At 56.1% G+C, this 57,671-nt stretch carries 49 protein-coding genes (1 of these 49 running past the window's edge); 19 read left to right on the forward strand and 30 right to left on the reverse strand.

Annotated elements, in window-relative coordinates; all coding sequences use genetic code 11:
• Positions 1 to 131 precede the first annotated feature (131 nt).
• The 3 genes from KQX66_RS08840 to KQX66_RS08850 all read left to right on the forward strand — a co-directional run bounded on the left by KQX66_RS08840 (position 132) and on the right by KQX66_RS08850 (position 3,057).
• The gene (locus KQX66_RS08840; RefSeq protein WP_216792094.1) at positions 132 to 701 is read left to right on the forward strand and encodes an RNA polymerase sigma factor; all 570 of its coding nucleotides are present in this window, start codon (positions 132 to 134) and stop codon (positions 699 to 701) included.
• A complete protein-coding gene (locus KQX66_RS08845) occupies positions 682 to 2,415 on the forward strand; it encodes a DUF4179 domain-containing protein (protein ID WP_216792095.1) in 1,734 nt (577 codons plus the stop codon). The genes KQX66_RS08840 and KQX66_RS08845 overlap by 20 nt, the downstream gene beginning before the upstream one ends.
• A 180-nt stretch (positions 2,416 to 2,595) precedes the next feature.
• Positions 2,596 to 3,057, forward strand: coding sequence for a hypothetical protein (locus tag KQX66_RS08850; RefSeq protein WP_216792096.1), 462 nt, complete (start codon positions 2,596 to 2,598; stop codon positions 3,055 to 3,057).
• Between the two features lie 273 nt (positions 3,058 to 3,330).
• Here the strand turns inward: KQX66_RS08850 and KQX66_RS08855 are convergent, their stop codons facing one another.
• A complete protein-coding gene (locus KQX66_RS08855) occupies positions 3,331 to 4,116 on the reverse strand; it encodes a DUF4367 domain-containing protein (protein WP_216792097.1) in 786 nt (261 codons plus the stop codon).
• Positions 4,103 to 4,681 carry an RNA polymerase sigma factor gene (locus KQX66_RS08860; protein ID WP_216792098.1) on the reverse strand — a complete coding sequence of 193 codons (579 nt, stop codon included), beginning with the start codon at positions 4,679 to 4,681 and terminating at the stop codon, positions 4,103 to 4,105. The genes KQX66_RS08855 and KQX66_RS08860 overlap by 14 nt, the downstream gene beginning before the upstream one ends.
• Positions 4,682 to 4,862: 181 nt before the next feature.
• On the opposite strand from KQX66_RS08860, the gene KQX66_RS08865 reads away from it, so the two are divergent.
• Positions 4,863 to 5,273, forward strand: a complete 411-nt coding sequence (locus KQX66_RS08865; protein ID WP_216792099.1) for an AbrB/MazE/SpoVT family DNA-binding domain-containing protein — start codon at positions 4,863 to 4,865, stop codon at positions 5,271 to 5,273.
• A gap of 39 nt (positions 5,274 to 5,312) precedes the next feature.
• Here KQX66_RS08865 and KQX66_RS08870 read toward each other — a convergent pair whose 3' ends face one another.
• The 9 genes from KQX66_RS08870 to KQX66_RS08910 form a co-directional block, all read right to left on the reverse strand.
• Complete coding sequence (locus KQX66_RS08870) at positions 5,313 to 7,160, reverse strand: sensor histidine kinase (protein WP_216792100.1); 1,848 nt, start codon at positions 7,158 to 7,160, stop codon at positions 5,313 to 5,315.
• A complete protein-coding gene (locus KQX66_RS08875; protein ID WP_216792101.1) occupies positions 7,150 to 7,944 on the reverse strand; it encodes a response regulator transcription factor in 795 nt (264 codons plus the stop codon). The genes KQX66_RS08870 and KQX66_RS08875 overlap by 11 nt, the downstream gene beginning before the upstream one ends.
• 82 nt (positions 7,945 to 8,026) lie before the next feature.
• Positions 8,027 to 9,694, reverse strand: a complete 1,668-nt coding sequence (locus tag KQX66_RS08880) for an extracellular solute-binding protein (protein ID WP_216792102.1) — start codon at positions 9,692 to 9,694, stop codon at positions 8,027 to 8,029.
• 68 nt (positions 9,695 to 9,762) lie between these two features.
• Positions 9,763 to 10,650, reverse strand: coding sequence for a carbohydrate ABC transporter permease (locus KQX66_RS08885; RefSeq protein ID WP_373953055.1), 888 nt, complete (start codon positions 10,648 to 10,650; stop codon positions 9,763 to 9,765).
• Positions 10,651 to 10,663: 13 nt separating this feature from the next.
• A complete protein-coding gene (locus KQX66_RS08890) occupies positions 10,664 to 11,527 on the reverse strand; it encodes an ABC transporter permease (RefSeq protein WP_253957039.1) in 864 nt (287 codons plus the stop codon).
• A gap of 339 nt (positions 11,528 to 11,866) precedes the next feature.
• Positions 11,867 to 12,697, reverse strand: coding sequence for a carbohydrate ABC transporter permease (locus KQX66_RS08895; RefSeq protein WP_216792105.1), 831 nt, complete (start codon positions 12,695 to 12,697; stop codon positions 11,867 to 11,869).
• Between the two features lie 13 nt (positions 12,698 to 12,710).
• On the reverse strand, positions 12,711 to 13,610 hold the full coding sequence (locus KQX66_RS08900; protein ID WP_216792106.1) for a carbohydrate ABC transporter permease: 900 nt from the start codon (positions 13,608 to 13,610) through the stop codon (positions 12,711 to 12,713).
• A gap of 115 nt (positions 13,611 to 13,725) precedes the next feature.
• A complete protein-coding gene (locus tag KQX66_RS08905; protein WP_216792107.1) occupies positions 13,726 to 15,009 on the reverse strand; it encodes an ABC transporter substrate-binding protein in 1,284 nt (427 codons plus the stop codon).
• Positions 15,006 to 17,135: an amylo-alpha-1,6-glucosidase gene (locus tag KQX66_RS08910; RefSeq protein ID WP_216792108.1), complete on the reverse strand. Its 2,130-nt coding sequence runs from the start codon at positions 17,133 to 17,135 to the stop codon at positions 15,006 to 15,008. Before KQX66_RS08910 ends, KQX66_RS08905 begins: the two co-directional genes overlap by 4 nt.
• Before the next feature lie 231 nt (positions 17,136 to 17,366).
• On the opposite strand from KQX66_RS08910, the gene KQX66_RS08915 reads away from it, so the two are divergent.
• On the forward strand, positions 17,367 to 18,377 hold the full coding sequence (locus KQX66_RS08915; protein WP_216792109.1) for a LacI family DNA-binding transcriptional regulator: 1,011 nt from the start codon (positions 17,367 to 17,369) through the stop codon (positions 18,375 to 18,377).
• Between the two features lie 555 nt (positions 18,378 to 18,932).
• Here KQX66_RS08915 and KQX66_RS08920 read toward each other — a convergent pair.
• Both KQX66_RS08920 and KQX66_RS08925 read right to left on the reverse strand, forming a co-directional pair.
• The gene (locus tag KQX66_RS08920; RefSeq protein WP_216792110.1) at positions 18,933 to 20,588 is read right to left on the reverse strand and encodes a hypothetical protein; all 1,656 of its coding nucleotides are present in this window, start codon (positions 20,586 to 20,588) and stop codon (positions 18,933 to 18,935) included.
• 3 nt (positions 20,589 to 20,591) lie between these two features.
• Entirely contained in the window at positions 20,592 to 21,380 is a 789-nt protein-coding gene (locus KQX66_RS08925; protein WP_063177542.1) for an ABC transporter ATP-binding protein, read from the reverse strand.
• A 248-nt stretch (positions 21,381 to 21,628) separates the two neighbouring features.
• Between KQX66_RS08925 and KQX66_RS08930 the strand changes: the two genes are divergently transcribed.
• Positions 21,629 to 22,309, forward strand: coding sequence for a class I SAM-dependent methyltransferase (locus KQX66_RS08930; RefSeq protein ID WP_216792111.1), 681 nt, complete (start codon positions 21,629 to 21,631; stop codon positions 22,307 to 22,309).
• A 45-nt stretch (positions 22,310 to 22,354) separates the two neighbouring features.
• A complete protein-coding gene (locus KQX66_RS08935; RefSeq protein WP_216792112.1) occupies positions 22,355 to 23,449 on the forward strand; it encodes a glycosyltransferase family 61 protein in 1,095 nt (364 codons plus the stop codon).
• 11 nt (positions 23,450 to 23,460) lie between these two features.
• Here the strand turns inward: KQX66_RS08935 and KQX66_RS08940 are convergent, their stop codons facing one another.
• Entirely contained in the window at positions 23,461 to 24,039 is a 579-nt protein-coding gene (locus KQX66_RS08940; RefSeq protein WP_216792113.1) for a CatB-related O-acetyltransferase, read from the reverse strand.
• A gap of 76 nt (positions 24,040 to 24,115) precedes the next feature.
• A complete protein-coding gene (locus KQX66_RS08945; protein WP_216792114.1) occupies positions 24,116 to 24,595 on the reverse strand; it encodes a hypothetical protein in 480 nt (159 codons plus the stop codon).
• A 177-nt stretch (positions 24,596 to 24,772) separates the two neighbouring features.
• On the opposite strand from KQX66_RS08945, the gene KQX66_RS08950 reads away from it, so the two are divergent.
• Together KQX66_RS08950 and KQX66_RS08955 are read left to right on the forward strand one after the other, a co-directional pair.
• Entirely contained in the window at positions 24,773 to 27,211 is a 2,439-nt protein-coding gene (locus KQX66_RS08950; protein WP_216792115.1) for an O-antigen ligase family protein, read from the forward strand.
• Positions 27,212 to 27,564: 353 nt separating this feature from the next.
• Complete coding sequence (locus KQX66_RS08955) at positions 27,565 to 28,803, forward strand: aminopeptidase (protein ID WP_216792116.1); 1,239 nt, start codon at positions 27,565 to 27,567, stop codon at positions 28,801 to 28,803.
• A gap of 52 nt (positions 28,804 to 28,855) precedes the next feature.
• Here KQX66_RS08955 and KQX66_RS08960 read toward each other — a convergent pair whose 3' ends face one another.
• The gene (locus KQX66_RS08960; RefSeq protein ID WP_216792117.1) at positions 28,856 to 29,437 is read right to left on the reverse strand and encodes a thymidine kinase; all 582 of its coding nucleotides are present in this window, start codon (positions 29,435 to 29,437) and stop codon (positions 28,856 to 28,858) included.
• Positions 29,438 to 29,570: 133 nt separating this feature from the next.
• On the opposite strand from KQX66_RS08960, the gene KQX66_RS08965 reads away from it, so the two are divergent.
• Together KQX66_RS08965 and KQX66_RS08970 are read left to right on the forward strand one after the other, a co-directional pair.
• A complete protein-coding gene (locus tag KQX66_RS08965) occupies positions 29,571 to 31,343 on the forward strand; it encodes a hypothetical protein (protein ID WP_216792118.1) in 1,773 nt (590 codons plus the stop codon).
• A 129-nt stretch (positions 31,344 to 31,472) separates the two neighbouring features.
• Positions 31,473 to 31,931 carry a GNAT family N-acetyltransferase gene (locus KQX66_RS08970; protein WP_253957021.1) on the forward strand — a complete coding sequence of 153 codons (459 nt, stop codon included), beginning with the start codon at positions 31,473 to 31,475 and terminating at the stop codon, positions 31,929 to 31,931.
• Positions 31,932 to 32,017: 86 nt separating this feature from the next.
• Here the strand turns inward: KQX66_RS08970 and KQX66_RS08975 are convergent, their stop codons facing one another.
• Entirely contained in the window at positions 32,018 to 33,850 is a 1,833-nt protein-coding gene (locus KQX66_RS08975) for a PAS domain-containing sensor histidine kinase (protein ID WP_216792119.1), read from the reverse strand.
• 506 nt (positions 33,851 to 34,356) lie between these two features.
• Here KQX66_RS08975 and KQX66_RS08980 point away from each other — a divergent pair.
• On the forward strand, positions 34,357 to 34,749 hold the full coding sequence (locus KQX66_RS08980; RefSeq protein ID WP_216792120.1) for a hypothetical protein: 393 nt from the start codon (positions 34,357 to 34,359) through the stop codon (positions 34,747 to 34,749).
• 54 nt (positions 34,750 to 34,803) lie between these two features.
• On the opposite strand, the gene KQX66_RS08985 is transcribed toward KQX66_RS08980, so the two are convergent.
• From KQX66_RS08985 to KQX66_RS08995, 3 genes are all read right to left on the reverse strand, one after another.
• On the reverse strand, positions 34,804 to 35,544 hold the full coding sequence (locus KQX66_RS08985; protein WP_216792121.1) for a hypothetical protein: 741 nt from the start codon (positions 35,542 to 35,544) through the stop codon (positions 34,804 to 34,806).
• A gap of 183 nt (positions 35,545 to 35,727) precedes the next feature.
• On the reverse strand, positions 35,728 to 36,276 hold the full coding sequence (locus KQX66_RS08990; protein WP_216792122.1) for a hypothetical protein: 549 nt from the start codon (positions 36,274 to 36,276) through the stop codon (positions 35,728 to 35,730).
• A gap of 104 nt (positions 36,277 to 36,380) precedes the next feature.
• Entirely contained in the window at positions 36,381 to 38,177 is a 1,797-nt protein-coding gene (locus KQX66_RS08995) for an ABC transporter substrate-binding protein (protein WP_216792123.1), read from the reverse strand.
• 154 nt (positions 38,178 to 38,331) lie between these two features.
• Here KQX66_RS08995 and KQX66_RS09000 point away from each other — a divergent pair, with 154 nt between their 5' ends.
• The 5 genes from KQX66_RS09000 (at position 38,332) to KQX66_RS09020 (ending at position 45,418) form a co-directional block, all read left to right on the forward strand.
• On the forward strand, positions 38,332 to 38,685 hold the full coding sequence (locus KQX66_RS09000; RefSeq protein WP_216792124.1) for a hypothetical protein: 354 nt from the start codon (positions 38,332 to 38,334) through the stop codon (positions 38,683 to 38,685).
• Positions 38,686 to 38,709: 24 nt separating this feature from the next.
• Positions 38,710 to 40,257 (forward strand): DUF4153 domain-containing protein, encoded by a 1,548-nt coding sequence (locus KQX66_RS09005; RefSeq protein WP_216792125.1) that lies wholly within the window; start codon positions 38,710 to 38,712, stop codon positions 40,255 to 40,257.
• Between the two features lie 78 nt (positions 40,258 to 40,335).
• A complete protein-coding gene (locus tag KQX66_RS09010) occupies positions 40,336 to 43,437 on the forward strand; it encodes an ATP-binding protein (RefSeq protein WP_216792126.1) in 3,102 nt (1,033 codons plus the stop codon).
• Positions 43,438 to 43,562: 125 nt separating this feature from the next.
• The gene (locus KQX66_RS09015; protein WP_308647201.1) at positions 43,563 to 44,060 is read left to right on the forward strand and encodes a stalk domain-containing protein; all 498 of its coding nucleotides are present in this window, start codon (positions 43,563 to 43,565) and stop codon (positions 44,058 to 44,060) included.
• Positions 44,061 to 44,218: 158 nt separating this feature from the next.
• Positions 44,219 to 45,418 carry a DUF418 domain-containing protein gene (locus KQX66_RS09020; protein ID WP_216792127.1) on the forward strand — a complete coding sequence of 400 codons (1,200 nt, stop codon included), beginning with the start codon at positions 44,219 to 44,221 and terminating at the stop codon, positions 45,416 to 45,418.
• 18 nt (positions 45,419 to 45,436) lie between these two features.
• Here KQX66_RS09020 and KQX66_RS09025 read toward each other — a convergent pair whose 3' ends face one another.
• The 6 genes from KQX66_RS09025 to KQX66_RS09050 form a co-directional block, all read right to left on the reverse strand.
• Positions 45,437 to 46,879 (reverse strand): sensor histidine kinase, encoded by a 1,443-nt coding sequence (locus KQX66_RS09025; protein ID WP_216792128.1) that lies wholly within the window; start codon positions 46,877 to 46,879, stop codon positions 45,437 to 45,439.
• Positions 46,876 to 47,565, reverse strand: a complete 690-nt coding sequence (locus tag KQX66_RS09030) for a response regulator transcription factor (protein ID WP_216792129.1) — start codon at positions 47,563 to 47,565, stop codon at positions 46,876 to 46,878. The genes KQX66_RS09025 and KQX66_RS09030 overlap by 4 nt, the downstream gene beginning before the upstream one ends.
• 34 nt (positions 47,566 to 47,599) lie before the next feature.
• Positions 47,600 to 49,510 carry a squalene--hopene cyclase gene (gene shc, locus KQX66_RS09035; protein ID WP_216792163.1) on the reverse strand — a complete coding sequence of 637 codons (1,911 nt, stop codon included), beginning with the start codon at positions 49,508 to 49,510 and terminating at the stop codon, positions 47,600 to 47,602.
• 107 nt (positions 49,511 to 49,617) lie between these two features.
• Complete coding sequence (locus KQX66_RS09040; RefSeq protein WP_216792130.1) at positions 49,618 to 50,376, reverse strand: HAD family hydrolase; 759 nt, start codon at positions 50,374 to 50,376, stop codon at positions 49,618 to 49,620.
• Positions 50,377 to 50,619: 243 nt separating this feature from the next.
• The gene (locus KQX66_RS09045) at positions 50,620 to 51,021 is read right to left on the reverse strand and encodes a bactofilin family protein (protein ID WP_216792164.1); all 402 of its coding nucleotides are present in this window, start codon (positions 51,019 to 51,021) and stop codon (positions 50,620 to 50,622) included.
• Entirely contained in the window at positions 51,021 to 52,031 is a 1,011-nt protein-coding gene (locus KQX66_RS09050) for a M23 family metallopeptidase (protein ID WP_216792131.1), read from the reverse strand. Before KQX66_RS09050 ends, KQX66_RS09045 begins: the two co-directional genes overlap by 1 nt.
• A gap of 126 nt (positions 52,032 to 52,157) precedes the next feature.
• Here KQX66_RS09050 and KQX66_RS09055 point away from each other — a divergent pair, with 126 nt between their 5' ends.
• Positions 52,158 to 52,541: a hypothetical protein gene (locus KQX66_RS09055; protein ID WP_216792132.1), complete on the forward strand. Its 384-nt coding sequence runs from the start codon at positions 52,158 to 52,160 to the stop codon at positions 52,539 to 52,541.
• Here the strand turns inward: KQX66_RS09055 and KQX66_RS09060 are convergent.
• From KQX66_RS09060 to KQX66_RS09075, 4 genes are read right to left on the reverse strand one after another with little or no spacing between them, the layout of a single operon-like run.
• The gene (locus KQX66_RS09060; protein WP_216792133.1) at positions 52,536 to 53,966 is read right to left on the reverse strand and encodes a GerAB/ArcD/ProY family transporter; all 1,431 of its coding nucleotides are present in this window, start codon (positions 53,964 to 53,966) and stop codon (positions 52,536 to 52,538) included. The two genes, KQX66_RS09055 and KQX66_RS09060, sit on opposite strands and share 6 nt — an antisense overlap.
• A gap of 30 nt (positions 53,967 to 53,996) precedes the next feature.
• Entirely contained in the window at positions 53,997 to 54,230 is a 234-nt protein-coding gene (locus tag KQX66_RS09065; RefSeq protein WP_036693716.1) for a hypothetical protein, read from the reverse strand.
• A complete protein-coding gene (locus KQX66_RS09070; RefSeq protein WP_216792134.1) occupies positions 54,227 to 55,408 on the reverse strand; it encodes a Ger(x)C family spore germination protein in 1,182 nt (393 codons plus the stop codon). Before KQX66_RS09070 ends, KQX66_RS09065 begins: the two co-directional genes overlap by 4 nt.
• The gene (locus KQX66_RS09075; protein ID WP_216792135.1) at positions 55,405 to 57,033 is read right to left on the reverse strand and encodes a spore germination protein; all 1,629 of its coding nucleotides are present in this window, start codon (positions 57,031 to 57,033) and stop codon (positions 55,405 to 55,407) included. Before KQX66_RS09075 ends, KQX66_RS09070 begins: the two co-directional genes overlap by 4 nt.
• 192 nt (positions 57,034 to 57,225) lie before the next feature.
• Here KQX66_RS09075 and cls point away from each other — a divergent pair, with 192 nt between their 5' ends.
• Positions 57,226 to 57,671, forward strand: the start of a protein-coding gene (cls, locus tag KQX66_RS09080; RefSeq protein ID WP_216792136.1) for a cardiolipin synthase. It continues 985 nt past the right edge of the window; 446 of the gene's 1,431 nt are visible here — the first part of the coding sequence; the start codon lies at positions 57,226 to 57,228; its stop codon lies off the right edge, out of view.

Genomic DNA, 57,671 nt, shown 5'->3' on the forward strand with positions numbered 1-57,671 from the left:
AACCGGATGCCGGCGAAAAAATTATTTTTCCAGTTAGAGAAAGATTTCCAATTCCGCGGCGTCATACATAGTGTAACTGCCGCAAAAGGCAGATGCTGCGCAGCGAACCTTTTGGGACAGGGAGGGCCAGGATGGACAATGACATCGAAATCGTTGAGCGGATTCTGAATGGAGACAAACAGGCGTTCGCTCAAATTATCGATAAATACAAGGGAAGGGTATTTGCCCTGCTCCGGCGCATGCTGGGTCATTCGCCGGATACGCAGGACATTGCCCAAGAGGTGTTCATTAAGGCGTATAATCATTTGAACGAGTATACGCCGGGGCACAGTTTTTCCGCGTGGCTGTACCGGATCGCAGCCAACCGCTGTATTGACGAGCTCCGCAAGCGCAAGCGCAGACCCGACATCACCGGCTTCGACGCCGAGTTCATGCAGGGAGAAACTCCGGAAACCGCCTATCTGGAAAAGGAACGGAGACAGGCGTTGGAGCAGCGGATTATGGAGCTCGATCAGAGCCAGCGCACGGTGTTTGTGATGAGATATATGCAACATTTAAGCTATCAGGAAATCGCGGAACGGCTTTCGGTTCCCATAAGCACGGTGCAGATGCGTCTGTACCGCGTCAGGCAGAAGCTGCGGGAGAGCATGTCCAATTCCGGAGTAGAGGGGGAGTTCATCTATGAAGTGCGTCAGAGCTAATCGGCTGGCCGCGGAACTGAACCAAGACCTTTCTCCGTTTGAAGCCAGGCAGTGGGAACGTCATTTGGAGAGCTGCGCCGATTGCCGGAACGAAATGGAACGGCTGCTGGTTTCGCTGGACGACTTTGATCCGGCGCTCGAAGAAGTGCAGCCTGACGATGGATTTACCCAGGCCATATTGGACCGCTTGGACCCTTACGTGCCGGGCGAGTTGCCGCAAGCGGCCGAAGCGCCGGACTCCGCACCCAAACGTATTGATTGGAAAAAGAGGAGTGTGGACATTTTGAAAAAAGTAACCATTGTTGTGGCCGGATTGGCCGTAGCCATATCGCTAGGCACCTTCGTATCGCCGACGTTCGCGGATTATGTGAAAAGCATTTTCAGCAGCAGCAAAGACGTGGATCAAGGGATCAAGGAGGCTGTCAAGCAAGGCTTCGCAAAGCAATTGGATCTCAACGTCACGGATCAGGGCGTCACGCTTAGGATCAAAGAGGTATTGGCAGATACGCTGCGTATTGCGGTCATGTGCGAAGCGATAGACCAGAACGGCAACAAAATTGATTTCGATTTGTTAAAGCCGGGAGAACGGAAAAACAGATTGCAAGAATTCGTCCTTAAGGACAAGAATGGAAAGCCTCTCTTCAAGCCCGAGGAAGGGGGATGGACGATGCGGAAAGAAGGCGAGTATATCATGATTCGCCAGGAATTGACCGAGCTGACCGCCACCGGAAGAGAGCTGCCCGACGAACTGACCGCCGAGGTGCATTGGGCGAAGCTCGACGGCAAAGAAGGAAGCTGGAAGCTGACGGTTCCGATCGATATGGCCGAAGCGAAGCGGGCGACGAAATCGGTAGCGGTCAACCAGCAGTATACGTCGCCGCAAGGGCTGAAGATCGACTTCAAGAAGGTCGATTTCGCGCCTAGCGCCACGCTGCTGTCGCTGGAGACCCAGCTCACTCCCGAGGTACGCGAGCGGCAGAAGCAGATCATGAAGCAGAACGGTCTGTCAGAAGAGATGATCCCGGGCCCAGAAGGGTTCCAGGCTTTCCAGCTCGGCCGTGCCACTCAGGAATACAAAGTGGCTTACGAGCTTGTCGACGAACAAGGGAAGGTCGTAGCGGCGCAAGACGACGGCTTGATGCTTGATAAAGACTTGAGCATCGAGAAAAACACGATTGTGAACGGGGTTTCAGGCATGGGAAAGGACGGGGTCATGCAATTGTGGCATACGTTTGTGCCGATGAGTAGTGACCGGAAGCTCACGTTCAGGCTGCACTCCATTTACACCAATGAGCTGTCCGATTTCAGTGCGAAGCTAACGCCCGCCCAGTTAAGGCAAAAGCCGATTAAGGCAGAGGACCAAGGAAACCGGCTCACCTTCAGCAACTTTGTCATGAAGACGGACCCTGCGGAAGCAAAAGTCGGGAATCAGAACGTTAGCGGTACAGGGGGCATAATCGAGGTTCAAGCGGAGCTGGCCAAGGACGTCGTCGGGCTGAGTCTATGGCAGGTGAAGGACGAGACCGGCAAGGAGTACGAGGCACGGCTGGAAAGAACGTCAACCCGCAACGCAGACGGCACGGTCAGCCAGCAGGGCGTGCTGGTGATCCCGCAGTTGGAGAAGGAGCCGAAGGAGTTGACGGTCACGTATAAGGCCGTGCAAAAGCAGCACCGCGATGTGAAGTGGGAAGCGCCGATCGTCGCAAAACCTTAACTTGGTAAATTGCCAAGACAAAGCTATACACAAGCTCGCCCCCGGTTCGGCCGGGAGCGGGCTTTTTGACGTTTGTCATGCGTTCGGGCTGCTTGGGAGGGGGCGATGAAAATAAAACGTTAGATTTTTAACAGATAAGGCGTTAAGGATAATGAGTCGAATATGAAGGGGGAATCCGTGTTGAGACGATTCGCTGCAAAAACTGTAATCATGGCCGTGCTTGCGATTGCTCTGGCAATTCCTGGACAAGCTATGGCAGCTCGAACGCCGCCACCGCCGGAAGTTGTCACTTCATTTACCCCGTTTGATCCCAATTATAATTACCTCGAAAACGGTTCTGCCTACATAAGTTACAACGGGAATGGGAAGGCAAGTCTATGGGGGGAAAGCATTGCCACCCGTAGAGTGGATACGGTGGGGATCCAGTTGGTTTTACAGCGTTGGACGGGAAGTGAATGGATTGACGTATACACAGGGGAGAGAGCGGAGATGGGCAAGGCATCGCGCATGAATACCACCATCGACAATTTGTCCGTTTCGAGCGGCTATTACTATCGGGCGAAATCGTTCCATTGGATTACTTACGGTAGTACGAAGGAAGATGGTATTCGTTATTCCTCAACCCTGCTCATTCCGGAGTAAAAAACAAGCGAACAGGGGGAAGCTCCCACTTCAGCGTGTTGAGAAAGAGGTTTTTGATTGAAATAGAGAATACATACGGAGGTGGGGAATCTACTGTAGGAGCGATAGCGTTCGCCTTTGTCTGCGGGAAATATCCGCTGCTAAGCGGCTTCAATTAAAATTTCCTGCGGACAAGAGCGACCGGAAGTAGATACCCCACCCCCTCGTACACCTCTATTACCTTCATTCACCACTTTCAGAACAAGCTCACGGGATGCTCCCCTTGTTTGCTACTCACTGTAATGATGCTCCAACCTTCAAAATGTCCTCTTTGGCGATCGGTCCGGAAATATAGATTTTCATGCGGTCTTTCGTCAGCCATTCCAAGCTCGTTATGCTGCCATTACGATCCACGAATAAGACCGCCGGATGCTCACCCACAAAAACGTCGATAAATTCGCCTGAATCGCTATGAATATCGGTTTTGATTGCCCCCGTTTTTCCTTCGATTTTTCGTTGGCTAATCTTTAACAGCTCTCCATGTTCATCGAGGTATTCCAAGTAGGCATCATGGTACGTTCCGTCCGATTCCTTTGTTACGAATACGGCATCTAACCTGAATTGTTCAGGTACATAGGATGGAGTCAACAGAGGGAAGGCCAATTTACTTTTCGCTTCTTCCAAACTCGTTTTCTCGGGAGCGAAGCTGCTGCCAGGGCGATTCGAAGCGGGCAGCTTTTCTTCCGGAGGCGCAGTGGTTTTGGCGTGTGTAGATTCCCGAGCCGGCGGCGCCTCATAAAAAATCTCAATGATATTGCCCTGAACCTTTTTAAGCAGCGAGGCAATATTCGCGTAGGATGTAGGAAAATTGTCATTCATCAAAAAGTTGACGACCAGGGAGCAGGCCATAATCGCAGCCGTTAGCTTGATGCGTCGGACGAATAAATTACGGCGACCGATCTTTTTAAGCCTGTGCTGTACTTGCTGCCAGGAAGCCGCACCATTGGGGATTTCGATACGGGCATGGTGACGTTTCAACAATTCCTTCAGCTCGTGATCATCATGGTCAAAATGATTCATCTTGATCAACCCATTTTCTTGAGAAATAATAAAACAATTTCTTGCGCGCCCTTGTCAGGATTTGAGCGAGAGCTTGTTCCGATATCTGTAATTCTTGGGCGATCTCACGGTATGATTTCTCTTCGATATAGAACAAAAGCAGCACATGCCTGTATTTGAAATTCAATTGATTAAGGGCTTCGTGAAGCATTTCGTCACGGATTTTTTCTTCCACCTGAGCAGCCACTGTGCGTACTTCGGTTGGAGAAAAGTATTCACTGTCTTTAACGAGCTGCAGGTCGGATACATGCCGATATTTTTTATTTTTTTTAAAACAATCGTACGCGGTATTCCGGGCCACTTTTTTGAGCCAGGCCTTCATGTTTACCGTGTTTTCCAGCTTTGGCGCTTTTTCTATCACTTTTAAGAATGATTCTTGTACAACATCTTCGGCTAAGGCATGATCCCTGAACAAAAAGTATATGTCGTGATAGATCAGTTCCCGAAAAGAATGATAGATCAATTCTTGAGATGAGTTGTCCAGGTGATGGAAATGATTACGTAAGAAGGTGAGCCATTGCTCCATGTATATTCCTCCAACACCATTCTCTTGTATACACTTGTTTGAACGAGTATTTTATGTAATAAGTTTCTTGTTTTTGCAATTTTTTTCGTCAAATTTGTCCGGGATAGATCGTTATATGTAATGGAAAGCATGCGAGGATTCGCACGACGAACCTTATTCTAGGTTACGGGAGTTCGGGAAAATGAAAAAAACAGGCATTGTCCGACATTTGGATCATCTGGGACGCATTAATCTGCCGATTGAACTGCAACGAACGTTGAATATAGAATTTGGTGATGCCATTGAATTTTTTATTGACGACGAAAAAAATCAGGTGCTGATCCGGAAATACCGCACGGAGGAATGTGTCTTTTGTTCCTCCACCGAACAGCCTGTCTTTTTTCGCGGGCGTTTTATCTGTAGCGCCTGTTTAGAGGAGCTGGACGGGGAGAACGAATCGGTAACCGGAGCGAAACGAAAACGGAATAAGGATACGATGCTCCGCCTGGCCGAAGTAAAGGAACAGTACCCATCTGCTTCGCAAACGGAATGGGGGAACCTGATTGGCATATCGCAGGGCAGGGTCAGCCAGTTGCTCAAGCAATTGAAATAAGCTTCCCCATACGGGAAGCTCGTTTCAACACCCTTACGCCTACTCCGAACGTCGTCCGGCATCCAGCTCCGCCCGGCTGGATACGTAGGGCGCCGTCCGCGGCACGCACGGCAGCCGGATCGTCACCGACGTCCCCATGCCCAGCTTGCTGTAGATGCTTACGCCATATGGCTTGCCGTAATGCAGCTCGATCCGTTGGTGAACGTTGCGGATGCCGTACCCGGCTTCCTCGCCGTCGTCGAACTGCGAGATGCGCCGCAACGTGTCCGGCGTCATCCCGACACCGTCATCGATGATCCGGAACTCGATATCGTCGCCGATCCGGCGGCCGGCAACCCGGATATGCACCCGGTCGCCCGTCCAGGCATGCTTCAGCACATTTTCCAGAAACGGCTGCAGCACCAGCTTGACCATCTCGTAGCGCAGCAGCTCCGGATCGATCTCGAACAGAACGTCCAGACGGTCGGTATACTTCACCTTTTGAATATCGAGATACGCTTTGGCTTGCTCCAGCTCGTTCGCCACCGGAATAATGGTGCGCCCTTCGTTCAATGAAAGCCGGTAAAACAGCGCCAGATTGCTGACCATCCGGTGCAGCTGCTCCACTTGCCCGAACTTGGCCAGCAAGCTGATCGAGGACAGCGTATTGTATAGAAAATGAGGATTGATCTGGGCTTGCAGCGATTCCAGCTCGGCTTCTTTCTTCTTGATGCCGGCAACGTACACCTGTTGAATCAGCCCGTCGATATGCTCCGCCATCGCGTTGATGGATTGCGAGATCGTCGAGAACTCGTCTTTTCCCTTAAAGCGTATCCGCTTATGAAAGCTGCCGTGACGGAACGAATCAAGCACCCTCACAATGCGCGACACGCGCTTGGAGAAGTAGCGGGACAGGAAGCCGCCTACACCGAGAAAGAGCAGGAAGCTGGCCGAGCCGATGACGGCGGTCAGCACCTTCACTTTCTTCGCATCCTTCTCGACCCATTCCTTCGGGATGCTGGCTACCAACTTCCAGTCCAAGTCCTGGAACGGCTCGGTAATCGTCAAGTAATTGCTTTCCCCGACCTGGGCGATCCGGCCGGTCGTCCAGGCGCCCCGCTCGAATAAAATCTGTCCTTTCCCATCCTCGATCCGAACCGACGTGCCTTCCCCGAAGTCCGGAGAGACGGTCTCGAACATCTCCGTAAGCTTGACGGTTAGCCGCATGAAGCCGAAATCCAACTGGCGGCCGAAAGAAGCCGTATCCACAAGCCGCCGCAGGAGCGAAATATTGCCGAACTCGGCGTCCCGGTCGATCTGCTGCCACTGCATAGTCACTCCGTAACGCTCGGGAGGAAAATCCTTATACCACGAATTGTCGGCGATCCGCTTCAGGTACAGCAAGTTGTAGCTTTTGCCGGCATAGGTCAGCGGGTCCGAGTCGTTATAAAACGAGTAGATTTCAGGCAGCGTTTCGTTGCGCAAATAAACGACGAGCCAGATGCGGTGGTTCGTCGCCTTGATGACGCTATCGAACTTGGGCTCCAAATATTGCGTGACCGATTCGTAGCCGTAGTAGCCTTCATTCAATCTTCTCAGTCGGGAAGCGACCGTCTCGTCGTAGTAGATCATATCCGACAGGCGAACCGTATCCTTCATCCGGTATTCGATATTGTCCTTCATTTGGCGCAGCGCCGCCTGAACGTTCTCGCTCGTCTGCTTGCGGACCGAATCCACGAAGATCCAATTGGCCAAATAACCGAACAAGATCACGTGAACCAAGGTAAGCAGCATATAGGACAGCATCAGCTTGTACCCGAAGGGCATATACCGCGGTTCCGCTTCGGAAGCGGCTGCGTTGTTTCGCCGCGATTGGCGGAGGGTCGAGCGGATTCGACTATTGGCCATTGCGGAATTCCAGCGGAGTCATCCGGTACGTTTCTTTGAATTGCTTGCTGAAATAAGGCATATAGCGGTAGCCGACCCGATAAGCCACCTCGTAAATGCGCAGCTTCGGATCGCGCAGCAGCTCCCCGGCTTTTTCCATGCGCAGCGCGACCAGGTATTCGTGGAACGTCTGGCCCGTCGCTTCCTTGAACATTTGCCCGAGATAATTCGGCGAAAACGAGAATTGATCGGCCACTTCCTTCAGCGTAAGCGGCCGATCCAGTCCGCTGCGCATCATGCCGATAATTTCTTGAATCAGCTTCCCGTTCTTGCCCATCCCGTCCGCGGCCATAGCCGGGGATGGGGCGGGCTTGGCGCCGCCCGAAAGCATCTGCCGGACCTCATGCTCCGCTTCTTCGCGCTTGCGGGCGTCGTCCAGATCGCGCCGAATGCGCTCAAGCGATTGAATGAGCTCGTCCTCGTTCATCGGCTTCAGCACGTAGCTGTAAGCTTGCAAGGTCAGGGCTTCCTTCACATATTGAAAATCTCTGTAACCGCTGACAAAAACGATCCGCACGTCGTGGCATCGTTCCTTCACGCGTTTCGCCAGCTCAAGTCCGGACATGTTGGGCATATTGACGTCGGTGACCAGCACATCGATCTTCTGGGTCTCGATCAGCTCGCAAGCGGAGAACCCGTTCGTTACGGCACCCACAATCTCCATCCCGAGCGATTCCCAGGGAATAAACGTCTTCATTCCTTCCAGATCCAGCGTCTCATCGTCTGCGATCAGCACTTTGTACATGTCGGTCCTCCTCTGCCTCGGATCTTCGAACGAAATGGAAAAGCAGGTGCGCCGATAGCGCACCCTGCCTTGTCCGCATGAACTATTTCTTCTTCATTTTCTCTTCGTTTTCCTTCCAGCGTTTTGTCAAATAGTCGTTAAGCTTCTCGATGCCGAGCGTTTGCGCGTCTTTCTCGCCCTTGTCGATAATCTCGATCACTTCTTGCTCGCTTTTGGCGAGAATCGCTTGGGCGCGGACTTTCTTGTACAGTTCGATCCAGCGCTCACGAATGATCCCTTCCGGGCTATCCTGCGGCGGCTCGATCCCGCGCATCGCCGTCAAGTCCATATGCGTTTTCCAGGTAATGGCGTCCTGGTATTTCGTTTCCCAGGAACGCTTCTCTTCCGGCAAGGAGAGCTCGGCCTTCACTTTGATTTTGTCGTTGTACGTCGAGTTGCCGACGAATTGCAGGTCGTTCGTCGCGTTCATGTTCTTCGTGCGCTCTGCAGGCTCGCTGAAAAATTTGTCCGTCAAGTTCGGCAAGCCTTCGCTGTCCAGACCTTTCCAATACATGCCTTCCGGACCCCATACGATTTGACGCATGCCGTCCGGGCTGGTCATCCAGTCCAGCACCGCAAAAATTTTCTCGGGGTCCTTGGCCGTCGCCGTGATCGCGGCGGCGTTCCAGCCCAAGCGGTCGTAGTGGGCCACCATGATTTTGTTTTTGTCCAGCCCCGGCTTGTGGATCGGCCAGATCATGAAGTAGCCGGCATTCGGATCGGACTTGGAAAGCTCGGCGTCCGCTTTGGAAGCATAGTCGGTAGCGGTAATATCCGCGTACACGGCGACTCGGCCGGTGTTGAGCTTTTCGCGCACCTGATCGACCGTTTGCGTCAGCGCGTCCTGCGTCATCAGCTTCTCGCGGTGCAGCTTGTTGACGAAGACCATCGCTTCCTTGTACACCGGATCGGCGAAGAGCGACGTGAACTTGCCGTCCTTCGGCACGGCGCGCAGCGTTCCCGCGTAGCTCGCCGGATTGTTCTCGGCGAAGGCGGAGAACAGCAGGTCGACGCCCTTGCCTTCTTTGGCCTGGCCCGGCTCGAACGGGATAATGTTCGGATACTTCTCTTTGACGAGCTTCAGATAGTTGTACAGGTCGTCGGTCGTTTCCAGCTTCGGTTTGCCGAGCTCTTCGTAAATTTTCTTGTTTACAACGTAGCCGGCATTGCCTGTCGGCTTGTTCGTGTACCAGTTCGGGAACATGTACAGCTTGCCGTCTTTGGAGCGCAGCATGTTCAGGATTTCGTCGCCCGCCCATTTTTTCAGGTTCGGGTATTTGTCCAGATACGGGTCAAGCGGCACGAGGACGCCGTTCTCGCGCAGCCGCTCGAACTTGTCGCGGTCGCCCCAGATGACGTCGGGCAAGTCCTTGCTCACGATCATCGTGCTAAGCTTGGCTTCCGCGTTGCCGCCGGCGTTAATGGCGGTAATGTTGATTTTGTACTGCTCTTGTACGTGCTTGGAGAAGACGTCTTTGCCCCAAGGAGGCATCGTGTACCAGCCGTAGTTGCCGAAGAGCGTGAAGCTGACCGGCTCGCTGCCGATTTTCCACGGTTCCGATGACGAGGCGGCCGGCGTCTGTGTCCCGTTTGGCGCCGCCGCTTTGTTGTCGGCGGGAGCGCTGCCTCCGCCGGAGCATCCGGAGATCATCGTCCCCAGCGCCATGACGGCTGCCAGCGGACCCATTCCTTTTTTGACCCAATTGTTCATTGTCTGTATAGCCCCTTTCCCATTGTCATTTCAAGCTATGCTTAAAGCGGTGCGCTTTGAAGCCCGGACTATTCTTTCAGGGAACCGACCAGCACGCCCTTGACGAAATAGCGCTGCAAGAACGGATAGACGAGAATGATCGGAACCGTCGTGACCATCATGGTCGCCATCGTCAGCGACTTGGTCGTGTAGGATTGCCGCTTGGCGAGGAAGCTTTGGGCCGCCGAGTCCTGGGTCAGCTCGGAAGCGATATTGGAATCGAGCGTCTGCTTTAGCAGCGCCTGTACCGGCAGTAAGTCCTGATTGTTGATATAGATGGAAGCGACGAACCAGTCGTTCCAGTGGGCGATGGCCGTGAACAGCGAGAGCGTGGCGACGACCGGGCCGGACAACGGCAGCACGACGCGCAGGAACGTGCCCCAGTAGCCGCAGCCGTCAATCCGCGCCGCATCTTCGAGGCCGGCCGGAATTTGGCGGAAAAACGTCCGGAAGATGATCATGCTCCAGACGCTGATGATCGACGGAATGACGAATACCCAGAACGAATCGAACAGCCCGAGACCGCGAATCAGCAGGTAGGTCGGGATCAAACCGCCGCCGAAATAAAGCGTGATAATGCAGAAGGTCATGTAATAGCCCCGGCCGATCAGCTCCTTGCGGGACATGCCGTACGCAAAGATGGACGTCGCCGCGATCGTCAGAAAGGTACCGACGAGCGTACGGGCGATGGAAACGCCGAAGCCTTTCAATATTTTAACGTCCTTTAGCACAACTTGGTAATTTTCCAGCGTGAAAACTCTGGGCCAGAACGTGATGCCGCCGAGACTGGTATCCGAACCGAGGTTGAACGAGATGACCGCGGAGTTCCAGAACGGATAAAACGTTACGAAGGCCAGAAAGAGCAGCGCAATATGAATAACGATGCTAAAGACGCGGTCTTCCAATGCCAGCTTCATCAATACATCCTCCTTACCACAAGCTGTTGCCGGTTCGTCTCGCGAGATAGTTCGCAAGAGTCAGCAGGCCGACGCTGACGATGGCCTTAAACAAGCCGACGGCCGTCGCGAACGAATAGCGGTTTAACGTAATCCCCATCCGGTACACGTACGTGTCCAGAACCTCCGATACGTCGCGCAGCGCCGGGTTGACGCCCAGCAGCAGCAAGTCCTCGAAGCCCGCGTTCAGCAAGTTGCCGATAGCCAGAATGGAGAAGATCATCACGACCGGCAAAATGCATGGAAACGTTATCAAATAAGTCATGCGAAAACGGCTCGCCCCGTCGATGGCGGCGGATTCGTACAGATGAGGGTCGATGGAAGCGATTGCAGCCAAGTATACGATGGAGGCAAAGCCAATCTCTTTCCATACGTTCGTCGTGACGAGAATGGTCCAGAAATATTCCGTAACCGACAAGTAAGGAATCGGTTCGTCGATGACCCCGATTTTTTGGAGAAAAATGTTTACGCTTCCATTATCGGTCGAAAGCAGAGAGATCACAAAGTTAGCGACGATGACCCAAGACAGGAAATACGGCAAGTAGCTGACCGTTTGCACGACGCGCTTGAAGAACATATTTTTCACTTCGTTCAGCAGAATCGCGAGAATGATCGGTGCCGGAAAGCCGATGGCCAGCTTCAGGAAGCTGATGACGATGGTGTTTCGCATCACGACCCCAAGCTCGGGCGCTTGGAAGAAATCGACGAAATGCTTGAAGCCTGCCCACGGGCTGGCTGCGAATCCTTTAAACACCGAGTAATCCTGAAATGCGATGATCACGCCGTACATCGGGAAATAGCTGAAAATCAAAATCAAGACGAGCGCGGGCAGCACCATAAGCTGCAAATCCCATTGCTTGAGCCAGGCCGCGACCTTCGTCTTCCCCGGCTTTGCCGCCGGACGATCCTCAGGGACCGCTGCCGCGGTTTGTTTCAAAAGGACCACCCTTTCCTGTGTATTGTCGATCTGTCTTTATCTTAAAAGGGATACGATGCGCGCGGCTACTTGCCTAATCAATGAAATGTTATATAAATCAATGATCAGGAAGTATTTTCTTCCGTTATGAGAAGATTGGAGGGAATAGGTTAGCGGGAACAAAAAAACAGCGCTCTCCCCGGGAAAATGAATCGTCCCGCTGGAGAGCGCTCAATTGTCGGCTTATGTTTTTGTGCGATCTTACTTGCCGCCCGTAAACGTAATGCCTTTGATGAAGAAACGGTTGAAAAAGGCGTAGATGAGCAGCGCCGGCAGCGTGAACACCATCGACGCGGCCATGATATAGTTCCAGTAGCTGATGTATTGGCCTTTGAAGGTGTTGAGGCCGAGCGTCAGCGTGAACATCGACTTGTCGGAGACGAACATGAGCGGCTTCAGGAATTCGTTCCAGGCGCCCATGAACACGAAGATCATCTGCGCGGCGAGCGCCGGAACGGCCAGCGGCAGCGCGATGCGGAAGAAGATGCCGAAGCGGGTCAGCCCGTCGAGCTGCGACGCTTCCTCCAGCTCCTTCGGGAAGTTGATGAAGAACTGGCGCATCATGAACGTGAACGTCGCGTTCGCCATCATCGGCACCGTCAGCGCGGCGTACGAATTCAGCCATCCGAGCTCTTTCATGATCAAGTACGCGGGCACGATCGTGAGCTGGCCCGGAATCATCTGCACGCCCAGGATGATGAGGAACATCACTTTGTTGCCGATGAAGTCAATGCGCGCAAGCGCATACCCGGCCATCGAGTTGAACAAAATGTTGCAGACCGTTGCCACGACCGCGATCAGGGCGCTGTTGGACATCCAGCGGAGGAACAGCGGCTCGCGGACGAAAATATCGTAGTAATTTTGCAGCGTAAAATGCTTGGGAATAAAGTTGATGCCTCCGGCGACAATCTCTTCCAGCGTCTTGAACGAGGAGGAGAGCGCCCACAGGAACGGTACCATCGTCACCGCAGCATACAGGAACAGCATCGCGTAGATGACGTACTTGACCCATGGTTTCGGCTGTTTAACCATCGTCTCGGCCTCCTCAGTTCAGCTTCTCTTCGGCGAACAGCTTCCGCTGCAGCAGCGTCGCGATCATGATGACCAGAGCCAGCACGACGGCGAGGGCGGAGGCGTAACCGAAGTCCAAATTTTTGAATGCGTACTGGTAAATCAGCAGCGCCACGGTCAGGGTGGAGTTGTTCGGCCCCCCGGACCCCGCCGAGAAAATGTACGACTGGTCGAACAGCTGGAACGTTCCGATAATGCCCATGACGACGGTGAAGAAGGTCGCCGGCTTCAGCATCGGCAGCGTGATGGCGGTGAATCGTTTCCACGCGCCCGCGCCGTCCAGCATCGCCGACTCGTAGAGCGCATCCGGGATGTCCTGCAGCGCCGCGAGAAAGACGACCATGAAGAACGGCGCCGTCGACCAGATGTTCATCAGCATGATCCCCTTGAGCGCCACTGCGGGATCGCCGAGCCAGTTGTAGCCGGGCAGTCCGATCGCTTGCAGCGCCTGGTTGAGCAGCCCGTTGGAGTTATAGATCCACATGAAAATGAGCGTCAGTACGGCGGATGAGGTCACGGTCGGCATAAAGAAGACGATGCGGAAAAAATTCCGGAATTTCAGCTTCGCGTTCAAAATGGATGCGAGCCCGAGTGCCAGCGCCGTTTGCAGCGGCACGACGAAGAGGGCGAAGGAGGCGGTGTTTTTCAGCGCGATCCATGCCCGTTCGTCCTGCGCCATCCGTTCGAAGTTGCTGAAGCCGACAAACTTGTAGCTGACGTCGCCCAGCAGATTCACTTTATGAAACGACAGGAACAGCGAATAAAAGACGGGTAAAAACAAAAACGTGCCGATAACCAGCAGGGTAGGGAGCAAAAACAAATAGCCGGTTATCGTGCTTCTCAGCTTCCGCTTCCAAACCGAACGGCTTGCCATAGGGAAACCTCCCTTTCAAAAAGAGGCAGGGGAGCTGTGTCAGACTGAACAGGATGACGTCCCCCGCTTTTTAAGTGGATGAAGGGAGGGGCGGCCCCCTCCCGGTTCAGTTTCGTTACTTGCCGGCGGCAATCTCTTTGTTGGCGGTTTCCTGCGCTTTTTTCATCGCGTCTTCCAACGAGGATTTGCCCAGGAACGCGTCGAGGAACTGGTTGTTGAAATTGTTCATGACCGTCGGCAGCGTCGGTCCTGCCTGCCATGGCGTCGCATAAGCCGAGCCTGCAACCAGGGCGCCGCGCAGCGGGTCCTTGTCGTAGCCGAGCTCCTTCGCGACGGATTTGCGCGTCGGCAGGGCGAACCCTTTGCTGGTCCACGTTTTCATGCCTTCCTTGCCGGTCAGGTACGAAATCAGCTCCCAGGAAGCTTCTTTTTTCTTGGACGCCTTGTTCATGACGTAGGCGACCGTGAAGGCCATCGTGCCTTTCTTGCCGTTCACTGTCGGCAGCTCGGCCGTAGCGTATTGAAGATCTTTATAGTTGTTGTTCAGGAACGGAATCGCCCAGTTGCCTTCGAAGACGATGGACGCTTTGCCTTGGCCGAACATCTCGCCGCCCCAGCCTGCGCCGACTTCCTTCGGCTCGCCGGACGATTTGTCCTTGTTGTGCAGGTCGACGACGAGTTGCAGCCCTTTGAGCGCTTCCGGGGAAGCGAAGGCGGCGTTGCCTTTGTCGTCGGACACTTTGCCGCCGAACGCCTGCGCCATGTACATTTGCCGCGCCAGCTCGGGAGCGACGCCGAAGCCGAAGCGGACGGTTTTGCCGCCTTCGGTTTTGGTCAGCTTTTTCGCGGCGTCCTGCAGCTCTTCCCACGTGGTCGGCGGCTTGGTAATGCCCGCCTCTTCGAAATGCTTTTTGTTATAGAACATAGCCAGCGTGGAGGAGTCTTTCGGGAAGCCGTACGTTTTGCCGCCGACCTTGAACGCGTTCAGCAGCGGCTCTTCGAAGTCGGCCACGTCGAATTCAGGCTTCACGTAGCTGTCGAGCGGCTCGATGACGCCTTTCTCGATCATTGCCGGAGCTTCGAACGCATCCAGATAAAACACGTCGGGGCCTTCGCCGCCGATAAGCCGCGTCTTGATGACGTCCATGTACTGGTCGGCGATCACTTCGTATTTGACTTTAACGTTCGGATGCTTGCTTTCGAACTCTTGAATCGTCTGCTTAAGCAAATCCTGCTCCTCCGGCGACGATCCCCAGCCGGCGAGCGTTACGGTGACAGGCTCGCCGCTTTTCGGCGCATCGCCGGCCGGAGCCGGCTTGGCTTCTTCTTTGGCGCAGCCCGCCAGCACCATGCTGGAAGCCAGACCTACGGAGAGAATGACGGATAGCGACTTTTTCATTTCACAACATCCCCCTCAAATGGTTGAATAAGAACTTGATACCCCGTATGATTTTCCAATATGTCCACTTGATACGGCGCGTTGATGTCTCCGGTTCTGCTGACCCTTAAATGCAGCGTTCCTTGACCGATGCGCAGGTTCGTCACTTCCAGCTCGTTCATGCCGGGGAGCAGCAGCGGTCGCAGCTCGACCGTTGCGGTCAGCGCATTCGGACGGATGCCCAGCATCGTCTGCAGGAACGTCAGCGGCGTGCCGGCAGCCCATGCCTGCGGCGAGCAGGCGACCGGATAAGGCACGGGATGCCCAAGCTCATCCGTGTAGCCGCAGAACAGCTCCGGCAGTCTGGCATATTCGAAGCCTTCCGCCGCTTTCATCAGCCCCTGCATCACCTTCACCGCTTCGGTCTCGAAGCCGCCGAGGCTCAGTCCGAGCAGGCAGAGGGAGTTGTCGTGCGGCCACACGCTGCCGTTATGGTAGCTCATCGGGTTGTACCCGGAGGAGCCGGTGCTCATCGTGCGGATGCCGTAGCCGCCGAACATATCTTCCGCGACGAGCCGTGACGCGACGGCGCGGGCCCGCTCCGGCGACGCGATGCCGGACATCAGAATATGACCGGTGTTCGAGGTCACAGACTGCACCTGCCGTTTGTCCCGATCCAGCGCAATGGCGTAATACTGCTCGTCTTCCATCCAGTACGACTGCTCGAACCGTTCCCGGAGCACGGCCGCTTCCTGTTCCAGACGGTCGGCGTCGCCGCTGCGGCCGAGCGTGCGGAAGATCGGAGCGAGGCGCGTTTTCGCCTGGTACACGTATCCCTGCACTTCGACGAGCGCGATCGGCGCCTGGCCGTAATCCCCGCTGCGGTGAACGACGGAGTCGGCCGAATCCTTCCAGCCTTGGTTGGCAATGCCTTTGGAAGACTCCTGGAAGTATTCCACGAAGCCGTCGCCATCCCGGTCGCCGTAACGCTCGATCCAGGCGAGCGCTGCTTCGAGGTTCGGCATCAGCTGCTCGATCAGCGCCAGATCGTTCGTCCAGTGGTAATATTCCGCGGCCAGCATCAGGAAGAGCGGCGTCGCGTCAATCGTTCCGTAATACGGGGCGAATGGCACCATCCCGGCGCCAGCCAGCTCGCCGTATCGGATTTCGTGCATGATTTTGCCCGGCGTCTCGTCCTGCCAAGGATCTTCCTTCTGACCTTGGTAGGCGGCCATCGTGAGCAGGGTGCCTTTGGCTGCCTGCGGGTTCAGCGAAAGCATCTGCAGCGCGGCGATCAGGCTGTCGCGGCCGAACGGGACCGAATACCACGGAAGCCCGGCCACCGGGAACGATCCGTAGCCGACATCGGTCAGCAGCACGCGCAGGTCTTGCACCCCACGGTGGAACAGCTTGTCGAACGCGGCATTGTCGCTGCGGACGGCTGTCGATCCTGCGTTCCAGTCGCCATAGCTCGCTTCGAGCTTCGCCATCGCCACCTGCGGGTCGTAAAACCGGGGGCCTTCTCCGTTCACGAACGGCGCGACGAAGAACGTAATTTCCCGGCTCTCGCGGTGATCGAGACGAACCCGGAAGCCGACGGTATTCGTCGTCTCGTCGACTGAGCTTTCCTGCGGCTGCCAAGCGATGCGGGTTTCCCGGGCGACATGGTCCGCGCCGGCGTAGCCGATGGTCAGCCCGCCGTTCTGCCTCTGCGTTCCCGTCTTGTGGCCCGTCTCGCCGTGCTGGAAGCCGCGTACCGTGAACATATCCGCAAAATCGGCGTCGGCCAGCACCGAGAAGTCGAACTCGATCGGCTTCGGATAATAGCTGGTGAGGCGGAAGGTTTCATAAAGGCCGCCTTCGTAAATAAACCGCGTGCGCTCGATCTCGACGGATTCCCGCCACAGAATCAGCTCGCCGTCCTGCTCCATATGCGGATTCGTCAGCCGGATGACGGATATGTAGTTTGCATCCGCCGCAGAGGACAGCAGCACCGGCTTTTGGCCGTTGATGGCAATTTCCAGCCGGCTCAGAAAGCGGGTATCCTTGGTGTACAGCCCGAAGCCGGACGGATGACCTTGCGGAATATCGCCGTCCTTGTCGGAGTAGAGGAAGAGATCGTTTTCTTTGATGATTCGATAATCCAATGCGGTCACCTCACAGTATGAGAGTCATCCGAAACGTTTCGGAAAACCGATAAAAAAATATTTCTTCTTTGCAAAAGAAAGGAAAATTCTCTTTCCAAAACGTTTTGGATACGATATACTTGATTATATTGCAAGCTGAAAGCATTTACAACTGCTTTTTTTAGCAAACATTTTTTTACGGCTGCCAACAACATAAAAAATATAGATTCAAAACGTATCGGAGGAGAGAACATGGTTACGATTAAAGATATCGCCAAGGCGGCCGGCGTGTCCGTCACAACCGTATCGCGGGCGCTGAACGGGTATGACGACGTCAATGCGGTTACGCGCCAGAAGATCAAGGATATTGCGCAAGGGCTCGGGTACAGCCCGAATATGGCCGCCCGCTCGCTGATCTCGAAGAAAACGAAAACGCTCGGTCTGCTGCTGTCCAACGTGACGCGGGCCAGCTCGAAGGACAATATCGCCTTTGAAATTTTATGCGGCATGAACGACCGGGCGGGAGAGCTCGATTACGATCTCGTGCTGTTCAGCACGACGCCGCAAAAGCAAAAAATCAAATCGTACAAAACGCTGTGTCAGGAGCGCGGTGTGGACGGCGTCATTATTATGGGCATCCGCCTGGACGACGAGTACTTGAAGGAAGTCGTTTCGTCTCAAATTCCTTGCGTGCTCATCGACATTCCGCTGGAGGGGCCGAACGTCGGGTATGTGACCTCCGATAACGTCGGCGGTGCGAACCGTGCCGTCAGCTATTTGCTGGAAGCGGGCCACCGCAAAATCGGCGTCATCAACGGACATTCCCAGGCGGACGTCAGCGTGCAGCGGCTGACAGGGTACAAGCAGGCGCTGGAACGCTTCGGCATCCCGTTCGACGAGTCGCTCGTCATGGACGGCTCCTTTTCCGAAGCGGGGGCCAAAGAAGCGGTGTACAGGCTGCTGGCGCAGCAGCCGGACATCACGGCGCTGTTCTGCATCAGCGATCTGATGGCGCTCGGAGCTTTGCAGGCCGTCCGCGGGTTGGGGCTTCAAGTGCCGGGGCAAATTTCCGTCGTCGGCTTCGACAATATCGACGTGACGGCGTACTGCTCGCCGGCGCTCACGACCGTAAACCAGAACAAATATGAGATGGGATACCAAGCCGCCCAGATGCTGATCGATCTGCTTGAAGGCCGGAAGGTGAGCCACCGGCTCATGCTGGACACCGAGCTGATCGTGCGGGAGAGCGTGAGTCCGCGGTAAGGCAGGCGATTCTTCGCGCAATCAGATTGGGGGAGGCTCGACGGTTTAACCTTTTGGACAGGATCATGCGAGGGAAGATCGATGGCCCAATCTTCGCAGAATCGCGCGAACGAATCTCGATGGCCCAATCTTGGCGGGGGAGCCCATCCAAATTCCGACCAGGCCCCGCAGCAAATGCGCAATCGGCGAAGGTCCGCATCATTGGGTAGCCTCTGTTCGAGCATAGAGGAACTACGATGCGTAAAGAGGCGCTTTTGGCCCCGTCATCGAAGCGTAGCGGAACAAAAAGTGACCTAATCGTGTCGAAAAATGTTCGTGCTGCCTCGGGGGACGTGATTAGCACACCTCACATCCTCTATGGTCCGAGCAAACGGCTGATTGGCTGCGATAGCGCATCGCAGTTCCTCTAATTTTTCGGCGCTCCAGATAAATGCATGGCCCCCCAATGTTTGCGCAGCAGCACTAGCAACAGCAGAAGCAAAAGAACCTCCGAATCCACCGATATCGTGGAAACGGAGGTTCTTTTCATGCCTGAAGCCGGCTAGTGCTCATCCCTTATCCCTTGTCCCGTAGGTCATCCCACGAAATGGAAAATCCTTTTCGCCAGACCACGGTATTCAGCACGACCAGCAGCGCCATATACGCGTAGAGCCCGCCGGTTACGAACGTGCTGGCCAGATGCACGCCGGCGAAGAGAGCGAGGAGCAGCAGAAGCGGCAAGAAAATGAGGCCGTCATTCTGCTTTACCGCCTCGAAGGACTCCGAGAACGGCAGCGCCTTGCGGAAAGCTCGGAAGCAAATGACCGTGTACAGCAGCACGCTCAGAGCGACGACGATTAAATCCGGAACGATGCGCGCCCCGAACAGCGCAGTAAAAATAACACTCTCGATCAGGTACACGGGCATAAACAGCCTGACGAGGAACGCTTTGATCGTCCCCCGGAAAATAGGCGCCGGACTTGAGAGCGGCATCGTTTTGTACAGCCAGGCGCCCTTGTGCTTGCCGGAATAACGCAGCATCATGACGACGGTCGGAATGAGCAGCGCGCAGAAATAAATGTTCAGATACCACTTGCTCGCTGCGATCTCGCTGAAGGGCTGGGCCCGCAGCACGTTGAAAAAGAAAATAAACGGAAACACGATCGAGAAGCCCAACGAAGGATAGACCTTGAGCTTGAATTCCCTTTCGTTGCCCATCATCAGCGAGCCGAACCGGAAAAACGTACGCTCCTCCCGGCCGGAGCAAACGAATCTGGAAACCGCATCCAGCCATGAGCTGTGCTCCCTGCCTCTTTTCGCGCTGTTGTTCGCCAGCTTCTGCAAGCTGCGCTCAAAGAAGGGCACCAGTCCCGTGTAGATCAAAATCGAAACGATCGGCGTAACGAACGCCAGCAGCGTAAAGACGATGAAATGCGGGGCCGCCTGACCGTGCAGCAGCCATTCGAACGTTGCCCCGTACCACAGGGGAGGAATCAACGCCTGCCACCATTTTGGCTCGAATACGACCTGAAGCTGCATGAGGTCGAACGACCTGCCGATGAATTGATAGCCGACCGTTATCGCGATGGACAGGATGATTTGCACGTTATTGATCATGTCCTTCAGCTTTTCCCCGTCGAAAAACTTCAGAATCAGCATATACAAAAAGGCCGTCAAAACGACAATCAGCACGTCCGTCAATATGATTTCGATCACAAACAAGAGAAAAAACAACACGCCATGCTTGACCATGGCCGCAATCATCGGCGCAGCGCAGAGCGCTACGGTCAAAAAGAACAAATAAAGCAAAATATGCAGCGTCTTCGCCATGCCGATCGTCCGCCGGTTGACCGGCTTCGAGGCGATAATGTTCCGGTCCCGGATATCGAGCAGAACGGTAGAAAAGTCCGAAATCAAGGAAGTCATGACCAGGAACATCAGCAGGCCGAACACAAAGCTCATCTGGAACATATAGTTGTCGCCCATTACGACGAAGGGGACCATAATCAGACCCATCAAAGCATACAAGCCGAGAGACTTCACAAAGTTGTTCTGATCGTTCGTCTCGTGCCGGTTCTTTTTGGCGGACTGATTGAAAATGGTAGGCATCCGTCGTCCGTCCATCGTCAGCTTGATCTGCAAAATTTTGCGCATCAACGGGTAATCGACGCCCAGCCTCTCGAACAGAGGCCTGAACCGGTCCAGCACCTTAAGCGATACGAATTCCCTCATCGCCTACACCTCTTGCACGACGGAGACGAAACGTTCCGCAATTTCTTTATGCTCATGGAAGCCCGTCAGCCGGTTGAAAATCTCTTCGAGCGATCCTTCCCGGCTCTGCGCCTTCAGCTCGTCGAAGCTTCCGTCCGCCACGATTTCGCCGCCGTCCAGCAGCACGATGCGGTTGCTGATCTTTTCGACCACGTCCATAATGTGCGAGGAATAGAAGATCGTCTTGCCCTTCGCGGCCAGCTGCGCCAAAATTTCTTTCACCACCATGACGCTGTTGGCATCCAGACCGCTCAAGGGCTCGTCCAAAAACAAAATGTCCGGGTTGTGCAGCAGGCTGGAGATGAGCAGCACCTTTTGGCGCATGCCTTTGGAATACGAAACGATCCGCGCATTATACGCGTCCTCCAGCCCGAACAGGTCGATCAGCCGTTTGGCTTTCCATTCCGCCTGCTCGTCCTCCAGTCCGTACAGATTGCCGATAAAGGTCAAATATTCTTTCGCCGTCAGGGCATCGTACACCTCGGCCGTTTCGGGCACATATCCGATCCGCTGCTTATAGTCCACGCTGCCGTCCGAGATGTCCTTGCCGAAAATACGGATTTCTCCGGTGTAGCCCTCCACGAGGCCGAGCATCGTTTTGATCGTCGTGCTTTTTCCCGCGCCGTTCGGCCCGATATATCCGATGATTTGTCCCGGATATACGTCAAGATCGATTCCTCTGAGCACGTAGCGGTCCCCATACATCATTCGCAAGCCGCGAATGGACAGGATCGCTTCTCTTGCGGTTTCCATCGGCACACCTCTCATCCCTGGAACTCATTCCTCCATAAAAAAAGCATGGCCGCTTCCAGGCTTCGGCCGGTTCGGTCATGCACTCCCATTGTATGATACGGTCCGTTTCAAGTCAATGAAAGGGAAATCATTTTAAAATGTGCCTTTCCCCGTATTTACCTGCCCATCCCGGACGGGGAAGTTGGACATAGAATAAGGCATACCCGCAGGTTTGCATCGGGATTTGACTCAAGGCGGTGGTTTATTCGATGGATTGGGAATATCATCCTGTACGGTTTGCTGCGGATTACGCCCCCGAGCTGCCGTTAACCTATATGACGAACGGCGCATGGTCCGGCCACCGCCGTTTCGCTTACGATCTTGTGCGCTTTGCCAAGCCGCGTCTTATTGCGGAATTGGGCACGCTTTACGGCACTTCGTTTTTCGGCTTTTGCCAGGCGGTCAAGGACGGCAATTTGCCCTCCCGCTGCTTCGCGGTCGACACGTGGCAAGGCGATCCGCACACCGGCTATTATGGCGGCGACGCTATGTACGAGGCCGTCCAATCCGTGACGCTCCGGGAGTTTCCGGGCATCGGTTATCTGGTTCGCAGCCCTTTCGATCAGGCCCTGGCCGGTTTTCCCGACGGTTCGGTCGATCTGCTGCACATTGACGGCTACCATACGTATGATGCGGTGCTGCACGATTATACGACATGGTACCCGAAGCTGGCGGAGAACGGCATCGTCTTGTTTCACGATATCGTGGTCCGGCTGGGCGATTTCGGCGTGTATCGCTTGTGGGAGAAGCTCAGCGGCGAACATCCGCATCTTCAGTTCCCTCATTCCAACGGCCTCGGTGTCCTGTTCCCGAAGGGGTGCCCTCCGGCATTCCGTGCGGTGCTGGACCGTCAGGATGAGCTTATCGCGCATTATACCGGCGGAGTCTAACGAGTCGGCATCGGCATGATTACGAAGAATGGGAGGCGAGAAAAGATGTACGCAATCCCCGATCAAGTCTACAACAAGACCATCGATTGGGTGATGGACTGCACGGCCTTTGACCGAAGCCTCATGCCGGAATTTTACAAGACGATCTGTCCCGGGGAGACGCTTCATCTTGAGGCCCCTGGCGGATTCGATCCTCCGCGCTGGGGAAGCGAGTGTCATTTCGATCCGGCCTTCGTCGCCGTCGTCCCGAATGGACGCGTCATGACCGGGAACGGCTACGTGGTCACCCCGAACAACAAGCGGCTGCTCGATGTGGAGCTGTATTGCCCGGAGCATGAAGGAAGGCTGCTGCCGCCTCCGGTATATTTAGCGGAAACCGTGGCCACGTTGATCTGGGGATGGAATATGCCCGAGAAAGGCATCTTTACCCAAGCCGTGTACGGTCATTGGTTCTACGATATCTTGCCGCGCATTCATTTGCTCGAGCAAAGCGGCATCCCGATCGACAAGTACTTGATCGGTATGCTCCATCATCCGTTTCAGTACGAGTCTCTCCATATGCTCGGCTTTCCGATGCATAAGCTGATTCAGGTCGACCGAAGCGATTTTCACCTGATGGCCGATAAGCTGGTCGTGCCTGCAGTTCCCTTGATGGTAGGAAAAAGTCCGAGATGGGCATACCAGTTTCTCCGTCAACGGCTGGGAGAAGGGCGAGCCGTCGGGCAAGCCGGCGGCTATGAACGGATCTACGTCAGCCGGCAGGATGCTGCGGCGAGGTTCGTCATCAACGAGGATGAAGTGATGAGCGTGCTGAGCGAGAAAGGGTTTACGAAGATCGTTCCGACGCCGCTGACGATGCGGGATAAAATTGCGCTCTACTCCTCCGCCCGTGTGGTTGTCGCTCCGTTCGGCAGCAGCAATATCAACATCACCTTCTGTCCTCCCGGAGCGAAGCTTGTCGAGCTGTCGCCGCGTACGGTCATAGATAATTATTTTTGGAAAATATGCCGACATGCCGGCGTCGATTATTACGAGGTCGTGTGCGACATCGAATACCCGCCCAAGCCCGTGGTAGGCGCGGACAATATCGTCGTCGATATCGACAAGCTGCTGAACGTGCTCAAGCTGGTCGGGATCTGATCCGCCAGCGGCTAGCCGACCGTATCGCAATAGCGGAAAAAAGCATCCATGTCGCTCGACAACAGCAAGGGGACGGCCCGCTCGATTTTGTCCAGCGGCCAACTCCACCATTCAATGCGGAGCAAGCGTTGAATCGTCGCTTCGGGAAACCGGTACTTGATGACCTTAGCCGGGTTCCCCGCGACGATAGCGTAGGGAGGAACGTCCTTGCTGACGACGGCGCCCGCTCCGACAACCGCTCCGTGCCCGACCGTAACCCCCGACAAAATCGTCGCTCCCGAGGCAAGCCAGACGTCGTGCCCGATGGTCACGTTTCCTTTGCTCTTCGGATGTCCCGTTATAGAGGAGTACTTGGGCATCAAGGAGTTGAACGGATACGTCGTTACCCAATCGGGCCGGTGCTCTCCGCCGAGAAAAATCGTCACTCGGTCCGCAATGGAGCAAAACTTGCCGATGATCAGGATGCTGCTCTCGCCCCAAGACCGGATATCCGGATGACCGTAGGTGAACTCCCCGATGTAAATTTTGTTCTCCACCGTTCTCGAAGGCAGTTGAGTTCGCAGCGACTCGATCGGAGATTGGCTATCCATCTGCTCAGGCACCTCCTTCCGGATCATGATATGCTAGGATATTCATGCTCAGACGCCCTTGGCACATTGGCGGAGCTCATTTGGGCGAGTCGTCCCCCGATTTGCCGCCGCTGCCGTTTCCGTTAAACAGCGCCTCCGTCAGCGTCCGCAGCTTATCCATCAGCTTGCCGTAGCCGAAACCGACGAGAAATGCGATGCCGATCTTCGCTTCCATCGAGGCGCCGGTCTGGAGCAGCATAATGCCGCTCTTGAACAGCACGATCGTCATCATGGCCGCCCCGGCGCACTTGATCGGACGAAGCAGGTACCACCAGTACCAGCGCGGGGTCATGCTGTCGTAATATTCGAAGAACAAGCGCATGGCGTACATGGTGCCTCCGATCGCTCCGGCAAGCGCATAGTAAGCATACTCCGTGACGGGAGGAAGAAGCTTGATCCCAAGCCAGTGCGTGATATCGCCGCTGCGGATGGCACCTGTCATCCAGAAGCTTCCAACGAACCAAGCGAGCAAATAAACGAGCACTCCGAGCTTGAACCCGTGTTCCCGGGTCATCATGGCTCCCGCCCCTTTCGCTTGCATACTTGTTCTAGTTCAACCTATGCGCTGTCCGGGAAAATGATGAAATGCGGGCATAAGATAGAAACATTATCCAGATATGGTGCGTCTAATGAATGGGGGAGAATGGGCCCTTGCCGCCTTTTCCCATCATACAGACGGAGTTGAATTGTCGTAATGAACACGCCTTATGTTTCAAGAAAGCAGTGGCTGGAAAGCCGGGAGCAGGAAAAGGGGTCGCTGCTTTTCTATTCGGTGCTCGGATTCGTTCTGTTGTTTCTGTTCATCGCCCCGTTTCACCAGGGATTGTTTCTGATGTTCTCCTACGAAGCCAAGCCGGGGAACAACATCTTCTACAACTTCCCGCTGTACAGCTCCTATATTTTTATTTACATCGCTTTGTTCCTCACTTCGCTGTTTTTGATGACTTCATTTAAAGCGACCGGCAAGCGGGACATGCTGCTGCTGGCGGTATGGCTCATTCCGCTCGCTTATCTCATTCCCGTGCTGACCCGTCCGGCGTCCATGTACTTGGCGCTTCAAGGATTGTACGCGGAGCTCATGTATGCGGCGTTTTTTGTCATCAGCTGGGTGCTGGCCCGGAACAAAAAAGGGGCGGCCCTCGTTCAGCACGGCATTCTGTATTCGGGCTATGCGCTCGTCATCTACGGGCTGCTCGTCTGGTACGGCAATATCCAGGCCCATGGCGTCATCATAGCCGACAGCAACGGCATGCGCTTAACATCTTCCTTCACTTACGCCAACTCGTATGCCGCCTATCTAATTGCCATCATCCTGGGCGCGCTGTATGTGATCGCCTCTTCCTCCAAATGGGTCGCAGCGGCAGGAAACGCCTTAATTTTGGCGCCCGCTCTGCTGTCGCTCATTTTAACCTTATCCCGCGGCGGTCTTGTGCTGCTGCCGGTCGTGCTGCTCGCTCTGCTGCCTTTCATCCGCTTGTCCGGGCAAATCGTCATGATCCTCAATTTGGGCGTTGCCGCGGTGGCAGCCTTCGTCCTGTCCGGGCCGAGTACGCGGATCGGAGCGGAATTGTTCAAGACCTCGAACGCGGCGCTGTCCGCGCAGGCTTGGCTGCAATTGGCGGCCGGATCGGTGGTGGTGGCGCTGCTGTCGGCGGTCATTCACAAATACGTGCCTTCGGCCGTCTCGAAGCTGGAGGAAAAATTCAAGCTCCGTTATACCCGGCTCTGGTTCCCGCTGGTGATCCTGCTGGTCGGCGGCATCGGCATCGCGGTCGTGCTGAACAGCCAGTGGGTGCTAAACCTGCTGCCGGAAAATCTGCAGCAGCGGATTGCAAGCATCAACTTCCAGCAGCACAGCGTGCAGGAGCGGGGATACTTTTACAAGGATGCGATGCAAATCGTAAACGAAGCGCCGTTGTTCGGGAAGGGCGGCGGGGCATGGGCCGCGTTGTATCAATCCCACCAAAGCTACGGCTACGCTTCGAACCAGGCGCATAACTTTTTGTTCCAGACCTTGACGGATATCGGTTGGGTCGGCGCGCTGCTGCTGTTTGCTTTTATCGGTTGCATCGTGTACTTTTACGTACGGCATGTGATCAAGCATCACGAGACGGAAGACGGAAGGCGGCATTTCGTTTATTTCATCGTGCTAGTCGCTATCCTTGCCCACAGCTTCATGGACTTCGACTTAAGCTACGGCTATTTGTCCGCTCTAGTCTTTATCGGCTTGGGAGGACTGCTGGCGGGTGCTGCCCTGCCGGGGACCAAGGATCAAGAGCTGCCGATCGCATCGGGAAAAGCGAAATGGATTTACCCGGGGTTCGTCCTGCTGCTCAGCTTGTGCATGCTCGTCGTATCGATTCGACTGCTGAAAGCAAACACCGAAGCGGGCAAGGCGTACAACGAGCTTTCGCAGGAATCCGTCCAACTGGAGAAGTTTATCGGCTTCATCGATAACGCCATGGCGCTTCATTCGACCAATGCGGATTATGCGCTGCTGAAGATTCGCATCCTGAACGACGTGTACAACCAGACGAAGGACAAGCAGTATTTGCAGGAGGCCCAGCAGCTCGCCGCCCGGTATATGGACAATGAGCCTTATGCGCACGGCATCCACGAGAACCGGTATCAATGGGCGGTTCAGGACAATGCCCAGCAGGCGCTGGCGATTGCCAATGAGTCGATACCGAAATACCCGTGGGACATGATGTGGTACGAACGGGCGATGGTGCTTTCGTACGAGATGGGATACGCTGCGGGAGAGGGGAAGAAGCCGGAAGAGCGAGACGCGTATTATCAAAAAGCCGTCGGCATTTACCAGCACGTACAGGAAAAACGGGAGTCGCTGAAGTCGATTCCGTCTTCGATCAGCGTGCCTCCTTTCGAGATTACGAAGCCGATGTTCTTAGTGTTGGGGAGAATTTCCTACGATCAAGGCAAGTATGCCGAAGCGGCGGACATCCTGCGTCCGGCCTTATCGGACAACATGGATTCCTCGGTGCAGCGGTATATCGCGCGCTGGTACGTGGCGGCGCTGCAGAAGCAGGGCAAGACGGATCAGGCATGGGTGGACAAGCTGGTCGCCAAAGATCCGAACGAAGCCGAGGTACTCAAAAAGCTGGCGGGAGCTTAGGGCCGCCGATCTCGTCCGGTTAATTGACCGCTTGTTGGCGGAGTGGGCCTGGCGCACGTTCTCATGTATGGCTGCCGGGCGGATCGGACACACTACGGGCGAATCCCAGATCCCGGAAGGAGGCGTCCCAATGTCCCGAGACAATGCCAACAACAACGGCAAAAAGTCCCAGCCCGGCAACAACCGAGACTCGGAAGTAGCGGAGTCCAAAACGAAAAAATAACGGGAATTCGCAGCCAGCCGTTCGCGGCTGGTTTTTTTGGGTTCATTTCGGTATACATCATTTGGTAAAGTGCGGCGTAAAGCGTTATACTGGGAACGTAGGATAACCTTTCATTTGTGGAGGAATTTTAATGAGCACATTTGCCCAAAAAATGGAAAAATATGCAACGCTGGCCGTTCGGGTAGGCGCCAATGTACAACAGGGACAAACGGTGGTCGTGATGGCCCCGGTCGCCGCCGTGGAGCTGGTTCGGCTTGTCGCCGTCAAGGCTTACGAGGCCGGCGCGAAGAACGTCATGGTCGAGTGGAACGACGAGGAACTGACGCGGATCAAATACAAGATGGCGCCGATGGAAGCGTTTCACGAGTATCCGATGTGGAAGGCGCAGGGCTTGCAGGAGCTGGCGGAGAACGATGCGGCCTTCATTCAATTTTACGGGCCGAATCCCGACCTGCTCAAGGACGTCGATCCGGAGCGGGTCTCCACGGCGAACAAAACGGCCTCTACCGCATTGAAAGGGTACCGCAGCCAGCTGATGGCGCACCGCGCATCCTGGACGCTAATGGCTTACGCAACGCCGGAATGGGCACTGAAAATATTCCCCGATCTCTCGCCGGAGGCCGCTCTCGACGCCTTATGGGAGCGTATTTTCGAAGCGACCCGCGTGAACGCGGACGACCCGGTCGAAGCCTGGAAGGAGCATAATGCCCGCTTGGCCCGGACCGTGAGCTACTTGAACGAGAAACGGTACAAGCAGCTCGTCTATGAAGCATCAGGCACGAGCCTGACCGTGGACCTGCCGGAGAAGCATCTCTGGCTCGGCGGCGCGAAAGAGAATGCCAAGGGCATTTTCTTCAACCCGAACCTGCCGACGGAGGAAGTGTTTACGATGCCCCGGCAGGACGGCGTCAACGGGGTTGTCCGCAGCACGAAGCCGCTTAATCACGGAGGCCAGCTGATCGACGGGTTCAGCCTGACGTTCAAGGACGGCAAAGTCGTCGATTTCTCGGCGGACAAAGGCTACGAGATGCTGAAGCGGCTGCTTGATACGGACGAAGGAGCGCGCAAGCTGGGCGAAGTCGCTTTGGTTCCGCACGAATCGCCGATCTCCAATACGAATCTGATCTTTTACAACACGCTGTTCGACGAGAACGCATCGAGCCATCTCGCCCTCGGACAAGCGTACCCGGTTAATCTGGACGGCGGCACGGAGATGAAGGAAGAGGAGCTGTCCCGGCACGGGGCGAACAGCAGTCTTGTGCACGTCGATTTCATGATCGGCTCGGCCGACATGAACATCGACGGGATTACGCAGGACGGCGTACGGGAGCCGGTATTCCGCGCCGGCAACTGGGCGCTGCCCGTCTAAAACGCAAAAACGGAGCAAGGCGCCGAGGCGCTTCGCTCCGTTTTTGTATTCATCAATGGGGTTGCGTTTGGTTGTTCTTTTGCATGGAGTAGCATTTGCGGCATACCGGCAAATAGCTTTCGTTGCCGCCGATATGAATCTGCGCGCCCTCAAATACCGGCTTGCCGTCGGCAAGACGCATATTCATCGTCGCTTTGCGGTCGCAGTACCAGCAGACCGTTTTGATTTCCTCGATTTTGTCCGCCAGCGCAAACAGATGATAGCTGCCCTCGAATAGCTGGCCGAGAAAATCCGCCCGCAGCCCGTACGCAATGACGGGAATGCCGAGCGTATCCGCAATTTCCGTAAGCTGCAGCACCTGCTGCTTGTTCAGAAACTGCGCTTCGTCGATCAGAATGCAGTTCGGCCGCTCGGCCGCCGCCATCCCGACCATGTCCAGGCTGTCGTCAATGACGATGCCGTCCTTCTGCATCCCGATGCGGGAAGCGACGACGCCTACCCCGTCCCGGTCATCGACTGCAGGGGTGAAAAGCAGCACTTTCTTGCCTTGCTCCTCGTAATTGTGTGCGACGCGCAGTACTTCGATCGACTTGCCGCTGTTCATCGTTCCGTAACGAAAATATAGCTTGGCCACGCCTCTAGTCCGCCTCTCCCTGAGAAATCACGAAGTTTATCATAGCACAAGTTGAGGGGGAGGTACAGGTTATCCCTTTCGGATGGGTAAATATGGTACAATGTGACCAACAAAGCTTGGGGAAGCGGTGATCGTGATGAAAAGCACAGGAAGCCCTGCTCGGAAACCAATGCCGGGTCTTGAAAAGCCGGAGCGGCATTCCCCTCCGCCGGGGCCTTTATATACGCAGCGCCGGGGAAGCTCTAACACGGCTAGGCAGCTTGCTTCCGCTCCTGTCTTCGTCGCACAAATGCAGCAGCGTTTCGGAAATCAGGCGACGATCCGTTATTTGACCGGTTCCCGACATACCCATGCCCATCCGCCGGTCCAATGCAAAATCAGCATGTCCCCCATGATCATCCGATTGGACGATGACTTTACAGAGCGCATTGCCGAGTACAACGAATTGACGGAGGACGCTCCTCTTTTCACTAAAATTAACGTGCTCTCCGAAATTGAACGGGCCTGCTTCCACTGGTTCGTCCATCGGCAATCGGACGATCTCCAGGAAGACCCGGAAGCCCCCCAGATGAGAACGCTCATGGATCTGCTTCATGACGAACGGCAAGCTTTGGTTAAGCAATCGGTGACGGAGGGCAATCCTACAGCCGAAGACAGCGATCTCCCCATAGCCGGATTTGAACAGTTGGACGAGGAAGCCCAACGAAAGGCGCGCGAGATATGGGGCAAATTGATTCAAGACAGCGGAAGTATCCGAATCGTGGAGAAGGAGGGGCACGGAGACTTCAAGATGCAGATGCTGACGGAATTCTCGCGAATACTGGAAAGCCATTTCGGCCGGGAGCTGATGGGACGAATCAACGAATCGGATAAAAAAATTGAAATCTCCCCTTTTTCCGTCGCCAAGGACGTCGGAGTGACTGCCGCCGCCTCGCCGGTAGGCGATAATAAGGAACATGCGAAGCTGAAGAGGCTGTCTGGACAGCCGAAAGACAGGGACAAGTACAAGGAGATCAGACTTGACGGCTTGACCAAGCAGGAACGAGTTTCCGCTCTGAACGACATGCGGAGGGAAAGGCCGGAACAATTGGGGGTGGTGCTGATTTTGCAAGAGCGGCCGGAGCAGTATTACGCTTTTGGGGAAGGCACCGACGTGAAGGTGACGATGCCGTCCGACGTAAAGGAATCCTCTTTCTACTATGGGAATCGGCTAATCGATACTGCGGGAAAGGAGCTGATTGCTCCCGCATTCTCGACGCTAACCCACGAGCTCGGTCATGCTTTTCATATGCAGCAGGGGACGAAAACGGACAATGCCGGCGAATTAATGGAATGGATCGACGACCAGGACATTTTGGAAGCATGGTCCAATATGGAGGAGTACATTAATATCCAGGGAACGGAAAATCCTTTTCGAAGCGAGTACGGATTGGGCGAGCGGCACGGGCACGAGAATATCCCGCTTCTTCTCATGAACAAGCTGCAAGCGCGGCTTTTGGAAGCAGTTCGTTGGTTGGATGGGAATACCGATCTTGACAGCGAGTACAAGCAGGAGATGGATAGCGAAATTACGAATCTGTCCGCCTTTGTCTATGCGAATTGGACGGACGAGCTTAAATTGAAGCAGGCCAAGCAGCAAGTAGGGAATCTGCCCTTGCTTTTGAAACAAATGTGCGCTGAGGCGTTAGAACGGCAGCGGCTGGACCGAATCGCATCGGACGAAGAGTCGATGGGACTACACCGATCCGCCCCGATAGCCATCCCCGGGTCCAACGAGACGGAGCAAGATTCCTTCCGCCCGGGCGGGCCGGTTGAAAGTAACATGGACCGTTATGCCGAACAATTTGAAAGGCAGAAACAGCAGCATAATTTGCGAGCCAAATATTACAATAAACTGGGAATTTAACTTCCGCACGCCTGCTTTCCTCAAACGTAAAACCGAAAAAACGCTTATAGCCGAATGTTCCCTACGCTTCCGGCAGCGCATCCCGTATGATGGGTCTATAGACGAACGCTAGCGCGAGGAGGAACCGCTTTGAGGAACGCACCGACGGTAAGATTTGAAGCTATCGATCAGGATAATTGGGAAGATTGCGTGAAGCTGGAAGTGCAGGAGGAGCAGCGGAAAATGGTGGCTCCCAACTGGTATTCGATCATTCAAGCCGCCTACGATGAATCATACACGCCGCTTTCCATTTATTACGAAGACACGATGGTCGGCTTTTTCATGTACGGCAAGGACCCGGATGACGGGCTGTACTGGATCGTACGGCTGATGATCGACAAAAGGTATCAAGGCCGGGGCTACGGCGAGGCTGCGATCCGGCTGGGCCTGGAGCTGATCAAGCGTCAGGAGGATTGCAGCCCCGAGATCGTCATCAGCTATAAGCCGGACAATGAGGCGGCCGGGAAGCTGTACGAGCGCGTCGGTTTTGTTACGACCGGTCGGATTATCGATGGAGAAACGGAAGCGAGATACAAGGTTTTGAGATAGCAAAGCGAACATTCGCGCGCAAAACGAAGGCCCCCTTATCTGTTCGCCGGATAAAGGGGCCTTTGCTTATGAGGTTCTTACGTGCTTTAAACCGGTAACGTTACCGTCACGGTTGTGCCCACGCCGGCTTCGCTTGCGATGGCCATGCGGCCTTTGTGCTCGGTGACGATTTTTTGGCTCACCATCAGACCGAGGCCCGAGCCGTTTTCTTTCGTCGTATAGAAGGGCTCGCTGATCCGCTGGAGCAGCTCGGCGGGAATGCCGTCGCCCTCGTCGCGGAAGGTGATTGAAAGCATGCCCGGCTCGGCCAAGGCCGCCATAATCTCCACGGTTCCGCCCAGCGGCATCGCTTCGACGGCGTTTTTGACGATATTGATGAACAGTTGCTTCAGTTGATTCTCTTCACAGCGAACCGCAGGCAGGTCCGGTTTGATCCGCGTCTTGAAACTGACGCTGTTCAGATTCGCTTGCGCTTCCAGGAGGGAGAGGACGTCGGCGAGAATCGGGCCGATCCGCTTATAATGAAAGATGGCCGCTCTTGGCTTGGCCAGCAGCAGCATTTCGCTGATGATGTGCTCGATGCGCGTCAGCTCCGACGACATGATGTCCAGGTAATGCTCCTTGTAATGCCCGGCACTCTTCATAAACTGCGTAAAACCTTTCAGCGAGGTCAGCGGGTTGCGGATTTCATGGGCAATGCCGGCGGCGAGCTGCCCGGCGACCGACAGCTTCTCCGAGTTGCGCAGCAGCTCCTCGGTAGCCTTGCTGTCACTGATATCCCGCCCGATAATACAGATCCCGGTAATGTCCTGATCCTTGCCGACAACGGGTGAGATCGTGAGGCTCATATCGAGCGGCGTGCCGTCCTTGCGCTTGCGCTTCGTTTCGAAGCTGGAGATTTGCTTGCCCTGCAGCGCTTTGCGGAACAGCAGCTCCGACTCGATCCACAGCTCCTCCGGTATGTTCGGCGGACGCTCGCCGATCAGCTCCGCTTCGCTATAGCCGAACAAGTCGATGAACGCTTTGTTCACCTTGGTCAGCCGGAGGTCCGCATCAAGAATCGCAATGGTGTCCGCCGCATGCTCAATCATGGAATCCAGCTGCTGCTTGGTCGCACGGAGCGTTTCTTCCTGCTCTTTATGCCGGGTAATGTCCCGGATAAAGACGGACAAGCCGGGCTTGCCCGGATAGCAGCTGACTTCCAGCCACTTTTTGACCAATGGATAATAATCCTGATAAAAGACGGGAACCGCTTCCTCTATCGCCCTCCAGCAAGCTTTGTAAAAGCCTGTGCCAAGCCATTCCGGCACCGTGCTCCGAATGCCGTGACCGAGCATATCCTCCCGGCTGAGCTGCAGAAGCTGCTCGGCGTTCCGGTTCACATAGACGAGCTCTCCGCTTCGGTTCAGCATAATGTAAGCGTCGGCAAACGTTTCGAGCAGGGAGGTCATGCGGATGAGCGATTCCTGAAGCGCGTTTTCGGCATCCTTTTGCGCGGTGATATCCTGGGTTTGCATGTATATGTAAGCTGGTCCGCCGCTGCTGTCCTTAAGTTCGACTGCATAAACGCTCATCCATATGGTTTGTCCGTCCGCGCTTAGCCAGCGCATCTCGGTTTCGTAGCGGGAGAGCTGGCCCGATACGAGCTGGCTCATATGATGCATGCACAGGAGAAGCTCCCCGGGATGCACTAAGGTCTGAAGATTCATCCGCTCCAGTTCTTCCGTCCTGTAACCGAGCTTCTTGCCGAGCGATTCGCCGGCCATCAGCAGGTTGCAGTCCTGATCGAGCAGGAGGGAGCCGGTGTGGGGGCTGGCGAAGCTTTTCAGCGCCAGATCGACAAACATTCGTGAAAAAGTCCCATCCGCTTTGGCTTTCAATTGCTCCGGGACGAATGACGATGCGAGCAAATCGTTCATGAATGAGACTCCCTCCACTTTTTTAGGCTGAAAGTTAACATTCGTCAAAAATCAACACAATTCCTTTTTTTTGCAGGTCCCGTTTTTTTATGAGTGGCAAAAATGGGGCGAAAGTCTCCAAATTTTTGAATTGCTATAATAAGAATGGGATGATAAGATTAAACATAATATTTACCAGCAATTTCATGGAATTGCCACACCGGGGGCGTAGACGGAAGGAGCTGTACCCCGTTTTTGTATACGAAGGTTGCGCAAGGCGGCGAGAGAGGCGGACCGGTATTGGATGAGGTCCAACCATCTGCCATGAAGACAACGAAATAAAGGGCGAACGGCGTCGATGGACGCAGTCGCCCTTTTCGCAGCTTTACGGAAGGTATCGTTTTGATGTCCGGATATGTCGTTTTTAGTCATTTACAACGATGGAAAATTCAGGTGTAACTTTCGTTTGGCACGTCACGTCCAAAGGTATAATCGCGTTAAGGTAAATCCAAGGAGGCGGAAGTGAAATGGCAGGAAAGGACCTGAAAAGCTTGTTGTCGCCGCAGGAGCTTGAAGCATTGACGCATCGTCCCGAAGGAAACGGCTCGGGAAGCGACGGGCGTGCGGAGCCGGAGAGCGCTATGGAGCCGGAGCTGGAACTGGAGCGGCTCCGGCTCGAAACGGCCCGGCTGGACCTGACAGTTGCCCGGCTTATCGAACGGGTGGAGCAGCTGGAGCTCCGGCTGGAAAGCCGCTCCGCGTACGAAGCGGTCGGGGGCGTCCCCGAGGCGTTCGCGGCAGGCGAATGGAATGCGCCGGAAACCGCCGCCACGAAATCCGTTACGGTCCCGTCCGTCCCGGAGGAGCCGACGCTTTCCCGGGTGAGAACGTACGGCCGCAAAAAGCGGGACCGCTCCTAGGGAAGGCGGACTGCCTTTGGCGGCCGACATTCGGCGCTGGAAGCTGCAGAGCCCTCACGACTGCGGCATCCGCGGCGTTAAGAACCGGCCGATTTCCTCTGGCAGCACCTCCGTGTCCGACGGATGGAAATAGTAGTTGTTGTCGTCGCGGAACAAGCTCTGCATATACGCGACCGGCTCGCCGGTTTGCAACACGATGCGGTACTCTTTCGGGTCTCCGCCGGTCATAGCCGGCTGGTAGTTTTCTTTCTTTTGCCCGTGTCCGAGCAGCTCCATGAACAGCCCGGTATCGGCTCTTTCGAGCGAACGGAACCGCTGCCAGGCAGCCGCTTGCTTGGAGTAGACATACACGTCGATTCGGGTTACCCGCTCGGCCGGAAGGTCCTTGTAGCTCCAGGTATGGGCAAGCTTGCCATCCGCGTTTCTTGCGCTGTACAGCTTGTAGCCGCCCACTTCGTTGTCCGCCTTGGCGGCAATCAGCGAGCGGTCCGGGTACCCCTTCACGGCATAAAGGCGCGTACCTTCCTGCAAAAATGCCGCATCCCCGTCCTTCGTCGCATAGCTCGGGTTGGTGACGGCTCCCTCGACCCTGAACTTCACGGTGCCGACGACCTCATCTGTCACTGTATCCGGGGAGGCGGCCACGGCTTCATAAACCCCGTTATATTCCTTTCCGTTCAGCTTGACGAAATCCACCCAATCGATAACGGCATTTCCCGTCTTCCCCGGGTCCGTTTTGGCATTGCAGGCAGGCAGTACGAGCAGCAGCAGGCAGAGCAGCAAACGCCAAACCATCGTAGTCACTTCCTTTCGCCCGGTTAACCGGGCAGGGTGTGTGTAACGTCATGGACGCAAGTCATCGTTCGAAAGTTGCACAGCGGCAAGAGCGAAGACGTCCCCTTACGAAAACCTTACCCGGCTGCGACAACAATAAAACCGGCCGGTACCTCGGAAGGAAGGCGCCGGCCGGCTAGTCGTTTAGTGGCGGTGGGAGGTGGAACGCTTTTTCCCCTTCCGGCAGCGCTGCTTGCCTCGGGCCTCGGTCCGGGTGGTACAAACGTGCTGCGCACGGTAAGGAACCGAGAGGGCGGTGTTCGCCTGAGGAAGGAAGCGGATCGAACCGGCGATGCGGGGAGCGTCTTGATTGACCATTCGCTTAAGCAAGCGGATCGCCGCCCCATACCTTTTGTAATCGTAGTCGTTTGTCTTCGGATCGTAAAAGGCTTCCGGAAGCTCCTCCGGCGTCATATAGGCGAACACGCGGCCGCCATGCTCCGCAAGGAAGACGAGCGGCGAATCTCCGTAGCCTTCGCGGTTCCATTCCTGAGGCGTCATGTGGAACACCAGAATGGCCAGCGCGTCGTCATACACTTTGCCTTTGTACCTGAATCGGAAATGCAGCTCGTACTCCGTATCGCTGTTCTGTCTCCGCCGGTCGATGACCGCATACGTCCTCCACCACGCCGGGAAACGGAGGGTAAATCCGTATCTCGCGTTGCGATACACGAAATGGCTCGGTTTGTTCACGTCGCTCGGGTCCCCTTTCGAACCAAAGGTTGTGATACTACTGTATTCGCAGAAGCCCCGGATTATAATCCCGCATCGTCAAAGCCCCGGATCGCGCTCGCCGGTCACGGCTTAAACCAGATGTTTTTGAACTGCACCCAATCCAGCGCATCCAGCGAAATCCCCTTGACGGACTCGTGGTAGATCGTTTTCAGCCGTTTGAAATATAAAAAGTGAAGCACCTGCTTGGCGGTCAAATGCGCTTCAATCGCCTGCAGCAGCGCCGAACGGCGGCCGGACGACGGCTCGCGCAGCGCCTCCTCGATCCGTGCGGAGACCTGGGCTTTGACCGCGGGCTCCAAATGCCGCTGCATGCTTTTGTACAAATCGATGAGCCGGAGCTCCGCATCGTTGTCGAGCATGATAGAGAACAGCAGCAGATCGGCATGCAGCCGCTGCTCGCTCTTGAACTCCTCCACGGACAGCAGCTTGAGCTCCACGGCAAAGCCGGCTTCCTGCAGCAGCGCCTGCACATGCAGCGCATCCCGCTCATAGTGCGTGATCGTGCACAGCGTCAGCCGCTGGCCGTCATAGGCGGAGCGCTTGAGCAGCGTGCGGATGCGGGCGGTCTCGTGGGCAAGCGGCTCCGCTTCCGGCGCCGTGCTTCCGTGCCCGTGGCCGATGAAGCTGTCGGCCGTATAGATGGCGTCGCCGCCGATCCGCTCAAGCAGCTTGCGGCGGTTCAAGGCGGCGCATACCGTGCCCCGCAGCGCAGGGTCGCTGAGCGGCCCCTGCTTCAGCAGGTTGAAGGTCAGGAACCGGCACGTGGCTCCCGGCTGCTGCACTTGCTGCCACGTTTCCGAAGCTTCGTCGGGCAGACGATAGTTGTGGATAATCTGAAAGCTTTCCAGCGTCCGCTCGCTGTCCTGCACCTGCATGTCGGGAATATGCCACAGCTCCACGCGGTCAAGGTGGGCCCGCCCTTGAAAATAAGCGGGGAAAGCGTCGAGCACGCACATGGACGCATCCAAGTGCGTCAGCTTGAACGGGCCGGTGCCGACGGGAGCGAGCGCAAACCGGTCTCCCAGCTCCTCGCACAACTCGGCCGGGACGATGGAGGCGCGGTTCGTGCCGACATACTGAAGCAGCAGCTCGCAAGGCTCGGACAGCCGGATGTTGATCGTGATCGGGTCCACTGCTTCCACACTTTCAATTTGCCGGTGCACCCAGCCGTACAGCGCGCCGGTTGCCAGCCGCTTGAGCCTCTCGAACGTGTACTTGACGTCGTCCGCGGTCAATTCGCGGCCGTGGTGGAACTGGATGCCTTTACGCAAATGGAACGTCCAGACCGTCCGCTCCTCGTTCACCTCCCACGCGTGAGCGATATGCGGCTCGATCGTTTGGGTCAGCCGGTTGTAGCGCACAAGCGGATCGAACAGTTGGTGCACGAGGTGCGCTTCCGTCCGAAAATTGGTCGTGGCGGGGTCGAGCGACAGCAGCGACTGGGTGAGCGGGAACCGCAGCGTATCGAAGCGCTTGCTGCCCTGCATCTCGCTGCTGTAGCCGAAATAGCCGGTCAGCCAGCGGTGAAAGCTGTCCCTTAGCGAGCCTTCGGACGAAGAGACGTTCAGCTGCTCCAGCGCGCCCCGCAAATCTTTGCGCTCGACGAGGTCTTGCGCGATCGAAAGTATGAGATCCTCGGCAGGTTTGTAGAACGTCAGGGCGGACTTTTGGCCGCGCCCGCGCTTCGGCAGCCAATCGAGCCAGGCTTCGCTTTGCATTTTTTTGAGCAGCAGCACGACATTGCGGTGCGTGCAGCCGAGAACGGCCGCCAGCTCGTCGAGATGGACGAGGTGCGGCTGCTGCTCGGCGATATGCGGGTACTGTTCGCGAAGGCGGATATAGTGGTTTGCCAGCTTCATAGAGCAACCTCCGGGGTTTCTGATAAAATATGAAATTTACATTTCAAAATTTACTCTTTTTATTCGTGTTTTTCAAGTTACAATTAACGTGGATGGGCAATTCGACAAAATTATAACGAAATGGAAAATAGTTCAATAACGAGGAGGAATACGGATGTACTGTCCTTCATGGTCCGATCAAGAGCAAATTCGAGGGGTAAAGCGGCTTCCGCTTACGGTCGCCTGGGGCGACCAATTGCTGTCGGAGGCTGAGGCGGCCGTGAACGCGGCGCATACCGACGAGGAATTGCGGAGGGCGGTTTTCGCGCTGGCCCGGCTCGCCTACGGGCGTATTCACGGCAAGGACCTGCTCGACCTGCTGCAAGTCGACGACGAAGACATTTTACGAGACCTCGTGGGGAATATCGATCCTATAAACCAAGCAAGTCCTTACGAATTGCGGCAGTGGGCTAACCGGTGGAGCCGGCAAATCCGGCAAAGCAAGCACGAGGCTGCCCTGCTGCAATAAGCTTAGAGGAGGCTCAGGAAGCTCATGAAGACGGAATCCGTTCCGGTCCGGAATGAAGGAAAGCTGCTGCTTGCCGCACTTGGCTGCGCAGTCGTCCATCACTATTTATTTTATGGAAAAACGTGGGGCGTCTCGTTTCCGCTGTTCGTGATATTATTTTACGTTTATTATTACTGGGCTGTCCGGGAGAAGCGGGAGCTTCGGCTGGAGCCGTCCATGGTGCTGGCCGTGCCCGTGCTCTTGCTGTCCTTTACTTATGTGGCGCATTCGAACCTGCTTCTGCTCGTTTTTAACGCTTTGGCGGTGCCGCTGCTGATTGTCGCGCACACGTCGTGGCATATGGCGGAGGAGCGGCCGAAGACACCGTTCATCCTCCACTTGCTCGATCAGGTGTTCGTGCAAACGCTCAGGTACGTGCCTCAGCCGGTCGTCGTCACTTTTCGAGCCTTATCGTTCAAAATGAAAGCAGGCCGCTCCCAAGAGCTGATGAAGGTGCTGATCGGTCTGATCGTTTCAATCCCGCTGCTGCTCGCGGTCGTCGCCTTGCTGGCCTCCGCCGATTCCGTGTTCGACCGCACGCTGGCCCGGCTTCCCGAGCTCGCAGGCGATCTGGAACTCGGCTTGATGCTATTTCGCGCCTTATGGATTGCCTGCATCGCGACGGGGCTGTTCGCTTACGTGCGGGGCTTGCTTCAACCGAAGCGTTGGCCGCCCCGGGCCGCGGAGGAAGATTTCGCCGCCGGCTCGGAGCCTCCGGAAACCACTCCGGCAGCGACTCCGGCGACCGTTCCGGGGGCAGGCGTCGCGCCATCGGCGGTGCCGCGTATCGATGCGACCGTCGCAGCCACCGTCCTGGTTGTGCTGAACGCCGTGTACCTGCTGTTCGCCTTCGTGCAGTTTTCGTACTTCTTCGGAGGCGGTGCCGCCGAGCTGCCGGAAGGCATTACTTACGCATCCTATGCGCGAAAAGGCTTTGCCGAGCTGGTTGTCGTCACGCTGATCAATTTGACCGTTCTGATGATCATGTTGTACGGAGTGAAGCGTCCGGGTCCCGCCGCCTGGCGGTGTCTGCGCGCGCTGCTCGGGGTGCTCGTCGGCTGCACCGGCATTATGCTGAGCTCCGCCTACTTGCGCCTCTCGATGTACGAGGAGGCCTACGGCTATACCGTGGCCCGGCTGCTCGTGCACGCGTTCATGCTCTTTCTGCTTGTGCTGTTCGTACTGGCTCTCGTCAAGCTGTGGCGGGAGCGGCTGCCGCTGCTTCGCTGCTATGCGGCCGTCACCGTGACAGCGTATGTCATCGTCAATTACTTTGGCATCGATGCGGCGGTAACGCGGGGCAACATTCAGCGCTACGAGGCGACAGGCCGGCTTGACGCCGCCTATTTGGGCAGCCTGGGCTACGAGGTCGTGCCGCTGCTGCTGGAGCTGAAACGGAAGCATCCGGACGCCGAAGGGGTAGACGACGCGCTTCAGAGCTTCCGAAGCCGCATCGAGAGCGGGAAGCCTTCCTCGTGGACGGAATTCAACTGGTCCGAATGGAAAGCTGCGAAAGCGTTGGAAGGAGCATAGGTCTCTGGCCCCGGAGGCGTCGAAATTTATTGGACCGGGTAAAAGGAAAGCGGGAAACTGTGTCGAAATTTACACTTTATGACGCAGATAACCAACAAAAACGCCCTCAAAGTGAGTGCCGTTATTTTATTGTTCCTGTCCGTTCTCTTTGGTCTTCGCTGGCTTTGGTTTCTGGCCTATGGCTCTCCGGAGCATCCCCGCGCGGTTCAAGGCGTGCTGGATCTGCGGGGCTGGAATCTAGAGCATTCCCGCGCCCTGATGCTGGACGGCGAGTGGGAATTTTACCCCGGTGCCTTCCTTTCCCATGAAGACCTGAGGAGTCCGTCCGCGGGCCGTCCGAATGTCGTCCAAGTCCCCGGGGACTGGAGCAAAGACATGCCGGAAGGCTCGGATTCGTCGTTCGGCTACGGGACGTACCGGCTTCGCATCCTGGTCGATCAGCCGTTAAGCCAGCCTTACGGCTTCTGGATTCAGGAGATCATGGCTTCGTCCGTTATCGAAATTAACGGCCGGATTGTAGCCGAATTTGGCCGGCCTGCGGAGAACGCGGAGGCGTACGAACCGAGAAAAGTATCCTATACCGCAACGTATGAACAGGGCGATGTGAAAGAAATCGAACTGCTTGTACGTACAGCCAATTATGAAAGCCCGGTGAACGGAGGTATTCTAAAGCCGATTCGTTTCGGCTCACAGGCAGCCATTGACTACGAACGCTGGTATTCCGTCGGGTTTCAGCTCGTGACCTTCATCGTGCTGCTGCTGCACGGCTTGTACGCCATCATCTTGTATTTGTTCAACCCGCGGCATAGGGTGCTCCTTATCTTTTTCCTGCTGCTTGCGGTCGCGGGCATTTCTGTCGTTTCCGATAACGACAACCTGCTGATGATCTGGCTGCCGCTTAATTTCGCTTGGGGTTTGAAAATCAGGCTGCTATCCTACTTGTGGCTGCCCTTCTTCATGGTGCTTCTGGCCAGAAACTTTGACGGCCATGCCTCCGGTACCCGATGGTTTCGCGCTTATGGCGCCTTGTTGGGGCTCTACTCGGTATTTGTGCTTGCCGCCTCCCCGCCGCTCATTTACGAATCGATGTACGTTAAAGTGTTTTCTTTGCTTTATTTGGCTCCCGTAGTCTGGTTTTTGTATTTGCTCGGCCGCAAGGTGGCCAGAAACGATCAAGACGCCTTGTTCCTGCTGTTCGCCGCGATGAGCATCGGATCCAGCATCGCCTGGGGATATACCGCAGCGGTGAGTGTCTACTATCCTGTCGACATTATCGCAGCCATTATTTGCTTCTCGGCTTACTGGTTCAAGCGGTTTTTCCGCAATGCCGAGGAGAACGCCAGGCTGAACGAGCAGCTGCGGACGTCCGACAAGCTGAAGGACCAGTTCCTTGCGAATACGTCGCATGAGCTGAGAACGCCGCTGCACGGCATTTTGAATATCGCCCGGACCGTGGCGGCGAAAGAGAAGCATGCCATGGACCGCGCCAGCTTCGAGAACATGGAGCTGCTGATCACGATCAGCCGCCGGATGTCGCAGCTGCTCGACGACTTGCTCGACGTAGCGCAGCTTCAGGATAAACGCATCGTGCTGCAGAAGGAGACTCTGCACATTCAAGCCGTCGCCTCCGGCGTCGCCGGAATGCTGCGGTTTATTACCGATTCCAAGCCCGTTCAGCTCAAAATTGAGATTGCGGATACGGTGCCGCCGGTATGGGCGGATGAAAAAAGACTTGTGCAAATTTTGTTCAACCTGGTACATAACGCCTTGAAATACACCGACGAAGGAACGGTGGTCATTTCCGCCGAAATGAGCGGAGAGCAGGTAGTCGTTCGGGTCTCCGACAGCGGCATCGGCATGGATGAAGAGACACAGGCACGCATCTTTTTGCCTTATGAGCAAGGGCCTCACGGAAAAAGCGGCAGCGGGGGCATCGGCCTTGGCCTAAGCATCTGCAAGCAGCTGGTGGAGTTGCACGGCGGCGAGCTGAAGGTCCGCTCCGAACCGGGCCGTGGCTCCGTCTTCAGCTTCGGGCTTCCGGTAGCCGTTGAAACGGGCCTCTCGCCGGAGCACGTCCCGCAAGTGCTGACTGCCGAAGAGAAGAAAGCGGGGAGCGAGCTAGGCCTCTCCAAGGACCTAAGCCGCGTGTGGCCTGACTTGCCGTCCGCAGCGCCTTCCTTTGCCGGGGACAAAATGAACATTCTCGCGGTCGATGACGATCCGGTCAACCTGAAGGTGCTTGTCGGCATTCTCGCTACGGAGCCATACCATGTCAGGACCGTTTCGTCGGGCCGGGAGGCGCTGGAATTGCTCGACGCGGAGCCTTGGGATCTGCTGATCGTCGACGTCATGATGCCCCATATGTCCGGCTACGAGCTGACACGGCAGGTGAGGGCGCATTTCTCCATTTCGGAGCTGCCGGTGCTGCTGCTGACCGCCCGGAGCCAGCCAGCGGACATTTACACCGGATTTTTGTCCGGGGCCAACGATTACGTGACCAAGCCGGTCGACGCGCTCGAGCTGAAATACCGCATCTGGTCGTTGACCACGTTGAAGCAATCCGTCAACGAACGGCTGCGCATGGAGGCAGCTTATTTGCAGGCGCAGATCCATCCCCATTTTCTGTTCAACACGCTGAACTCGATTATGGTGCTGAGCGACATCGATACGAACAAGATGCGCGATTTAATCGACGCCTTTGCGTCGTATTTGCGGATCAGCTTCGATTTTCTGAATTCAGGCAAGCTGGTGGAGCTTACCCATGAGCTGGAGCTGATTCAAGCCTTCCTGTATATCGAGCAGGAGCGGTTTGGCGACCGGTTAACCGTCGTGTGGGAGGTTGGGCCCGAGATCGATCTGACGCTTCCTCCGCTGACGATCCAGCCTTTGGTCGAGAACGCGCTCAAGCACGGCCTTCTTCGGCAAGGGAAAGGGGGGACGGTAGTGATCCGGATTGTCCGCCGCGAGGGCTCCGTGCTTATTGAAGTCAAGGATAACGGCATCGGGATGGAGCAAGCATGGGCCGATCAGCTGCTGAATTTGACGGCGAAAAGCAAAGACGGGATCGGACTGTCCAATACGAACCGGCGGTTGAAGCAGCGGTACGGGAAAGGCCTATCCATCCAAAGCAGGCCCGGCGAAGGCACGACGGTGTCATTCGAGATCCCGGACAAGAAGTGACAAAAGCCCTAAAATAGACAAATAGTCTCTTTTTCCCAGCCCTATTTTTTGAGAAAATGGAGATTGGAAAATAGTAGATCAAGTCGGTACAGCTGAACGACGAGCAGGGCAATGCCATCCTGCCGATTACCTATGAAGGCAACACGTACCTGCCGGTACGGGCCGTAGCCGGAGCTTTGAATGTAGCCGTCGATTACGACAAGGAGACGAGCACCGTTCTGCTCGGTGAAAAAACCGAGGGCGTGGCGATCAAAACGCAGAAGTTCTCCGATGCGGACTACTCCAAGGATAAAAAGCATACGACCTATGCGAACAAAGATTATCAGGAAGTCCTGTACGATGTGCGGGATGCCCTCCGTTCGGGTTCCTTCATGCTGTTCCCGGATAAAAAGTATCAAAAGCTGGTTTTGCAGATCGGCGCGGTCGGCGCGGATATCCCGAAGATCAAGATCGAGGACGGCCAAACCAAAGCGCTGCTGAAAGAAGAATCGGTTGCCGTAAAAGACGGCATGAAAACGATCGAAGTCGATATCAGCGGGGTAAAAGAACTGTTCATTTACTTCGAAAAGCTGCAATCGGATGCCGGCTATGTCGTTCCGTTAACGACGTCGTATTATAAATAAGGCTTGTTCTTTTCCCGAAACCCCGGGTCGCTATGGCGATTCGGGTTTTTTGCATGCTTATCGCCGTCCGGCTTTATAAATTTCTTAGAATTGGCCGCTATGATAAGGGAGTGCCGGAGATCCGGCAGAATGATCGGATTGACGAAAGGAGCCTTATCATGAAACCAACTTCAGCCAACGAACGAATCGTTCTCCTCGATATCGTCCGGGGGATCGCCATTCTCGGCATCCTGTTGGTCAATATGACCTTTTACAGCAGCTCGCTGCAGGCGATTCAAATGCAGATCGAGCAGTGGCCCGGGATCTGGGACCAGGCGGTGAAGATGCTGGAAAGAATTTTTGTCGACGGAAAATTTATGGCCATGTTTTCCTTCCTGTTCGGGTACGGGATGATGCTGTTTAAGGAACGGGCGGAGCAGAAAGGGAACCGCTTCGGACGGCTGTACGCCAGAAGGCTGCTTGCGCTTTTAGTCTTCGGGCTGATCCACGGAATCCTGATCTGGTTCGGGGACATTCTGGTGCATTACGCGCTGCTCGGATTTATTTTGCTCTTGTTCCATAAACGCCGGCCAAGGACGCTGCTGATCTGGGCTATCGGCCTCCTGCTGCTAATTCCGGCCGTCTTGGTTGCGACGGGAGCGCCGGCCACCCCCAAGCTCTCGCCGGAAATGATCGCACGCGCACAAAAAATGATCGCACACGATCAACTGGTCTACGGCAGCGGCACGTTTGCCGAAATCGGCAAGCAGCGGTTCGGCGACTGGGTCATGAGCTTTTTTAACCAGATTGCGTTTTATCCGCAGATTCTCGGCCTGTTCCTGCTCGGCGCTTATTTTGCCAAACGCCGCGTGTTTCACGACATTCCGGCTCATGCCGGTTTGCTGCGCAGGCTGTGCTGGTGGGCGGGCGGCTTCGGACTGATTACGAATATCGCGGCTGTCCTGCTACCGGATCAAGCCGCCTTCGCCGGGGCGAAAAACTTGTTTGTCTTGCTCGGGGTGCTGCTGGGTTCGCCGCTGCTCAGCTTAGGCTACATCGCTTTGGTCGCTTTATGGTTCAAGCGGTCTTCGCAGCATAGCCCGTTGTCGCTCTTCGCTCCGGTCGGCCGGATGGCGTTTACCAATTATATCCTGCAGTCGGTCGTTTGTACGCTGCTGTTTTACGGGTACGGGCTGGGTTGGTATGGGAAGGTCGGACCCGCATTAGGCTTGCTGCTGGCATTGGCCGTGTTTGGGGCACAGATGGTGTGGAGCCGCTTATGGTTCAAGCGGTTCTCGATCGGACCGCTCGAATGGCTCTGGAGAGGATTCACGTATTGGAACAATCCTTCCGCTTCGACAACAAAATCCGCAGGATAACGAAAAGAGATGGTCCCGCTAGGCGGAGGCCATCTCTTTTAGCGTGACGCATATCCGTGCGCCGCCTTCCGGGCGGTTAAACGCGGCGGCATGACCGCCATGCTTCTCCGCCAGCTTCTTCACAATATACAGTCCGAGTCCCGCGTGGCCTTTTTCTTCAGAGCGGGACGGGTCCCCTTGGTAAAATTGCTCGAACAGATGCGCGAGGTCGTTCGCGCTGAAGCCCCGTCCCGTATCCTGCACCTCGAAGTGCAGCCGCCCGTCCCGATAGCCGACCCGCCAACGGATTTCGCCGCCCTCTGGAGTAAAGCGGAGACTGTTGGCCATCAGGTTGTCCATGATTTGCTCCAGCCGGAGGAAATCGATGCGCAGCGGTTGAGCGGGCAGCAAGCCGTCGGTGTCCAGGAGCAAGGCAACTTGCTTGCTCTCGCACAGCAGCTTGTAGTCATCGCGTTTACGCTCGAAGAACGGAAGGGGCTCGAAGACGACGGGAGATAACGTGAAATCCGGACGTTCGATATCCGATATCGTCGTCAGCTCGTCCAGCAGGCGGGCCGCCCGTTCCGTATTTCCCTGGATCGTCCGCAAATAGCGGGGGAGCCGGTCCGGGCGCTGTGCCGCCCCTTCCAGCAGATTGTCCACGTGCCCCTGAATGATCGTCAGCGGCGTGCGCAGGTCGTGCGTGATCGCGGCCACCATGTCGCGGCGCTGCTGCTCCATCTTCCATTGGGCCGTGAGCGAGTCGTGCAGCGCGCGCCGCATCTCCTCGAAAGCGGAGGCCAATTCGGCCAATTCCTTGGAGCCGCCGACATCCGCCAACGTAAAATCCAGATCGCCCTGCTGAATCCGGCGGGCTCCGTCGGTCAGCCGGCTGACCGGAGGCTTCAGGCGGGTTCCGAGCCTTCGGGCAAACAGAAACGTGAACAGCATAATAAAGACGAACGGAGCGGCCAAATTGGTAACGATGAGCAAAAACGTAGCCATCGGCTGGTCCGCGTTGCTTGTGACCAGACTTAAATCGTAGCGGAGCACGAACACGCCGGCGAGCCCGCCTTGAGCATCCGTTACGGGATAGTACAGCACGATCTTCCCGTTGACGCGTTCGTTCGTGTTCAGCTTCGACACCAGCTCTTCCTTGGAAGAAATGTAGCTTTTATCCATCGTGCCGTACAGGAATTTGCCCTGGGCATCAAGGACCTGATACTGAATGCCGGCCACTGGGATACGCTCCTCCAGAGCGGTCCGGGCGGCGGGCGTCAAGAGCGCTTCCTTTTGCCCGAGAGCGTAGCCGGTAATTTCGGGAAGTTGCTTTTCGTAATAGTTTGCCGGGCGAACGGCCTTGTCGTTTGTGAAAATATAATAAGTGCTTGCACCCCAGAAGGCGATGGAGCAGACGAAGCTCAGGAGCAGCACGAGCAGAAAAGCGACCCCGAATTGGCTGCGGAACGTCAGCTTGCTCATGATGCGCCGGCTCCCATTTTATAGCCGACTCCCCAGACCGTGGCGATATACTCCGTATGCGGGTCCGCCTCCGCCAGCTTGGACCGGATCTTCTTGATGTGTTCGGTCACCGTGGCCGAGTCGCCTTCCGCTTCAAGGCCCCAAACCTTCTCGTAGATGCGTTCCCTCGACAGCACCTGATTCGGATGCATCATCAGCAGCTGCACGATCTCGAATTCCCGGGCGGTTAAAGGAATCGACCGGTTCCGGTAATGAAGCTGGTAGGTGTCCAAATCCAGCATCAGCTCGCCGAAGTGCAGGATCGACCGGCTCGCCCGTGTCTCGCTGCGGCGCTCCCGGCGCAAATGAGCCTGCACGCGCGCTTTCAATTCCTTGATGCTGAACGGCTTCACCAAATAATCGTCTCCGCCGACCATCAGCCCTTGAATGCGGTCCGTTTCGCTTCCGCGCGCGCTCAAAAACAAAATCGGGCATGTCACGAGCGGGCGTATGGAGCGGCATACTTCCCAGCCGTCAAGCCCCGGCATCATCACGTCGAGAATGATCAGATCGGGCTGTTCCTTCAACAGCGCGAATACTTCCTCGCCCCCCGAAGCGGTCAGCACGGCGTAGCCTTCGTCCGTCAAAGCGTCCTCCATGAACGTCAGAATGTCCCGTTCGTCGTCTGCGATTAGGATTTTTTCCATGATTGCTGTCTCCTGTTCGTTAGCTTTCGTACGGTCAGGGCCCGTATTTGTTCCTGTAATGCGTCAGCGCCAGCAGCGGCCAGATCAGGTTGTAGCTGTGGTAGCGCACGTAAAAATCGCCGGGCAGCGCCGCACCGGTAGGATACTTGGCCGGCCAAGAGGCGTCCCCGGCCTCCAGCATGTCCGCCAGCGCACGTACCGCCCGGTTGATGGCGTCGGTTGGCGCCGGATGTACAGCGATTAGCGCATCGAGCGCCCAGGCGGTCTGCGAGGGCGTGCTGGCGCCCAGCGGGATGTAGATTTTGGCCCTGTCGCTGCGGCACGATTCGCCGAAGCCGCCGTCCGGGTTTTGGATGCCGATGAGCCACCTCACCGCATGCTGCAGCTCCGGTTGATCCGGCGGAACCCCGGCGGCCGCGAGCCCGGTCACGGCGGCCCATGTGCCGTAAATGTAACAGATGCCCCAACGGCCGTACCAGGAGCCGTTCCGCTCCTGACGGTCGAGCAGCCACCGGACGGCGCGCCGGATGAACGGTTGCTCTTGGCGGAGTCCCGCCCAAGTGCCCAAATATTCCAGCGCGCGCCCGGTCAGATCCGCGGCTGAAGCGTTAATCGCCGCCTCCGCACCGTCGACGGGAAGGGCGGCGAGCAGCGGGGAATTTTTGTTTCGCTCGAAAGCCGGCCAGCCGCCGTCGTCGTTCTGCAGCGACAGCACCCAATAGAGGCCGCGGCTTCTTGCTTCGCCATACCCGGCCTCGGGCCGTCCGGGACTTCGGCGCAGCGCCCGCAGCACGGCAGTCGTATCGTCCACGTCCGGCACGATCGTGTTGACGTCGGAGAAGCCCCAGCCGCCGGGAACGGGGTTCTCGACATCGGTGCTCCAATCGCCAAGCTTCGTGTGCTGGCGCGAGAGGAGGTAGGCGTCCGCCCGTCGGATCGCCGGGTGCGAGGCCGGCAGCCCCGCTTCCTGCAGGGCATGGCTAAGGAGCGCCGTATCCCAGACGGTGGAAGGCGAGTTTTGGATGTGCAGCTGCCCTTCGGGTTCGCAGGCGAGCGAGATCAGGCCTTGCACCGCACGGGTGATGACGGGATGCCGCTCGTCGTACCCGAGCGCCAGCAGCGCATACACCATCAGGAACGTACAGGACGCATAGCTGTACAGCGTCCCGTTCGGCTCGATCCGCTCAAGCATATAGCGCTCGGCATGCCGAAGCGCCAGCCGGCGGAGCTCCTGCGGCAGGTAAGGCAGCTTATGCAGAGCGCGTTGAATGTCGTTCCACCAGCCGGAGAGGCGCCGGTCTTCCCCGATATCCCTTCCCTCGGCATGCGCCGACCAGCGCTCGCGGGCAGGGAGCAGCTCGGACAAGTCGGGCGTCCCCGCCGTTTTGACCGTGAACTGCCGGACGCCCAATATCGCAACGGGCGCCAGATGCATGCGCGCGTAATTGGAGAAGCGGTAAAAGCTCAGCGGGAACGACCGGGGAAGCAGCAGCAATTCAGGCGGAAAGGGGAACGGCCGCGGCCAAGGATATTGGCCGATGACAGCCAGCATCGCCTTGGTCAACAAGCCGCTGACGTTCCGCAGGCCGCCCTTGGACAAAATAAACCGTCTCGCCCGCGTCATCGCCTCGTCGGAAGCAGGAAGACCGGCATACCGCAGCGCCGCATAAGCCTCAACCGTCGCCGACAAATGCCCGTCCCCGTCGTCGTAAAACCATTTCCACGCGCCGTTCGCTTCCTGCTTCGCTAAAATCCGGTTTGCTAAACGTCGTACAAGGTTTTCGTCCTTTACGTTTAACGAGCTTAACAACAGAATTAGGTACGCGTCCGTCAAGATCCCGTTTTCAAAGCAAAAACGCCACGTCCCGTCCTGCGATTGCCGCGTCAGCAGCATCTGCATCAAACGATCGGTGGCGGTTTCGACGATCCGGTGGAGGCTGCTCATGCTCATCACCCTTTCCCCAACATTGTATGGGGACACCCGGCAAATCATGCGCGGGCTTGTGAGAGCGGGACGAGTGTGCGGGCCTCCGGCCCGTTATTCGGCGGCGGTCAGGAGCCCGCGGCGATTTTCGCAGCCGTATAGTCGCGAATCGTTTCGGGGATGTACCGCAAGGAAGACAGTGTGAAATAAGCACCCGCAGGCTCAACGTCCACTTCGACCTGATTGTAGGACCACTCCAGCTCCGCAGGCATGAAAATGGCGTGAATGCCCGCTTTGAGCGCCGGGATAATATCGGTGCGAAGCGAGTTGCCGATCATCCAGGTGTTGTTCCGGTCGAAGCCGTTCGCGCGGATGAGTCCGTCGAGGTATTCGGCGTTTTTATGGCGCGTGACATAGATCCGCTTGCCGAAGAACCGTTCCAGCCCTGCTTCTTTCACCTTGCGCATCTGCACCGTCGGGTCCCCTCCGGTGTACAAATGAAGCATGTGACCGTCCTCTTGCAGCATGCGGAGCGTCTCTTCCATATAAGGATACGGCTCGATGCTGTGACCGTAGACGGAGGCGCCGAGCTCGATCAGCCGTTTGACTTCCGCCTCATTTTTGGACCGGCCGGTCAAATCGGTGTAATATTCGTACGTATCGACGAACGATTGGGGGAAGTGGTCCGGTGCAAAGCCGCTGACCAGCACCCGCTCCAAATCGATTTCCGATTGTTTTTTCTTGATTTCCCCGATGGACAGGTGGTAGCCGTGAAACCACGCTTCCATTTGGTCCGCGAATTGGTCGATCACCATATCGAAAAATTTGTTGCAATACAGAAGCGTATCGTCCATATCAAACAGTATCGTCTGCTGCACTTTGGTCATATCGATTTCTCCTACTCTTTCTAGGCTTTTTGTTGCAAAAAAGATGCCCTCGAGCCGGCTGCGTCCGGCCTGCGAGCAAAAAAGGGCTCGCCTTCACTCAGACACGTTTTTCACGAATCCTTTGATTGTATTGAAGTGGATGGGATTCGTGAAAAAAACTCGCGGCGATCCCTTTTTTGCTCTTCGGCCAAAATAGCCTGAACGAAGGTAATCAACCTCAACAACAAAAAGCTTTTCTCTTCATTATAGCACGGCTATGACAAGGGACGCATCCTCCTGCGGCGTTTGGCCCATCTCGCTCTGGCCTTGGAACACGGCCCCGGGCTCGATAATTAGCGTAGCGGCGCGGACGGTGCCGACCAAGCGGCCCGTCGGGGTGATGCGGACGATACCCTCCGCCTCGACGCGTCCGTCCAGCCTTCCGGCGATGACCACGTCGCGGGCGCGCAGATCGGTGGAGCGAACGATCCCCTTCGCTCCGACTGTCACCTCACCTGCGGCTTGAAGCACGCCTTGAAATTCGCCTTCGATGTGCACGTCGGCTTCCGAGCGGAACGCTCCTTCGAGGACGCTTCCCTCGCCGATCAGCGAGACGGAGCGTCCGGAACGCGAAGACCGGCTTCGCCAACCGTTGATTCGAAACATCACTTGTTCCTCTCCTTTTTTCGGTTATCGCTTGGCATATAGGGGGCAGGATCGGTGCTTTTGCCGCTAAGCAGCACCTCGTAGTGAAGGTGGGGGCCGGTGCTTCGGCCGGTTGTACCCAATTGACCGATCGCCTGTCCTTTATCGACCTTATCGCCCTGGCTCACCTGTGTGCTGTTCAGATGCATGTACCACGTTCGCAGCCCTTTATCGTGCTCGATAATGACGTTGTGCCCATGCAGCTTGTCATAGGCGACCGAGTGGACGATTCCGCTTGCAACCGCATAGACCGGATCGCCCAGCTTACCCGCAATGTCAATGCCGCGATGGAAGCTGAGCTTTTTCGTAAACGGGTCTTTGCGGTAGCCGTAAGGGGAGGTAACGACTTTGGATAACGTAGGCCATATATCGGGCGTGCGCTGCCGCCGCTCCTGCTTCTCCTGAAGACGGAGCTTCGTTTGGCCGAGCCGGGAGGTAAGCTCCTTCATCTCGGCGTGCAGTGCCGTGTAACGGGCTCCCGTCGCTGCGGCGAGCTCGTGCGTCTGCCCCTCGGTTACGGGGAACGCTTCGCCCCCCATCCCCCCTGCGCCGGCAGAAACGGCAGTGGATGCCGATTGTCCGTCGGCTTTCCGGCGCTCGACGCTGCCGGGAGCCAGCTTGTGCAAATCCTGCTCGAGCCGCTTCATCCGCTCCATTTGGCTCCGCACTTCCGAGGCTTGCTTCGAAAGCGCATAAATATCGTTTTGCAGCCGTTCGATGGCTGCGTTTTTCCGGTGTATATCTTGCTCCAGCTGCGCTGTCCGCCCTTTCATCTCCACCGATTTCAGCGAAACGGAAACGGTGGAATGCAGGCTGCGAATCGCGAGAATGCAGGTCGTCCCCAACAGCAGCAGCATAAAAGAGGCTGCGCAGCATAGGGCGGCGCGGGACAGCTTGAGGCGAACCACGCTTCCGTTTGCCCCGGGAATGATGACGAACGTCAGCTTGCTTTGAAACCATGTGAACTTCATGACGGCTCCTTTCGGTGGATCTTCCTCGGTCCGAGGCGGTTATTCGGCGAGGCCGGTCAAGAAATGCCCTCCTTTCACATACATATATCTAATAGTAAAAGTATTGTGTATGATGGAGGGATTCGCTTGTCATTTTTACAAACAACCCGCATGGACCTGCTCGAACGTCTGACGCTCCATTTGAAGCGGGATATCGCTCTGCAGGCCGAAGGCTTCGATAGCGGAGCCGGCGTGCTGAATGAGGTCGGCAAACGGTTTATCCGGATGGGTCAGCATTACTTCGTGCCCGCCTCGATGCAAGAAATCATCCTCTTCGATATCCGGAAGAAGGGAACCGGCCCCCGCGTAAACGTCCGGACAGCGTCTGCCGACGGCCCGTTCGAGGCGGTCCTGGTCCGCACCGGGGCCGATTTTGTCGAGCTTCGCGTAAACCGTGCCGGAGAAGAGGAGGAACTGGTCATCTTGATCCCCCTGAGCAGGATCGTCGGGATCGAGCGGGCCAAGTCATGACGGCTGCGCCGAGTTCGGGCTGCTCCTCGCTGCGAGGTCCTTGGCTTTCCGCATTTCCATATGCGTGACGAACAGCAATAACGCCAGGACGAGGGCATAGCCGAAGCCGGCCAGCTTGCCGATGAGCGCATAGTCCCGGCTGAAGATAAGGCCCGCGCCGACAAAAACAAATCCGAGGACGAGCAGCACATTGCCGGCCCGCAGCCACGTACGGCCTGATATGGCGCCCAGACGCGCGCCGAACTGTTTCCCCGGGTGGCGATTTCTCCCTTTGGACATCCCGTCCCGGCCGTGTCCCTGCTTGTTCCCCGGAGAGCCGTCCGCATGAGACTCAGGATTCCGTTTCGGGAATCTTCTCATGCGCAGCAGCAACGCCGCCAGCATCGCCGGCTGATAGCCGAGCACAAGCACGGGCGAGCTGTAATTGCCGAAGCTGAATACCTCCGGCGTGCTCGTGAAAGCGAGAAGCGTGGTCAGCAGCAAAAACAGGCTGACCGGGGAATTGATAAGCGTGTAGTCCCTTTGCCGGATCAGGCTGGTGATCCCGATCAGGAAGGCGAGATAGATGAAGATGATCTTGTCGACGATAATCGGGAACCAGACGCTCAGAATAAACAAATCCATCCGGTCCAAAAAGTCTGTAATTTGAATGTGCTGCACCAAGCTGTAATCCGGGTAAATCAGGTTGCCGGGAATGTTTGGCCCGAGGACGGCTACCTCCATAAGGAGGAGAAGCGACAGCAGCGCCGTAGCCAGCAGTGAACCGTGCCGAAGGGCGGAGTGAATCTGTCTGGAATTCCAGATCATATGCAAAAACGCCCCCACAATGATGATATCCCCGTACCAGCCGATACTGAGAAGGCCTGCGTATCCGAGCTGCTTAGGCGGAGTCGTCAGGATCGGCTGCAGTAAACGGAAGCTCATTTCGTTGGACAACAGGAACGGCAGCATTAACATGAGCGCGAAGAAAACGGGAAAAAACAAGTCGTTGACCCGGGAAATCACTTCTGCGCTGGTTCGGCCGTAAAACATAAGCATGACGACGAGGAGCAGAACGAGCATTTCCTCGGGGGTGTTCGGGAGAAGAAGCGTGCCGATGAATTTGCCCAACATCCGCAGATCGCGCACCAGGATGAACCATAGATGGATCAACAGCACCATGTTCGCGAGCATGCCGAACCAGCGGCCGAACAAAATGAAGTTGATCTCGAAAAGATGCTTTCCCGGAAGCCGCATACTGAGCTGTGTAAACACGTATGCGATGAAAAGGATATAAACGGTGGGCAGCAAATAGACGAACCAGGTATCCATATGCATGATCCGGATCAGATCATGCTGGATGCTAAGCAGCCCGCCGCCGATCAGCAGCGATCCGACCTGCCAGGCGAGCTGTCTTTGGTTAATGACTTGCGTGTTGACAGGCATGTGTTCACCCGCTTTCCTCCATCGCATCGTTTATTGAGGATGGATAATTGAGAAGACCCACGGCGATACCCGTTCGATGAAAAAACGTGTCGGCATCGGGGGCTGATAGCCCGATGCCACGCAGAGAAAGAGACCCAGTGTCACAAGCGTAATGAATGTGTACAGCCGTGCCGTTGCCTTCGGCTGCCTCGCCCAATGCTTCAAGTTCAAAAATAAATGAAATGCCATCAGCACCATAAACCATACGAGAAACTGGGAGTTCATCGGGGACGCTCCGCTTTCGTTACGTTTTCGTAGATCAGGCCTGTTTCCGTAAGCACGCTTTTCACCTGTATGCGAAATTCGGCATCCTTCATCCCGGCCGGCCAGCGCGATGCGTACTTCTTCTCCCAGAGCCCCGGATGCTCCCGCCACAAGTACGATCCGAATTGTGCGGAATCGGTGCGGTTGCCGATCATTTTGCGGATCGCTTTCCGCATCGCTTGTTCAATGTAACGGTTCATCGCTTCCTCCACTTTCTGGACCTTGCCGGTTTGGCTGAGGTCGTACATGCCCAAGACTTCGGTTGCTTTGGCCTTGGCTTCCGTGCGGATGTCAAACCGGAGCTTCCCTCGTGACGTATGGGCCCGAATCTGGCATTTCGAATCGAAGATGCTCAGCGTAATCGTATACCGGTCTTCAATTTTTACGGTAGCGATTGCTTGTACAGGCATGTCTTTCAGCCAGGCAAGCCCGCTTGCCTCCGCATTCTCAAATACGCCGGTCATTTTGTCTTCGCGAAATTGCGCATAGCCGAGGAACTCGATCTCCTTCGACTTCTTCGTGTTTTTGGAGTCTTTCTCCGATTCCTTCACGCCCATGTAGACCGTTACGGCATCGCTGCCGGGACTGCTGAGCGAGAGGGCGATTTGCTTCATGTTGATCGGGATGACGTTCCGGGCCTTCACAAGCTCCCGGATCGCTTCCGACGGGAAACGCTCGAACTGCGGCGTTGCTTGCAGCAGCTTGTAAGCTTTTCCTTTGGTGACGACCATATAAATCGTCATCCGGCTTTCCGGAGAACGGGGCGTCGTATCGAAGAGGTTCCGGATTCCTCGTTTGGCAAAGTCCTCTCCGATCAACAAGGTTCTGCGGTGTGCGAAAAACATGCGGCGGGACATCCGCCGCTGCAGCCGGGCCTGCGCCTCCCGAAACGTGGTGCCGACTTCGGAGTCGATGTAGTAGCTTTTCGTTCCGGCCGTTCCGCCTCCGCCTCCGGAGGCACCGCCCATATTGCCGGGGAGCGGCAGCAGCACGCTGTACCGGATCTTGCCGTCTTGCTCCACATCCACCGCGGTCGTCAAAATAAAGGCAGTGTCGTTGATTTCCACCCGGTCCCAGCACCCGGTCAGGCAGAGCAGGGAGAGCAGAACAAGGGATAGGCGGGTCCGGCGCGATCTCATTCTACAGGCTCCTTTCCTTCCTCTATCGTATGGTCGATGGTTTTGCCCCGCTGGCCGGATTGCTCCGTTATTTCCTTCGGCAGCGTATCGTCTAACCTCTTGCTATCCTGCAGGGGCATAAAGGAAGGACGTTTTCCCATCGCCCACCAAGGCGAGCGGAAGAGAATATCCTTCAGGTCGCCGGAAGATAGCGGTCCGATCGGCGATAAGTAAGGAATGCCGAAGGAGCGGAGATTGGCCAGATGCCCCATGATCAGCATGATCATAACCAAGATGCCGTACATCCCGAACAGTGAAGCGGCGATCAGGATCGGAAAACGCAGCATTCGTATCGCGATCGCTCCGTTAAACCGCGGGATCGTGAACGAGGCAATCCCGGTAAGCGATACGACGATCACCATCGGCGCCGATACGATGCCTGCCTGCACCGCCGACTGTCCGACAACGAGTGCGCCCAGAATACTGACCGCCGATCCGATCGCTTTAGGCAGCCGGATGCCCGCTTCCCTCAGCGCCTCGAAGGTCACTTCCATGATCAGCGCTTCGACGACGGCCGGGAACGGGATCGCTTCCCGGGCGGCGGCGACCGACAGCAGCAGAGACGTAGGGAGCAGGTCCTGATGGTAGGTTGTAATAGCGACGTATAAGGCCGGCGTCAGCAAGGACAGGATCATGAACGTATACCGAAGCCACCGGATCAGTGTAGCAATCTGGTACCGCTCGTAGTAATCCTCGCTGGCCTGCATAATTTCGGCGAAGACGAACGGCACGATCAGCGTAAACGGCGTCCCGTCTACAAGTATACCGACCCGTCCCTGCAGCAGGGCGGCCGCGACGACATCCGGGCGTTCGGTATATTGAAGCTGCGGGAAGGGCGAATACGTCGAATCTTGTATGAGCTCTTCGATATAGCCTGTTTCCAGTACGGCGTCGATGTTTATTTTTTCGAGACGTTTGACAACTTCATGAACGATGCTCGGGTCCGCCAGATCGTCTAGGTAAGTGACGAGGACATTAGTGTTGCTTTCCCGGCCGAGGATCATCGGCTTCATTTTTAAATGCGGCGTTTTCAGCTTGCGGCGGATCATGGACGTGTTGGTCCGGATATTTTCCACGAAGCCCTCGCGGGGGCCGCGTACGACCGACTCGGTATCGGGTTCGTTGATGGATCTTTTTTCCGCTCCCCTCATGCCGAGCAGCAGTGCCTTGTTGTTATGCTCGACAATCAGCCCCGTGTCGCCGCCGAGTACGGAAAGCAGCATATCCGCATAATTGTCCGCCTTCTGAATCTGGGAGACGGGCAGCGTCATATCGGAGATGTTGTCGATCAGCTCCTCTCCGCCTTCCAGAATCATCAGCGACTTCATCGTATCGTTCACCAGCTCCGTCTTGGCCATGCCGTCGACAAAAAACAAAATCGCCGGCAAGCTTTGCTCGATGCGGAACTCGCGAATGACGAAATCGGAGCAGTCCTTGAACAGTTCCTCCAAATAGCTTTTGTTGTCTTCGATGCTCATAAAGACAGGGACGGAGCGCAGCTCGTCGATAAAACGGTATTCCGCTTTCCGCAGCGGGTGTTCCGGGGCGTCCTGTCCTTTTTTCTTGCGGTTTTTCGGGTGGATCATGGCACTCCTTCCTGCCCGCGGCATCTTATCCAAGCATTGCCGGAGCATGTCTTGTATATTTTCCACCATTTGCGAAATTTTATGACAAATCGTCGGGTTCCTGTGCCATAATGAGGAATAGGCGGGCGGCTAGAGGTAAAAGCTAGGACAGATTGGAAAGCGCCTGTTGTTGTAAAAAGGAGGAATGACGACGTGCTGTGGCTCGTCATCGCACTGACCTTATTCATCATTCAGATTCTCACGATTCTGGTCGGGGAGTTTCGCCGCCCGGCCAAGGCGATGGCGTGGCTTTTCATCTTGTTTCTCATTCCGGTCATCGGGTTTGTCATGTATTATTTTTTGGCTAAAGAATACACGCAGCGGAAAAAAGTGAAGCGCAACGGGCTGCGGCTCGTGAACGATATTCGGCATCTCGGCAAAAAGCAGTATTCGGCGGATTTTCAGCCTGAGGAGGATCGGCTGAAAGGCTGGCGGCACGAGCCCAGGCTGTTCTCGCTGCTCAATAACATTCCCGGTGCCCTCATTACGATACATAACGAGGTGCGGGTGCTGACCGACGCCACCGCGGCGTATCCGGCGATACTGGCTGCCATGGAACAGGCGAAGGGGCATATTCATTTTGAGTTTTACACCATTCG

Source organism: Paenibacillus oleatilyticus, from assembly GCF_018998565.1.
Taxonomy (GTDB): Bacteria; Bacillota; Bacilli; order Paenibacillales; family NBRC-103111; genus Paenibacillus_G; species Paenibacillus_G oleatilyticus.

What these genes read in the sequence shown, in the direction of transcription:
- KQX66_RS08935 (WP_216792112.1), top strand. Translation starts at nt 22,355, where the DNA reads ATGTACGCAATCCCCGATCAAGTCTACAACAAGACCATCGATTGGGTG.
- KQX66_RS08860 (WP_216792098.1), bottom strand. Translation starts at nt 4,681, where the DNA reads ATGGAGCAATGGCTCACCTTCTTACGTAATCATTTCCATCACCTGGAC.
- KQX66_RS09025 (WP_216792128.1), bottom strand. Translation starts at nt 46,879, where the DNA reads ATGAGCAAGCTGACGTTCCGCAGCCAATTCGGGGTCGCTTTTCTGCTC.
- KQX66_RS09000 (WP_216792124.1), top strand. Translation starts at nt 38,332, where the DNA reads ATGTACTGTCCTTCATGGTCCGATCAAGAGCAAATTCGAGGGGTAAAG.
- KQX66_RS08950 (WP_216792115.1), top strand. Translation starts at nt 24,773, where the DNA reads ATGAACACGCCTTATGTTTCAAGAAAGCAGTGGCTGGAAAGCCGGGAG.
- KQX66_RS08900 (WP_216792106.1), bottom strand. Translation starts at nt 13,610, where the DNA reads ATGGCAAGCCGTTCGGTTTGGAAGCGGAAGCTGAGAAGCACGATAACC.
- KQX66_RS08975 (WP_216792119.1), bottom strand. Translation starts at nt 33,850, where the DNA reads ATGAACGATTTGCTCGCATCGTCATTCGTCCCGGAGCAATTGAAAGCC.
- KQX66_RS08885 (WP_373953055.1), bottom strand. Translation starts at nt 10,650, where the DNA reads ATGAAGCTGGCATTGGAAGACCGCGTCTTTAGCATCGTTATTCATATT.
- KQX66_RS09070 (WP_216792134.1), bottom strand. Translation starts at nt 55,408, where the DNA reads ATGAGATCGCGCCGGACCCGCCTATCCCTTGTTCTGCTCTCCCTGCTC.
- KQX66_RS08940 (WP_216792113.1), bottom strand. Translation starts at nt 24,039, where the DNA reads ATGGATAGCCAATCTCCGATCGAGTCGCTGCGAACTCAACTGCCTTCG.
- KQX66_RS09030 (WP_216792129.1), bottom strand. Translation starts at nt 47,565, where the DNA reads ATGGAAAAAATCCTAATCGCAGACGACGAACGGGACATTCTGACGTTC.
- KQX66_RS09005 (WP_216792125.1), top strand. Translation starts at nt 38,710, where the DNA reads ATGAAGACGGAATCCGTTCCGGTCCGGAATGAAGGAAAGCTGCTGCTT.
- KQX66_RS08945 (WP_216792114.1), bottom strand. Translation starts at nt 24,595, where the DNA reads ATGATGACCCGGGAACACGGGTTCAAGCTCGGAGTGCTCGTTTATTTG.
- KQX66_RS08880 (WP_216792102.1), bottom strand. Translation starts at nt 9,694, where the DNA reads ATGAACAATTGGGTCAAAAAAGGAATGGGTCCGCTGGCAGCCGTCATG.
- KQX66_RS08980 (WP_216792120.1), top strand. Translation starts at nt 34,357, where the DNA reads ATGGCAGGAAAGGACCTGAAAAGCTTGTTGTCGCCGCAGGAGCTTGAA.
- KQX66_RS08930 (WP_216792111.1), top strand. Translation starts at nt 21,629, where the DNA reads ATGGATTGGGAATATCATCCTGTACGGTTTGCTGCGGATTACGCCCCC.
- KQX66_RS08925 (WP_063177542.1), bottom strand. Translation starts at nt 21,380, where the DNA reads ATGGAAACCGCAAGAGAAGCGATCCTGTCCATTCGCGGCTTGCGAATG.
- KQX66_RS08875 (WP_216792101.1), bottom strand. Translation starts at nt 7,944, where the DNA reads ATGTACAAAGTGCTGATCGCAGACGATGAGACGCTGGATCTGGAAGGA.
- KQX66_RS09045 (WP_216792164.1), bottom strand. Translation starts at nt 51,021, where the DNA reads ATGTTTCGAATCAACGGTTGGCGAAGCCGGTCTTCGCGTTCCGGACGC.
- KQX66_RS09010 (WP_216792126.1), top strand. Translation starts at nt 40,336, where the DNA reads ATGACGCAGATAACCAACAAAAACGCCCTCAAAGTGAGTGCCGTTATT.
- KQX66_RS09065 (WP_036693716.1), bottom strand. Translation starts at nt 54,230, where the DNA reads ATGAACTCCCAGTTTCTCGTATGGTTTATGGTGCTGATGGCATTTCAT.
- KQX66_RS09060 (WP_216792133.1), bottom strand. Translation starts at nt 53,966, where the DNA reads ATGCCTGTCAACACGCAAGTCATTAACCAAAGACAGCTCGCCTGGCAG.
- KQX66_RS08905 (WP_216792107.1), bottom strand. Translation starts at nt 15,009, where the DNA reads ATGAAAAAGTCGCTATCCGTCATTCTCTCCGTAGGTCTGGCTTCCAGC.
- KQX66_RS09050 (WP_216792131.1), bottom strand. Translation starts at nt 52,031, where the DNA reads ATGAAGTTCACATGGTTTCAAAGCAAGCTGACGTTCGTCATCATTCCC.
- shc (WP_216792163.1), bottom strand. Translation starts at nt 49,510, where the DNA reads ATGAGCAGCCTCCACCGGATCGTCGAAACCGCCACCGATCGTTTGATG.
- KQX66_RS08995 (WP_216792123.1), bottom strand. Translation starts at nt 38,177, where the DNA reads ATGAAGCTGGCAAACCACTATATCCGCCTTCGCGAACAGTACCCGCAT.
- KQX66_RS08865 (WP_216792099.1), top strand. Translation starts at nt 4,863, where the DNA reads ATGAAAAAAACAGGCATTGTCCGACATTTGGATCATCTGGGACGCATT.
- KQX66_RS08855 (WP_216792097.1), bottom strand. Translation starts at nt 4,116, where the DNA reads ATGAATCATTTTGACCATGATGATCACGAGCTGAAGGAATTGTTGAAA.
- KQX66_RS09075 (WP_216792135.1), bottom strand. Translation starts at nt 57,033, where the DNA reads ATGATCCACCCGAAAAACCGCAAGAAAAAAGGACAGGACGCCCCGGAA.
- KQX66_RS08870 (WP_216792100.1), bottom strand. Translation starts at nt 7,160, where the DNA reads ATGGCCAATAGTCGAATCCGCTCGACCCTCCGCCAATCGCGGCGAAAC.
- KQX66_RS08895 (WP_216792105.1), bottom strand. Translation starts at nt 12,697, where the DNA reads ATGGTTAAACAGCCGAAACCATGGGTCAAGTACGTCATCTACGCGATG.
- KQX66_RS08915 (WP_216792109.1), top strand. Translation starts at nt 17,367, where the DNA reads ATGGTTACGATTAAAGATATCGCCAAGGCGGCCGGCGTGTCCGTCACA.
- KQX66_RS09040 (WP_216792130.1), bottom strand. Translation starts at nt 50,376, where the DNA reads ATGACCAAAGTGCAGCAGACGATACTGTTTGATATGGACGATACGCTT.
- KQX66_RS09020 (WP_216792127.1), top strand. Translation starts at nt 44,219, where the DNA reads ATGAAACCAACTTCAGCCAACGAACGAATCGTTCTCCTCGATATCGTC.
- KQX66_RS08890 (WP_253957039.1), bottom strand. Translation starts at nt 11,527, where the DNA reads ATGGTGCTGCCCGCGCTCGTCTTGATTTTGATTTTCAGCTATTTCCCG.
- KQX66_RS08920 (WP_216792110.1), bottom strand. Translation starts at nt 20,588, where the DNA reads ATGAGGGAATTCGTATCGCTTAAGGTGCTGGACCGGTTCAGGCCTCTG.
- KQX66_RS08840 (WP_216792094.1), top strand. Translation starts at nt 132, where the DNA reads ATGGACAATGACATCGAAATCGTTGAGCGGATTCTGAATGGAGACAAA.
- KQX66_RS08985 (WP_216792121.1), bottom strand. Translation starts at nt 35,544, where the DNA reads ATGGTTTGGCGTTTGCTGCTCTGCCTGCTGCTGCTCGTACTGCCTGCC.
- KQX66_RS08955 (WP_216792116.1), top strand. Translation starts at nt 27,565, where the DNA reads ATGAGCACATTTGCCCAAAAAATGGAAAAATATGCAACGCTGGCCGTT.
- KQX66_RS08845 (WP_216792095.1), top strand. Translation starts at nt 682, where the DNA reads ATGAAGTGCGTCAGAGCTAATCGGCTGGCCGCGGAACTGAACCAAGAC.